The organism is Lentzea sp. NBC_00516 (assembly GCF_036346835.1).
In the GTDB taxonomy this organism is placed as follows: Bacteria; Actinomycetota; Actinomycetes; order Mycobacteriales; family Pseudonocardiaceae; genus Lentzea; species Lentzea sokolovensis.
The window spans coordinates 6,797,731-6,853,322 of the sequence record NZ_CP107840.1 but is presented as its reverse complement, the minus strand read 5'-3'; the positions used below and the strand labels follow the sequence as shown (position 1 = coordinate 6,853,322).

Genomic DNA, 55,592 nt, shown 5'->3' with positions numbered 1-55,592 from the left:
CCGGCAGCATGGAGGAGCTGGTCAAGCTCCCTGGTGTAGGACGCAAGACGGCCAACGTGGTTCTCGGCAACGCGTTCGATGTGCCCGGGCTCACAGTCGACACCCACTTCGGCCGCCTCGTGCGCCGCTGGGGCTGGACCGATCTCGAAGACGCGGTCAAGGTCGAGCACGCCATCGGTGAGCTCGTCGAGAAGCGCGACTGGACCATGGCCTCGCACTGGATCGTCTTCCACGGCCGCCGCGTCTGCCACGCCAAAACCCCTGCCTGTGGGGCCTGCCTGCTGATGAAGGACTGCCCGTCGTACGGCCTCGGACCGGAAGACCCGGACAAAGCGGCCAAGCTCGTGAAGGGCGACGAGAAGCCCCACCTGATCGAGCTCGCCGAGCGTGTACGGGCCGGTGAGAAGCTAGGAGGGTGAACAACCGCACGCGCTGGCTCGCCGTCGTGCTCGTCCTCGGCGTGGCGGGCGTCGTGGCGCTGTGGCCCCGTGACGAATCGCCGGGGCCACCACCGCCCACGTCCGCCCGCCCGACGCAGGACATGGCCGCGTTGCGCGCGCAGGCCCAGCTCCGGCCGTGCGTGCCGGGTGCGGAAGGCGGTGTGGGGGTGACGTGCCTCGGCGACGGCACCCGGACGGACCTCGCGCTGAAGGGCCCGCTCCTGATCAACTTCTGGGCGACCTGGTGCCAGCCGTGCCAGGAGGAGTTGCCCGTGCTGGAAACCTATGCGAAGCAACCAGGTGCCGTGCCGGTCGTCCCAGTTCTTGTGGAGAGCAGGGAGGCGGACGGCCTGGAGCTGCTCGCCCGCCTCGGCGTGCGGTTGCCGTCCGTTCACGACGAGGCCGACGAACTGCGCAAGCGAGTCAAGGCGCCGATAACGCTTCCCGCTACGTATTACGTATCAGCGGACGGTCAGGTCCGGCAGATCACCGATCCGCCGTACTTCACCGCGCCGGAACAGGTGGAGAAGGCGGTTCGATGACGGAGGCGACAGAGCCACCCGACTGGATGCAGCGCCTGGCCAAGGCGACCGGGGAGATCGACGCACGAACGTTCATGCGCGACCCCCGCCCGCCGGCGCGCGCCTATCGCAAGGCGTCGGTGCTCATGCTGTTCGGGGAGTCCGAGGAGCACGGGCCCGACATCCTGCTGCTGCGCCGTTCGGACACGCTGGGCTCGCATCCGGGTCAGGTCGCGTTCCCCGGCGGCGCGTGCGACGACACCGACGACGGGCCGGTGGGCACGGCATTACGCGAGGCTTACGAGGAGACCGGTGTACTTGAGTCAGGAGTGAGACCGCTTGCTTTGCTGCCGGAGCTGTACGTGCCGGTGTCCGGGTTCGTGGTCACGCCTGTGCTCGCCTACTGGGAACAGCCGAGCCCCGTCGCACCAGTCGATCCGGCGGAGACCGCCGCGGTCGCTCGGGTGCCGGTCGCGCACCTCGCCGATCCTGCCAACAGGTTCCGGGTGCGTCACCCCGCGGGTTACGTCGGAGCGGCCTTCTCCGCGCCGGGCATGCTGGTGTGGGGATTCACCGCGGGGTTGATCAACGGCCTGATCGCACTCGGCGGCTGGGAACAGCCATGGGATGCGACCGATGTGCGTGACCTTGAACTAGCGTTGCGCGCTACACAGTGAGGCGGAGGTTTCGGGTTGAACTGGGTTGACCTGCTCGTGCTGGGCCTAGCCGCGATCGCCGCGCTGTCCGGGGCCAGGCAAGGCATGGTCGTCGCGCTGCCTGCGTTCGTCGGCGTGCTCGTCGGCCTGATCCTCGGCACGCAGATCGCTCCGCTGCTGGTGTCCCAGTTCGAGAACGTCGTCACCAAGGTCGTGTTCGCGGTCGGAGTCGTCGTGCTGCTCGTGGCGCTCGGCGAGACGATCGGCGTCTACATCGGCCGGACGATCAAGGCGCGGGTCAACGCGTCGCCGTTGCGCGGCGCGGACAACGCGCTGGGCGCGATCGTGCAGGGCTTCGTCGTCTTCATCGTCGCGTGGATGATCGCTCTCCCGCTGACCTCGGTCGTCGGCCTGCCGGACCTCACCTCGTCGCTCAAGCAGTCGGTGATCCTCGGCAAGGTCGACCAGACCATGCCGCAGGCCGCCCGCGTGCTGTCCGGCGACCTGCAGAAGCTCTTCGACGTCTCGGGCTTCCCGCAGGCGATGGACCCGTTCAACCGCACGCCGCTCAAGGACGTCGAGCCGCCGAACAGCCAGCTCGCGGACTCCCCGGTCGCGAAACGGCTCCAGGCGAGCGTGCTCAAGGTCCGCGGTCGTGCGCCCTCGTGCTCACGTGCGCTGGAAGGCACCGGATTCGTCATCGCGCCCGAGCGGGTCATGACGAACGCGCACGTCGTCGCGGGCACGAACGAGGTCACGGTCGAGGTCGGCCGCGGCCAGTTCGACGCGACGGTCGTCTCCTACGACCCGCGCACGGACATCGCCGTGCTCGCGGTGCCGGACCTGGAGGCCACGCCGCTGCAGTTCCGTTCGGACGAGGTGCAGCCGGGCGAGGACGGCATCGTGCTCGGCTACCCGCTCGACGGCCCGTACAAGTCCTCGCCGGCGCGGGTGCGCGAGCGGATTCCGCTGCTGCGCGGCCCGGACATCTACGACGCCCAGACGGTCACGCGGGACGTCTACACGGTTCGCGCCGAGGTTCGGTCCGGCAACTCGGGTGGCCCGCTGGTCGACCCGAACGGCCGGGTGATGGGCGTGGTGTTCGGCGCCGCGGTCGACGACCCGGAGACGGGCTTCGTGCTCACGGCCCAGCAGGTGCAGACGATGGTTCAGAAGGCGCCGACCCTGACGAAGAGGGCGTCTACGCAGGGTTGTGCCTCGTAGCGATGCCGTCGAGCACGTAGCTCAGGCCGGTGTCGAACCACGACGCGGCGTTCGTGTGTTCGGCGTCGTACATGACCCTGGCGAGCCTCGGGAACTTCCCGGTGGCCAGCATCCGCTGCATGTAGGGGCCTGAGGCGGCCTGCCACTGCTCCTCGGTCATGCCGCTGGCCTGCTCGTCGCGGGCCTCGGTGATCTCGTTGCGGACCGCGCCGTGGACGAACGCCATCACCGTGCTGACCGCGCCGAGCACGTCGTCGATGGCGGGGAACTCGGGCCTGTCGTCGAGGGTCGCCAGTGACGCCTCGATGTGCGCCAGCGAGTTCGGGCCCCGGTGCGGGCGGCCGCCGAGCAGGTCGATGAACCACGGGTGCCGCTTCGCCGCCGCTCGCATGCCGTGGGCGATCCGCGTCAGGGCCGCGCGCCACTCGGCGCCCGGTTCCGGCAGCGCGATCTCGCCGTAGACCTCGTCGACCATGAGGTCGAGCAGTTCGTCCTTGGTCTCGATGTAGCCGTACAGGCGCATGGGTCCGGCGTTCAGCGCGGCGGCGACCTTGCGCAACGACACCTCGTCGAGCCCGCCCTCGTCGGCGAGCCTGATCGCGGCCTCCACGATCAGATCCCTGCTCAACGGGGTCGGTGACGGCTTGCTGGGCGGCTCTGGGCGGTCCCACACGAGTTCGTTCGACATCGGACTGGACGATACACCGTCTATCTGCGATACAGTGTATCGAGTGATACGGCGTATCGGGAGGATGCGATGAAGACTTCGGTGCTGGTAGTGGGTGGGGGACTGGCGGGGACGTCGGCCGCGCTGTTCCTGGCGTGGCGCGGGGTGGACGTGACTCTGGTGGAGAAGCATCCGGGCAGCTCACTGCACCCGCGGGCGGTCGGCTTCAACGCTCGGGTGGGCGAGCTGCTGCGTGCGGTCGGCCTGGAGGGTGAGCTGCCGGTGAGCAGGATGACCAAGGGTTTCGGCGTCCGGCGGGTCCGGGCCGAGAGCCTGGTCGGGAAGAAGTACGACGAGACTTTCTGGACGCCGCCGGCCAAGCTCTCCGACATCGAGTACTCGCCGTCCAAGGGCGTCGGGGTGGCCCAGGACAAGATGGAGCCGCTCCTGCGGGACAAGGCCCGTGAGCTGGGCGCGGACATCCGGATGAGCACGCGGATGCTGGAGTTCTCGCAGGACGGCGAAGGTGTCACCGCGATCGTGCAGGGCGACGGCGAGCCGTACGAGATCCGCGCCGACTATCTGATCGCGGCCGACGGCCACCGCAGCCCGATCCGCGAACAGCTCGGCATCACGCGCACCGGCCGAGGCTTCATGCACACGTCCCGCAGCGTGCTGTTCCGCGCGCCGTTGCAGGAGTACCTGAAGGACGGCATCGGCCAGTTCGTCATCGACGGCGTCGGCTTCCTGACCACCTACGGCGACGGCCGCTGGGTGCTGATGCTCGACGACCGCGAGTACACCGAGCCCGAACTGCGGCAGAAGATCGTCCAGGCCATCGGCCGCGGCGACCTGGAGATCGAGATCATCACGACGGGCCGCTGGACGATCAGCGCGGGAGTCGCCGACCGGTTCAGCGACGGCCGGATCTTCCTCGCCGGGGACGCCGCGCACACGTTGCCGCCGAGCCGCGGCGGGTTCGGGGTGAACGTCGGCATCGAGGACGCGCACAACCTCGCCTGGAAGCTCGCGGCGGTGATCAACGGCGAGTCACGACCGTCCCTGCTGGACACCTACGACGCGGAACGACGCCCGGTCGCGACCCTCTGCCACCAGCAGATCTTCGCGCGCGACGACGGCCACAACCGCGACGGCCAGCCCGAGGACGCGCCGTTGATCGACAACAACGCGATGCACCACGGCATCCTCTACCGCTCGGACGCGGTGCTCGGCGCGGGCCCTGAACTCCCGCCGGCCCAGCTCCCCGAGCAGTGGAACGGCCAGCCGGGCACCAGGGCCCCGCACGTGTGGGTCGAGCCCGGCAAGTCCACTTTGGACCTATTCCAGCGCGGCTGGGTGCTCGTCGCCGACCACCCGCAGTGGGAGGAAGCGGCTCAACGAAGCGGCGTCCGGTACGAACGGGTCGAGCAGCTGGACGTGTTCGGACTGTCCGCGAAGGGCGCGTCGCTGGTCCGGCCGGACGGTTACGTCGCCTGGCGCTCGACGGACCTGCCGGACGACCCGACCGGCGTCCTGAAGAACGCGTTCAGCTCGTCTTCTGCAGGAACTCGGTGATCAACCTGCTCGTGGTGTGGGACGCCTCCTGGTTCGGGAAGTGCCCCACCTCGGGCAGGCTCCGGAACTCCGACCCCTCGCCGAGCCACGGCCGCGAGTCGAGCGCCGAGGCCTCCGGTGCGATCGGGTCGAGCGCGCCGTGGATCTGCAGCACCGGCACCTGGATCGGCTTGTCGACGGCCTCGGCGAACCGGCGACCGTCGCTGCGGAGCTGCGAGCGCACCGCCCAGCGGTAGTACTCCAGCGCGCTGTGGGCGACGCCCGGAATCGTCATCGCCTGCCGGCAACGGCGGATGACCTCGTCGAACTCCGGCGCCGTCCGCCACTTCGGTCCGGTCCACGCGGACAGCAGCTTGGCGACCTGCAGGCCGTTCTCGCCGGTCAGCCAGCGTTCCGGGTGGATCGGCAGCTGGAAGCGCAGCACGTGGGAGTTCGTCCGGGGATGCCGGCGGAACGCCCGGCGCGTCACCAGAGGGTGCGGCGCGGACAGCACGGAGATCGACGAGACCACGCGCGGATGCATCGCGCCGACGGTCCACGCCGTGGCGCCGCCCCACGCGTGACCCACCAGGTGTGCGCGTGGGGCGCCGAGCGCCTTGACCAGGCCCGCGATGTCACCCGCGAGTGTGAATCCGTCGTAGCCGCGCGGGGGTTTGTCCGAGTCGCCGTAGCCGCGCAGGTCGACCGCCACCGCGCGATAACCGGCCTCGGCCAGTGCGGTCAGCTGGTGCCGCCACGACCACCAGAACTCGGGGAACCCGTGCAGGAGCAGCACGAGGGGTCCCTCGCCGAGTTCGGCGACGTGCAGGCGGATGCCGTTGGCCGAGACGTCGCGGTGCGTCCACGGACCCGCGACCCGCACAACGGACGGGTCGGGTTTGCGGCTCAGTTGTCGTCGCCCCTGCGCGTCAGGGCCGCGACCGTGTCCTTCGCGGCCGCGATCGACTTCTCCGGCGCCCTGATCTTCTTGACCTTGCGGTAGCCGAGGAAGGCGAAGGCGACGGCGCTGAGCAGCATCACGCCGAACACGAGCCCGAAGCCCGCCCAGTAGCCCCAGCCGAACCACTCGGCGAAGCCGAACCCGAGGGCCATGAACAGGAAGAACAGGCTGAAGCACAGGATCGTCAGCGCGACGATGAAGAAGACGCTGCCCTTCACGCCCTTCTTGATCTCGGCCGTGATCTCGCCCTTCGCGAGCTCGACCTCTGCTCTGACCAAGGTCGACACGTGGGCGGTCGCATCACGGACGAGACCGCCGAGCGACGCCTCGGCCGTCGGGTCGTCTGCGGTCAGCGGAATCGACGCGATGTGTTCCCTGGTGGTCACTCGGACATGGTGCCATGCGCCCGGCTCCGGCGAATGAGCAACACCGCGGCGAGCAGCGACGCGATCATCGAGGCGAGCAACACAGCCGCCTTCGCGGTCTCCGGCTCGTCGAGCGAGAGGTCCGCGATCAGCAGGCTGACGGTGAACCCGACGCCGCCCAGCGTCGCCACCGCCACGATGTCGCGCGGCCCCGCCCCGGACGGCCACACCGCCGCCTTGAACCACACGGCGAGCGCGGACGCCCCCACGATCCCGATCACCTTGCCGACGACCAGCCCCACCATCACGCCGATGGCGATCTTGTCGTCGAAGAGCTTGCCCAACGCCTCGGCACCCACCGGCACACCCGCCGCGAACAGCGCGAACACCGGCACGGCCACCCCGGCCGACCACGGCTGCAGCCGGTGTTCCAGCCGCACGGCCGGCGCCTCCTGCTCGTACGGGTCGCGCCGCACCCGCGTCAGCAACGCCAGCGCGACACCCGCGATCGTGGCGTGGACGCCCGACTCGTGCATGAACCACCAGGTGGCCAGTGCGATCGGCACGTAGATCCAGGCGCTGGTGATCCTCTTGTGCTGCAGGAACCAGTACAGCGCCAGCAGCAGCACGACCGCACCCGCCGCGAGCAGGTTGAACTTCGCCGTGAACAGGATCGCGATCACGACGATCGCCCCCAGGTCGTCCACCACGGCCAGGCTGAGGAGGAACACCCGCAGACTCGACGGCAGCCCGGACGCCGTCAGCGCCAGCACCCCTAGCGCGAACGCGATGTCCGTCGCGACTGGTATGGCCCACGCCTTCTCGATCCCCGGCTGCCCCCAGCCGATCCCGAGCGCGACCAGCGCGGGCACGATCATCCCGCCGATTGCCGCGATGATCGGCAGGACCGCGGCCTTGAAGTTCGACAGCTCGCCGACGACGAGTTCGCGCTTCAGCTCGAGCCCAGCGACGAAGAAGAAGATCGCGAGCAGGCCGTCCTTCGCCCAGTCGCCGACCGACAACGGTCCCAGGTGGAGGTCACGCAGCGTGAAGTACGCGGGGGAGAGCGGCGAGTTCGCCCACAACAACGCGATGGCGGTGGCGCCGAGCAGCACAGTGCCGCCCACGGTCTCCGTGCGGAGGTAACGGGCGAAGTCAGCGATCTTGGGGGGCAACAGGTCTCCTGGGGCGGTCGACAGGTACACGAATACTCGTGCCGACCAGACTTCCCGGCTCACCTAGACGTGATCTTAACGCGAACGGGCGCCCTCAGGTGAGGGCGCCCGTCACGTTTGAAGCAGAAATCAGTCCTCGGCCTTGCCCGACTGCAGACCCGCCGAGATCAGGTCCATGACCGACGAGTCGGCCAGCGTCGTCACGTCGCCGACCGCGCGGTTCTCGGCGACGTCGCGCAGCAGGCGGCGCATGATCTTGCCCGAGCGCGTCTTCGGCAGCTCCGGCACGACCATGATCTGGCGCGGCTTCGCGATCGGCCCGATCTCCTTGGCCACGTGGTCGCGCAGCGCCTTGATCGCCTCCGCGCCACCGGCGTCCGCACCCGCGCCACCGCGCAGGATCACGAACGCCACGATGCCCTGGCCGGTCGTGTCGTCGGCCGCGCCGACGACGGCGGCCTCGGCCACGGTCGGGTGCGACACGAGCGCCGACTCGACCTCGGTGGTCGAGATGCGGTGACCGGACACGTTCATCACGTCGTCGACACGGCCGAGCAGCCAGATGTCGCCGTCGGCGTCGTACTTCGCGCCGTCACCGGCGAAGTAGAAGCCCTGGTCCTTGAAACGCGACCAGTACGTGTCGCGGTAGCGCTCCTCGTCGCCCCAGATGCCGCGCAGCATCGACGGCCACGGCTCGTCCAGCACCAGGTAGCCACCGCCACCGGCAGGGACCTCGACGCCCTCGTCGTTGACGACCTTCGCGCCGATGCCGGGCAGCGGGCGCTGCGCCGAACCGGGCTTCGTCGAGATGACACCGGGCAGCGGCGAGATCATGATCGCGCCGGTCTCGGTCTGCCACCACGTGTCCACGATGGGGGCCTTGCCGCCGCCGACGTTCTCGCGGTACCAGATCCACGCCTCGGGGTTGATCGGCTCGCCGACCGAACCCAGCACGCGCAACGAGCTCAGGTCGAACTTGGCCGGGATGTCCGCGCCCCACTTCATGAAGGTGCGGATCAGCGTCGGCGCCGTGTAGTAGATCGAGACGCCGTACTTCTGCACGATCTCCCAGTGGCGGCCCTCGTGCGGGGTGTTCGGCGTGCCTTCGTAGACGACCTGCGTCACGCGGTTCGACAGCGGGCCGTAGACGATGTAGCTGTGGCCGGTGACCCAGCCGATGTCCGCGGTGCACCAGTACACGTCGGTGTCCGGCTTGAGGTCGAACACGTTGTGGTGCGTGTACGACGCCTGCGTCAGGTACCCGCCGGACGTGTGCAGGATGCCCTTCGGCTTACCCGTGGTGCCCGAGGTGTAGAGGATGAAGAGCGGGTGCTCCGCGTCGAACGCCTCGGGGGTGTGCTGGTCGGACTGCGAGTCCACCAGCTCGTGCCACCACACGTCCTTGTCGGTCCACGCGACCTCGGTGTCGGTGCGCTTGACGACGATGACCTTCTCCACGGACGGCGCGTCGGCGACGGCCTCGTCCACGGCGGGCTTGAGCGGAGCCGGGGTGCCGCGGCGGTACTGGCCGTCGGTCGTGATCACGAGCCGGCACGCGGAGTCCTGGATGCGGGTGCGCAGCGCCTCGGCGGAGAAGCCGCCGAACACGACGTTGTGCAACGCGCCGACGCGAGCGCACGCGAGCATCGCGAAGATCGCCTCGGGGACCATCGGCATGTAGATCGCGACGCGGTCCTCCGCGCCGATTCCCAGCGACGTCAACGCGTTCGCGGCCTTGGAGACCTCGCGCTGCAGCTCGGCGTAGGTGATGGCGCGGGAGTCGCCCGGCTCGCCCTCCCAGTGGATGGCGACCTGGTCACCGTGGCCGGACTCGACGTGGCGGTCGACGCAGTTGTAGGCCACGTTGAGCTTGCCGCCCACGAACCACTTGGCGAACGGCGCGTCCGACCAGTCGAGCACCTGGTCCCACTTGGTTTCCCAGTGCAGCCGTTCCGCCTGCTTCGCCCAGAACGCCTCGCGGTCGGCCTTCGCCTCCTCGTACAGCGCGGGCTGGGCGTTCGCCTGTGCCGCGAACTCGTCGGAAGGCGGGAACGTCCTGCTCTCCGTGAGCAGGTTGTCCAGAGCGTTGCCCTGGCCTGGCGACTGCGTCATGGTGCGAGACCTCCTGGAATGTCCAGACCGGTTGGGGATGCGGGTACTGACCGTAGTGCGAGCCAGCTCACTTCCAACAGGCTCCTCCCCAGAAAGGTTCAGACCAATCTTGGGAGGTCGGTTACACGGCTGTCATTGTGTAACCCGTTTTGTCTGGTCCGGGCACGTGTGGCGCGTTGAACGGGCGCAGTTGCGCGCTCAGCGGTTGGGTCAGTGAGCTGGGTCACGCGTTTCACCTGGTCAGGTACTCTGCGCGACCGTGACCGATCCTCTCGCTCCGCTGCTTTCCTTGCCCGGCGTGGCTGACGCCGCGAACGCCGCCAAGGACGCCGTCTTCCAGGTGCACCGCCATCGGGTGAACCTGCGTGGCTGGGCCACGACGGCGGCGGAGGCGTCCGTCCGTGCGGCCCGTGCGTCGGCCGCTCTGGAGGGCGGTCCGACCGAGATCCCGGAGTCCGGCGAGGTCTCGGATCCGGTGCTGGCCGGGTCCTTGCGGATCGCCGAGGCGCTGGGCGGGCTCGTCGGCACCTGGCAGCGCGCGCCGTTGCAGGCTCTCGCGCGGTTGCACGTTCTCGCCGCCGCAGACCTCTCCGCCGAGGTCGGACGGCCGCGCGTCTCCGCGGACGTGTCGCAGCGGCTCGACATGCTCGGCACGCTGGTCACCGGCGGAACGTCCGTGCCGGCGCCGATCGTCGTCGCCGTCGTGCACGGCGAACTGCTCGGGCTGGCGCCGTTCGACGTCGCCAACGGCGTGATCGCCCGTGCCGCGGCGCGGATGACGTCGATCTCCACCGGCCTGGATCCCAAGGGCCTCGGCGTGCCCGAGGTGGCGTGCCTGCGCCGCTCGTCCGAGTACGAGGCCGCTTCCGTGGCGTTCGCGTCGGGATCTTTGGAAGGGCTGACCCAGTGGATTCTGTTCGTGTGCTCGTCGCTGGAGGCGGGCGCCCGCGAGGCCAAGAGCATCGCGGACGCCGCACTCGCTAGTTGACGATCTCGGCCAGGACCTCGGCGGCTTTGATCGCGTCCTCGTCGGTGACGTAGAGCGGGGCGAACCCGAACCGGAGGATGTCCGGCGGCCGGTGGTCGCCGATGACTCCGCGCGCGATCAGTTCGTCCATGACGTTCCTGGCGTCGGGGCAGCGGACCGAGATCTGGTTGCCCCGCTGGTCGGGCGTGATCACCTTGAGGTTCGTGAGCTTCTCGACGTGCTCGCGGAACAACGCGGTCAGCGCCAGGCCGCGCTGCCGCAGTTCGGCCAGGTCGACGTCGTCCCAGACGTCCAGTGCGGCGTCGAGCGCGAGCATCGACAGGATGTCCGGCGTGCCGACCCGTGCCCTGGCGATGCCGGCGTCCGGTTCGTAGGACGGCTTCATGCCGAACGGTTCGCGGTGGCCGTTCCAGCCCGACAACGGGTTCTCGAACGTCGCCTGCCGGTGCTTCGGCACGTAGATGAACGCGGGCGAGCCCGGTCCGCCGTTGAGGAACTTGTAGGTGCAGCCGATCGCGAAGTCGACCTGGAGCAAGTCCAACTCGATCGGCAGCACCCCCGCGCTGTGGCAGAGGTCCCAGACCACCTGTGCGCCAACGGCATGTGCCTGTTCGGTGAGCGCCTTCATGTCGTGCAGCGCGCCGGTGCGGTAGTCGACCTGGTTGAGCAACACGACGGCCGTGTCCTCGGTCAGGTCCAAAGTAGACGGATGCGCGGCGCGGATCTTCATGCCGGTCAACGAAGCCACCGACTGCGCGATGTAGCTGTCGGTGGGGAACGTCGACTCGTCGCACACGATCTCGGTGCGTTCGGAGCCCTTCACCGCGCCCATCAACGCCTTGTAGACGTTGACCGACGTCGAGTCGCCGACCACGACCTGTCCGGGAGCGGCCCCGATCAGCCGGCCGACGCGGTCGCCGACCCGTTGCGGCGCCTCCCACCAGCCCTCGCTCCACGACCGGATCAGCCGCGTGCCCCACTGGTGGCCGATCACTTCCTGCATGCGTGCGGCGACGTGCTTCGGTGGTGCGCCAAGGGAGTTGCCGTCGAGGTAGATGACACCTTCGGGGATGTCGAACAGCTCGCGCCTCACGCGTAGCTCCTCGCGGTCCACAGCTCGGGGAACACCGCTCGTTGGGTGCGCTTCTCCAGCCATGCAACACCAGCGGAGCCGCCCGTGCCGACCTTGGAGCCCATCGACCGCCGGGTCGCGAGCAGGTGGTCGTAGCGCCAGCGCGCGAACTCCTCGGCGATGTCGGTCAGCGCCTCGCCCAGCTCCAGCAGGTCGCGGTCGTTGCCGCGGTAGATGGCCGCCCACACCTGCTCGACCTCGGCCGACGGCTCGTAGGCCTTGGTCAGGTCGCGGTCCAGCACGCTCTGCGGGACGTCGAAACCCTTGCGCTTCAACGCCGCCAGCACGTCGTCGTAGAGCGACGGCAGGGCCAGCGACTTCTCCAGCTGCTCGTGCATCGCGGGAACGGCCCGGTGCGGCACGAGCATCGACGCGGACTTCTCGCCGAGCAGGAACTCCATCTCGCGGTACATGCCCGACTGGAAGCCGGACCCCTCGCCGAGCGCGTCGCGGAACGAGTTGAACTCGGTCGGCGTCATCCGCGCGATTGGCCGCCAGGCCGCGGAGAGCGCCTGGAGGTGCAGGTCGGAACGCCGCAGCGTGCGCACGGCCGCCCGCACGTCGTCGGCGCGAAGCTCGGTCTGGGCCTGCCTCCACTCGAAGCAGAGCAGGCCGAAGTACAGCTCCATCACCTGCGTGATGACCAGGAACGACATCTCGCGCGGATCTTTGGACCACTGCTGTTGAAGGGTGTGCAACACCGACGCGTGCACGTAGTCCTCGTACGGCGTGGTGCCGCCGAAATCCAGCTTGGGGGACACGGGGCAGCTCATGGGTCAATCGTCGCCGGAACGGCCCGTCACCTGAATGGGCGATGAAAGGCGTTCGCGCCGAACTTCTTCTGATTGCAAAACAGATCGCCGAGTAGCTTTGTGTTCATGTTGGATGACGTCGACAAGGCCCTGTTGGAGGCACTCCAAGAGGATGCGCGCCTGTCGTACAACGAGCTCGCGCGCCGAGTCCACGTCTCGCCACCGACGGTCGCGCAACGGGTCCGCCGGCTGGAGAACATGGGCGCGATCACCGGCTATCGCGCCGTGGTCGACCCCACCGTCGTCGGGCGTCCGGTCGTCGCGTTGGTGCGCATGAAGTGCTACGGCCCGCGGTGCATCACGGTGCACCCGCAGTTGCTCGACGACTGCCCGGAGGTGGTCGAGGTCGTGCGGCTGACCGGCGACATCTGCTCGGTCGTGAAGGTCGTGACGACGTCGATCCTGGAGCTGGAACGGCTGCTGGTGCGGCTCGCTAGTCATGGGGAGACGTCGAGCGCGATGGTGCTGTCGACGCCGATCCCGTGGCGTCCGGTGTTGCCTGGCTGAGTCTGGTCCTCGGGTTGCTTTGTGTTGGCTCGTCGCCGTTCCGGCGGGATGGGTTGCGTCGGGTGCACACGGCCGCGTTGCGAGGGTGGTCCCGCAGGTCGAGACGGAACCTCGCGGGGTTGCGATTGGGGCTTGACCTTGAGCCTCTGGCGGAATGCTTGGCGGCCTTCAAAAGCCGGGGTGAGAAGGGCCCGGCCGGAGCGTGCGGTTGGCGCCGTGCGTTGGCGGGCGCCGGTTCCAGCCGCCGATTCCGTGGCGCCCGGTGTTGCCTGGATAACATGCATCTAAGACTCCAATTAAGCTAGCCTCGATCACGTGAGGCTGACCAAGAGCACCGACATCGCGCTGCGGATCGTGATGCGACTGGCCGTCGTCGACGACTCCGCGAACCCGACGACGCGGGAAGTCGCCGAGGTCATGGGCGTGCAGTACACCCACGCCGCCAAGGTCGTGGCCCAGCTCCAGCACCTCGGCGTGGTCGAGGCGCGGCGTGGCCGGGGAGGCGGGCTGACGCTCACCGCCGCGGGCCGAAATAGCTCGATCGGACGTCTCATGCGCGAGCTAGAAGGCGTTGGTGACGTCGTAGACTGCGAGGGCGAGCTGCCTTGCCCGCTCAGCTCCGCCTGCCGGTTGCGGCACGCGTTGCGTCAGGCTCAGGAAGCCTTCTACACCTCACTTGATCCGTTGTCCGTCGGGGACCTTGTCGCTCAACCCACCGGTCCGGTTCTTCTCAGCCTGGGGCTGAAGTGAGGAGCTCTTCGATGCTGTCCCCGAAGTCCGCTGAACTCGTCGAGGCGACGCTGCCCGCGGTCGGCGCCACCATCGGCGAGATCAGCAGGCTGTTCTACGCCCGCATGTTCGCCGAGCACCCGATCCTGCTGCGGTTCATGTTCAACCGCGGCAACCAGGCCAACGGCACGCAGGCTCAGGCGCTGGCGGGGTCGATCGCGGTCTTCGCGTCCGGACTGCTCGCCGGGCAGCAGCCGGAAGCGATGCTGCGCCGCATCGCGCACAAGCACGTCTCGGTCGGCGTCACCTCCGGCCAGTACGCGGTCGTGCACGAGCATCTGCTCGCGGCCGTCGCCGAGGTCCTGAACGTCACGCCGGACATCGCGGCGGCCTGGAGCGAGGTCTATTGGCTGATGGCCGACGCGCTGATGGCCCTGGAGCGGTTCCTGCCCAGGGGTCAGCAGGAGTACCGGGTGATCGCGCGGTTCCAGGAGACCGAGGACGTGGCGACGTTCGTGGTCAGGCCGGTCACCGGCCCGGTGCCCGCGAGCAGGCCTGGCCAGTACGTGTCGGTGCACGTCCCGCTGCCCGACGGTGCCCGGCAGATCCGCCAGTACAGCCTCTCCGGACGGACCGACGACGCGCTGCAGTTCTCGGTGAAGCGGGACGGCGAGGTGTCGAACCGTCTGCACGACTTCGCGCCGGTGGGCAGCACGCTGAAGCTCAGTCAGCCCTGCGGGGACGTGACGCTCGAACCCGGAGACGGCCCGGTGCTGCTCGCGTCGGCGGGGATCGGCTGCACGCCGATGATCTCGATGCTCGCCGAGCTGGCCGCCACGGACTCACCGCGGCAGGTCGTCGCGGTGCACGGTGACCGAGACCAGCTCTCGCACCCGTTCCGCGCCGAACTCGCCCAGCTCGTGGCCAAGCTGGAGGACGCGCGGGCGCACGTCTTCTACGAGCGGCCGATCGGGGAGTGGCCGGCCGAGCGGACCGGGCTGGTCGACCTCGGCGGCGTTGAGATCCCGCCGAACACGACGGCCTATCTGTGCGGGCCGGTGCCGTTCCTGCGCGCGGTGCGGGCCCAGTTGCTCGCAGCGGGTGTCACCGACATCCACTACGAGGTGTTCGGGCCGGACGTCGTGTCAGCCGGCTAGCCGGTCCAGTGCGTTGCGGACGTGGCCCAACGTGGCATCCAGGGCAGCGGCCGCACTTTCGGTCGGTGCGCCGGAGAGCAGGTGCACCAACGCCACCTTGAGATCGCCGGACGCGTCCGCCAGCGCCTGTTCGCACGCCGTCTCCGGCTGGCCGGTGGCCTCGTGCAGGATGCGGATCGTCCGGCCGCGCAGCTTCGCGTTGGTGGCGCGCATGCTGACCATCAGGTTCGAGTAGGTGCGGCCGAGCTTGATCATCACCGCACTGGAGAACGAGGTCAGCACCAGCTTCTGGGCCGATCCCGCCTTCATCCGCGTGGAGCCGGCGATGGCCTCGGGGCCGGTGTTCAGGGTGACGAGGACGTCCGGGGTGAACGGCACCGAGGCGTTGTTCGACACCAGCACCGTGTGGGCACCAAGCGCTTGCGCCTCTTGCAGGGCGCCGATCACGAACGGCGTGCGCCCGGACGCCGTCACGCCCACGACCAGGTCTTTTCCGGTGGCGTGGCGGCGGATCTGGGCGGCTCCGGAGTGGTCCTCGACCTCTTCGACGGCACGGACGAGGGCTTCCGGACCGCCGGCGTGGTGGGCGACGAACCAGTCGCCGGGAACGTTGAAAGTGGGCACCAGCTCAGCGGCGTCCAGCGTGGCCAGCCGGCCGGACGTGCCCGCGCCGACGTAGTGCACGCGGCCGCCGGACATGATCGCCGTGACGCCGAGGTCGACGGCGCGGGCCAGGTCCGGCAGTGCCTCCGCGACCGCCGCCGGGACCGTGCGGTCCTCGTCGTTGATCATGCGGAGCACGTCGATCGTGGGGACCCGGTCGATGTCCGTGGTGCGCGGGTTCCGTTGCTCGGTCGGAGATTCCACGCGCACCACCACATCGTTCCGGGGGGAGATCATTTAGACGTCTCCCGCGGCCGTCGCCTGCCGTCTGGTCTGGCGCCGAGCCGGTGGCCGGACACCGCTTCGTAGGTCGCCTCCAGCGCCGTCTTCGCCGAGTCCACGTGGTGCTGGGCGACGCCGATGAACAGGCAGTCGATCACCGTGAGCTGCGCGATGCGGCTCGCCATCGCGCCGGAGCGGAACGTGGTCTCGCGCGCGGCCGTGGTCAGCACGTGGTCGGCGACCTCGGTGATCGGCGAGCGTGGGAAGTTCGTCAGCGCGACGGTGGTGGCGCCGGTCTCGCGGGCGACGCGGAGGGCCTCGACGGTCTCCGAGGTCGAGCCGGTGTGCGAGATGCCCACGGCGACGTCGGCGGCGGTCAGCACGGCGGCCGACGTCAGCGCGATGTGCGTGTCGTTCCACGCGAAGCACGTGAGCCCTATGCGGTGCAGCTTCTGCTGCATGTCGAACGCGACGAACGCCGAAGCGCCGAAGCCGTACACGTCGACACGACGGGCGCCCGCGACCGCTTGGACGACCTTGTCGAGCGACTCGATGTCGAGCTGCTCCGCGGTCTCCTCGACGGCGCGGGCGTCGGCGAACGCGACCTTGCCGACGACCTGCTTCAGGTCGTCGCCCGGTCCGATGTCGCCACCCATGTCGTGGTTGGCCCTGGCCTGGCTGCGGGCGGTGTCGGCGGCGAGCGCGATGCGCAGCTCCGGATATCCACCCACGCCGATGGCCTTGCAGAACCGCGTCACCGTCGTCTCACTCGTGCCCGCCTGCTCGGCGACCTCGGTGATGCTGCGGTGCGCGACAGTTCCGGGGTTCTCCAGGACCACCTTCGCGACACGCTGTTCAGCGCGCGCGAGACCCGGCAGCAACGACCGGATCTTCACCAGTGGACTGGACTCGGCACTGCTTTCAGTGGACACGTGGGAAACTTACTAACCGCCACTGCGACGGTCAACGGAGTGTGTCCGAAAGTCACTCTCTCGGCAGGTCCTAGTGGACGTCGGGCACCTTCCGGGTGGAGACCGCGATCCGGTTCCACGAGTTGATGGTGAAGATCAGCGCGATGAGCTGCGCCAGTTCCTCCTCGCCGAAGTGCTTCGCGGCGCGTTCGTAGACCTCGTCGCTGACGTACTCGTGGCTGCTCAGGACCGTGATGGCCTCGGTCAGCAGCAGCGCGGCCTGCTCCTTCTCGGTGTAGAGGTCGCCGGCCTCCTGCCACGCGTTGAGCAGGTAGATGCGGGCCTCGGTCTCACCGCCCTTGCGGGCGTCGACCGTGTGCATGTTGAGGCAGTAGGCGCAGTGGTTGAGCTGGGAGGCGCGGATGCGGACGAGCTCCGCGAGCTGCTCGTCGAGCCCCTCGCGAGCGGCGGCGTCGAGGGCGATCATGGCGCGGTAGACCTTCGGCGCCTTCTTGGCGATGTCGATGCGGTTCGTCATGAGTAGAAACCTATGACGCTGATTGGCCCTGGGCATGGTGCAATCTGATCGTGGAATCGTGGGCCAATCTTGACTTCCACCTGGACCTGTCCGGTCCGGGTGGACTGCGGCACCGGTTGACGGCGTCGCTGCGGGAAGCGGTCCGGTCGGCGCGCCTGCCTCCAGGAACTCGCCTGCCGGCTTCGCGGTCGCTCGCCGTCGATCTCGGGATCGCGCGGAACACCGTCGCCGAGGCGTACGCGGAGCTGGTGGCGGAGGGCTGGCTGACCGCTCGTCAGGGATCGGGAACCGTTGTCGCGCAACGGGTCGAGCCACCGCCCCCGGTGAAGCGGCCGGTGCCCGGCGCGGAGGTGCGGTTCGACCTGACGGTGTCCACGCCCGACGTCACCGAGTTCCCGCGCGCCGAGTGGATCCGGTCGACCCGCCGGGCGTTGACGGCGGCGCCCTCGGAGGCGTTCGGGCCGGGGGACCCGCAGGGGCGCATCGAGCTGCGGACGGCGCTGGCCGAGTACCTGGCGCGGGCCCGTGGGGTGCGGGCCGACCCTGAACGAATCGTGCTGTGCTCGGGGTTCGGCGGCGCCGTGCAGATGTTCGACCGGCTGCTGAAACCGCCGATCGTCGTCGAGGAGTACGGGCTGGATTTCCACCGTTCGCTGTGGAAGTCGACGGTGCCGTTGGCGGTGGACGACCACGGCGCGAACACCGAGCAGTTGCCTGACGACCGGCGTGCGTGTGTGTTGACGCCGGCGCACCAGTTCCCGTTGGGCGGTCCCTTGCACCCACGACGGCGCGCATCGGCCGTGGAGTGGGCACGGCGCGTGGACGGCCTTGTGCTGGAAGACGATTACGACGGTGAGTTCCGTTATGATCGGCAGCCGGTCGGGGCCGTGCAGGGACTGGATCCGGAGCACGTCGTCTACCTGGGCACGTCCAGCAAGGCGTTGTCACCGGCGTTGCGGATCGCCTGGATGGTGCTGCCGGACCGGTTCGTGGACCCGGTCCTGGCGCTGAAGACCGACCGTGAGCAGCACATCAGCATGCTCGACCAGCTGATCCTGGCCGATTTCCTGGAATGCGGCGCCTACGACAGCCATGTGCGGCGGATGCGGCTCAAGTACCAACGGCGGCGTGACCGGCTGGTGGAGGCCGTCTCGCCGTACGCGTCGGTGTCGGGCATCGCGGCGGGAATGCACGCCGTGCTCGACACACCGCACGAGACGGCGATTGTGCAGACCGCGCGCGAACGTGGGATCGAGGTCAACCCTCTCTCGTGGTTCCGGCACGAGCTGAGCGACGACGACCGGAAGGGGATCGTGGTGAGCTTTGGAGCGCCCGCGTTTCCACGGGCGCTCCCGCTGTTCACCGAGGTGCTAGCGGCGTGCCACTGACCAGCCTTCGGCCGTGACGTCGCCACGGGCGTGCACGTAGACGCCTCGGCCGTTGTACAGGCCTGCCTTGGTGTAGACGAACCTCGTTTTCACGGATTCCGTTGGCACCCAACGGCGTTCGGTCGTCGTGATGGTGCGCGCGTCCTGCCAGTCCGTGCCGTTCCAGTGCTGGATCGTCAGCTTGTCGCCCTTGTCGACGTCCACGAAGACCTCGACCGGACGTTCCGCGGTGAGCGTTCCGCCGGAAGTCGTTGCGCGCCATTGCTTTCCGTGCGACTGGACCGCGAGCGCGTTGGCCAGGCCGTCGGCGACGGCCCTCCGCGCGGGGTTCACGCTGCCCCAGTCACGGCTCGGGTGCACGCGGTTGGTCAGCAGGATCGCGATCGACCGCGAAGCCTTGTCGATCACGAACGACGTGCCGGTGTAGCCGGTGTGTCCGGCCGTTCCCGGACCGCTCAGCCCGCCCATGTACCAGCGCTGGTCGAGTTCGAAGCCGAGTCCGTGGGCGTTGTCGGGGAACTGCTGGTTGAAGTTCGTCAGCATCAGCTCGACGGAGTGCTCGGTCAGGATGCGGCGGCCGTTGTACGTGCCGCCGTTGAGGATCGTCTGGCCGAGGACGGCGAGGTCTCTGGCCGTGCCGAAGACACCGGCGTGGCCCGCTACTCCTCCGAGGGACCACGCGTTCTCGTCGTGCACCTCGCCGCGGACGATGCCGCGCGGCGGTGCGGATTGGAACTCCGTCGCGGCCGTGCGGTCCTTGGCCTTCGGGTTGTAGCCGGTGTCCTTCATGTTGAGCGGCTTGGTGATGCCGTCCCGGACGGCCTGGTCGAGCTTCTTGCCGCTGACCTTGAAGACCAGCTCGCCGAGCGTGATCAGGTTCAGGTCCGAGTAGACGTACGTGGTGCCGGGCGTGGACTTCGGCTTCACGTCCATCACGGCTTTGATGCGCGTCGGGATGTCCGGGTACTTCTGCCACAACGGGATGAACGGCTCAAGCCCGCTCGTGTGTGTGAGGAGCTGCTTGACGGTGATGTTCTCTTTGCCGTTCACGCCGAACTCGGGCAGGTAGGTGGCGACGCGTTCGTCGATGCTCACCCGGCCCTGCTCGACCTGCTGGATCACCGCGATCGAGGTGAACAGCTTGGAGATGGAGGCGAAGTCGAAGATCGTGTCCTTGCGCATCGGGACGCGTTCTTCTTCCGGCAGCTGGGTTTGCTGGTCCTTGTACAGAACCGCGTAGCCCGTGCGGTCGTGCGTGACGATCTTGCCGTCGTGCACGTACATCGTGACGGCGCCGGCGAACAGCGGTTTGCCGTTGGCCTGGGGTTTCTGGAACTCGCGGAGCTGGTGCAGGGCCGCGTTGATCGGCTCGGGGTCGAGGTTCGCCCAGTACGGGTTCGACTCGCGCAGCGTCGTCCAGCGGTTCGCGAAGCCGTCCTGGGGCTGGTCGAAGTGGCCGGGTAGTGCCGTCGTCACAAGTGCGACGGCCAAGGCAGGGATGAGCATGGCGTCCTCACCGGTAGCGCAGGTAGGGCAGGCGGGTGCGGCGGAACTGCTGCAGCTCCTGCTGCCACGCACCGGTGATCTCGTCCAGGGGAGCCTGGGCGTCGATCATCCTGCGGAGCCGGTCGGAGCCGCTGAGCTTGTCGATCCAGTTGTCGGGACGCCACGCGAACACGCCGGCGTACAACGACTTCGCGGTGATCAGCATGGCGACGGCCGCCTTGATGGCGTCGAACCGGGCGGCGTCGGTGACGTGCAGGGTGACACCGCCGCAGGCCTTGCCCTGAAACTTGTTGAACGTCGGCGAGAAGTAGGTCTCGCGGAACCTGATCCCCTTGAGGTTCAGGGCGTTCAGCGCTTCGGCCCAGCGCCAGTCGATGCCGGGCGCGCCCACCGTTTCGAACGGGCGGGTGGTGCCGCGGCCCTCGGACAGCACCGTGCCCTCGAACAGGCACGTGCCGGGGTAGACCAGCGCGGTGTCCTGGGTGGGCATGTTCGGGCTCGGCGGGACCCACGGCAGGCCGGTGTCGAGCTGGTAGCGCCGCCAGTTCCTGACGTTGACCACTTCGAGTTTCGTGGTGAGGTCGAACTCGCCCTTGAACAGGCGGGCGAGTTCGCCGACCGTCATGCCGTGCTGCTGGACGATCGGCTTCAGGCCCACGAAGGTCGCGTAGGCCGGGTCGAGCTGCGGGCCGTTCGCGGTGCCACCGATCGGGTTCGGGCGGTCGAGGACGATGAAGTCCAGGTCCTTGGCCGCTTCCATCGCCTGGTACAGCGACCAGATGTAGGTGTAGAAGCGCGCGCCCACGTCCGCGATGTCGAACACGACCGTGTCGATGCCCGCCTTCGTGAACATCGCCTGGATCTTCGTGGGGTCGGCTTGATACGTGTCGTACACCGGGATACCGGTGCGCGGGTCCGCGTAGTCGCCTTCGGAACCGCCTGCCTGTGCCGTGCCGCGGAAGCCGTGTTCGGGGCCGAAGACGGCGGTCGGCTTGGCGCCGTGGGCGACCATCGAGTCGACGACGTGCGTCTGGTCCTTGAGGATGCCCGTCGGGTTCGTCAGCACGCCGACCTTGCGGCCCTTGAGCTTGCGCCAGCCGTCGCTCGCGAGTTGTTCGGAGGCGGTGGCGAGCTTCGGGGACGCGGTGGCGGTCGCTGTGCTGACGAGGGGGACGGACAGGGCGCTTGCCGCGAGGAAGCTCCGCCTTCTCACCAGGTCACTCCGTGTCCGAACGGGTAGGGGGTCGGGCCGGGCACGTCGACCGGGAGCTTGCCCTGCGGCTTGGCCTCGCCGAGCAGGATCCTGGCCAGCGCCTCCATCGAGACCGTCGTGGTCGAGTAGGTGGCGAGCCACGTCTTCGCGTTGCTGTGGGCGACGTCGTACGGGTTGCCGGTGGCGGCCGCGATGACCGGTTTGCCGGTGGCGACGAGCTGGTTGATCAGGTCGACCTGGGCGGGCCTGGTGCTCGCGTTGTTGGTCAGGACGACGATCTTGTCCGCGTTGGCCGCCGCTGCGAGCGCCTGCTGGATCTGCGCGGGCGTCGGGCTCGTCGCGGTGACGACCTTGGTGCCCTTGAGTCGCGCTGCCAGGGCTGCCGTGGGGGCGTCGCTGGTGCCGACGACCAGGGGAGCGGTGGCGTTCAGGGGGATCGCCTGGGCGTCGTTGCGGACGGCCGTGATGGTGCGGTCGGCGATGGCCTGGGCGCTCTGCGCGTTGGAGCCGACGATCTGGTCGACCTTGTTCTCGTCGACCTCGGCGGTGAGCATGACGCCGCGCAGGAGCTTCATCTTCAGGATGCGCAGGACGCTCTGGTCGATGCGCTGCTCGGTGATCTCACCGCTGCGGACGGCCTTGATGACGCTGTCGATCGCGAGGCCGAGGTTCGGCGGCATCAGCAGCTGGTCGACGCCCGCCTTGATGGCCAGCACCGGGATCTCGGCGTCGGAGTGGAGCTTGCGGACGCCCGCCATCTCCAGCGAGTCGGTGATGACGACACCGTCGTACTTCAGCTCGTCGCGCAGCAGACCCGTGATGATCTTCGGGCTGAGCGTGGCCGGGTCGCCGGACGGGTCGATCTGCGGCACCTGGATGTGCGCGGTCATGATCGAGTCGATCTTGGCGGCGATGGCGGCCTTGAACGGCGGCGCGTCGATCTGGCGCCACTGGTCGAGGCTGCGGTTCGAGACCGGCAGGGCGGTGTGGCTGTCCTCGGACGTGTCGCCGTGGCCGGGAAAGTGCTTGGCGGTCGAGGTGACCGAGCTCAGGTCGAACCAGCGACGGCCCTCGTAACCCTGGACCTGCGCGCTGACCATGTCGGCCGCGAGCTTCGGGTCGCTGCTGAAGCTCCGCACGCCGATGATCGGGTTCGCCGGGTTGGAGTTCACGTCGGCGTCCGGGGCGAAGTTCTGGTTGATGCCCATCGCGCGGAGCTCTTGGCCGGTGATGCGGGCGGCCTCCTCCGCGTCCTTCGTGCTGCGGCCGGCGCCGAGGGCCATGTTGCCCGGCAACTGGGTGGCCGGCGGGCCGATGCGCGTGACGAGGCCCATCTCCTGGTCGGTGGAGATGAGCAGGGGGATGCGGCCGGCCTTCTGCAGGCCGTTGGAGAGCTGCGCGATCTGCTTGGGGGTGTCGATGTTGTCGCGGCTCGAGTTGTTGAAGTAGATGACGCCGCCGGGCTGGTACTTGCGCACCATGTCCGCGGCTGTCGCCACTCCGAAGTCCGTCTGGTTCTTGGGGTGCGGGACGTCGGCGGCCTGGCCGTTGACGTACGTGACGAAGAGCTGGCCGACCTTCTGTTCCAGCGACATCCCGCGCAGTGTGGTCACAGAGGCGTCCGCTCTCGCCACCGGCGTGAGGGCGACCATGGCTGTGACCAGCGTCAACGCGGCAAACTTCCGCACTTGTCCGTGCCTCCCGGTGATGTTCCCACAGGTAACTGGCGCATTTCGCAAGTTACTCACGGCTGCGTGGTGGGTCAACGGGCGCACATTCTGCCGTTCGGTGGCACTTTGACCGAACAAGCAGACGGGGCACCCCCGAAAGGGTGCCCCGTCTTCAGCGCGGGCTTGCGAGTTACCAAGCGTGCAACTCCAGTCGTACAACCCTGGCCTCGGCGTCCGGCGTCCCGGTACGCAGGCCCTAGACGACAAGCCTCCCGCGGCGTGCTGCGCGTGGGTACTCGAAGTCCGCGCACGGAGCTTGGCCGAGGTGGAGTCTGGCTTCTCTTCGCCAGGTCCCTGGCCGACCCGAGGTCCGCACCACCCATTTAAGTGCGTGGGCCCGGTCACAGCAAGGGCTCGGACGGGTGCACCGTTCAAGCCACGTTCAGTAGTGAAAGTACTGGCGTTTCTGGATTTGTGAGCGCGTGTTCGCATTCGGGTACCGCCGCCAGGGCGGTGCCGTGCACTCACGCGGGCACCACGTGCGCGGCGCGTTGCCGCTACTCGCCGGTACCGGTCACCTTCGGTGATTTTCTCGCGCGCGGGCTTGACTTCAGCCGCGGGTGCGCTTGCGGCGCAGGCCGTACCAGGCCGCGCCGGCCGCCGCGGCGGCACCGATGCCGATGGCGGTGACCGCGACCGCCCTGCCCGACGGGGTGGACATGCGGGAGCGCAGGCTCACCGGGTCGACGAACTGCTGCACCGGCCAGTCCTTCTCGACGGCGATGCGGCGCAGGCCCCGGTCCGGGTTCACGACCGTCGGGTGGCCGACGACCTCCAGCATCGGCAGGTCCGTGACGCTGTCCGAGTAGGCGTAGCTCTTCGAGAGGTCGTAGCCGTGCTCGGCGGCGAGCTGCTTGATCGCGACGGCCTTGTTGTCGGCGGCGCAGTAGAACTCGACCTCGCCGGAGTACCGGCCGTCCTGGATCACCATCTTCGTGCCGACGCTGTAGTCCGCCCCGATCATCTGCGCGATGGGGGCGACCAGTTCCTCGCCCGACGCGCTGACGATGACGACGTCGTGGCCCTCCGCCTTGTGGTCGGCGATCAACTGCGTCGCTTCTTTGTAAACGAGCGGATCGACGATGTCGTGCAGCGTCTCGCTGACGATGCTGCGGATCTGCTCGACGTCCCAGCCGGCTGCGAGCGCCGTGATGTGCGCCCGCATGCGGTCCATCTGATCGGCGTCCGCGCCGGCGAGCATGAACACGAACTGCGCATAAGCGCTCTTCAGCACGGCGCGGCGATTGATCAGCCCCTCCTGGAAGAAGGGGCGGCTGAACGCCAGCGTGCTCGACTTCGCGATCACGGTCTTGTCGAGGTCGAAGAAGGCGGCGATCCGGCTCATGTGGCTCAGCTTAGGTGTACTCGCCAGTAGGCCGTTCGGGCGGCATTTCGTTCGTGTACGAAACCGTTGTGCGGCACGGTTACCGAAACTTGGCCCGCGGCTGTTGCGGAAGTTGCGCGCGGCACTGGCGCATGGGGATACAGTAGGTGAGTCCGGTTCGACGGACGGGTTCAGTCCGACCCCCCGGGACTGAACCATTGACGACCCCCGTCCCTCCCCCCTGGCGGGGGTCGTCCCATATCCGGACCCCGTTTCCGGCGGGTGCGACCGGACCTCTGCGGCCCTTGCCCGAGGCACGTGCGCCCAACCCTCCAGCGTCGCACACGGGTCCGACACTTCTGGCCCTGCAAGGCTTCCAAGATCGCGACTTGTCCACAGTCGCCGACTTGTCCACATGTGGATCTACGCCCGTTGTGTCGTTCCTCACGACTGACCACCGTGGATCCCATGACCCACCCCATCGCCCTGCTCACGGACCAGGACCTCCTCGACGAGGTCCTCCGGGTGGCCGCCGCGGCCGACTGCCCGCTCTCCTGCGCCCCCGACGTCACGTCGCTGCGCTCGCAATGGCACTCCGCGCCCCTGGTCCTGCTCGACCCCGCCGCGGTCTCGGCCTGCCTGGACGCGGGCTTCCCCCGCCGCACCGGCGTCCTGGTCGTCCACGGCGGCGACCCGCCCTGGGCTCCAGCTGTCGCCCTGGGCGCGGACGGCGTCCTCGAGCTCCCGGTGGAAGGCCGCTCCCTGGTGACGGCCCTGACCGACCTGGGCGAGGGCCCGCCGTCGGACCGGGGCAGGGTGGTGTCGTTCATCGGCGGCAGAGGAGGCGCCGGCGCCTCGACCCTGGCCATCGCCTGCGGCCGTGAGGCGGTGGAGTCCGGTGGCGAGGCGATGCTCGTCGACTGCGACCCCCTGGGCGGCGGCATAGACCTGGCCCTGGGCACCGAGTCCGACAAGGGCGCCCGCTGGCCGGGCGTGCACGCCACCGGCGGCAGAGTCCCGATGTCGGCCCTGCGAGCGGCCCTGCCGACCTCGGGCAACCTGAGCGTCCTGGCCTGCGACCGCGCGGCCCCGGACCCGGAACCGGCGGCCGTGGCGGCGGTCCTCGACGCCGGCCGCCGAGCGGGCTGCACCGTGATCTGCGACCTGCCGCGCTTCCCCACGGCCTCCGCCTCCGCGGCCCTGGACCGCACGGACCTGACGATCCTGGTGGTGCCGGCCGAAGTCCGCGCCACCGCGGCCGCCGGCCGAGTCGCCTCCCGCCTCCTGACGCACGGCCGCAACCTCCGCCTGGTGGTCCGCGGCCCGTCACCCGGCCGCCTCCAGCCAGGCGAGATGGCCGAGGTGATCGGCATCCCGCTGCTGACCTCCATGCGCGCCGAGCCCGGCCTGGCCGAGGTGCTGGAACGGGGCCGCTTCCCGCGCAACCCGAAGGGCCCGCTCGCCACGGCGGCCCGCGTGGTGCTGAAGGAGCTCCGCCCATGACCGGCCCGACCGTTGCGGAAGAAGCCGTGTCGGCCGCCGAGTACGTCGCGCTGTTGTTGGGAGACAACGACACCGTGCCGATGCCGTACGTCGGGTGTGGGTGCGTTCCGGTTTTCCGTGAGGAGCAGGGGGAGACCGCTCCGCCACTGGTTCCCTTGGCGCGGAAGGAACTTCAGCCGTGATCCGGCTCCGCATCCTGTGCCGGATGCTGCGCAACCTCGTCGTCTACGGCCGCCTCTACCCGCCCCGCTTCATCTTCAAGCAGGACAAGGAGGAACCGAAGTGAACCGCTTCCTCATCTGGTGCCAGGAGACGTGGCTCCGCCTGACCGGCCGCGAGATCACCTACGGCCGCCACGCCCGCCGCCCGGAGACCGCGACATGACCTCCGCCCTGATCGACCGGGTCCGGCACCGCCTGGCCGGCGCCGACATGGAGTTGTCCGCGGCCGTCGTGGCCCACGCGGTCCGTTCCGAAGCGGGCGGCGTCCTGGCCGACTCGGATGTCCTGGAAGCACTCCAGGTGCTGCGCCAGGAGTTCAGCGGCACCGGTCCGCTCGACCCGCTCCTCGCCGACCCCGGCACCACCGACGTGCTGGTCACCGCGCCGGACCAGGTCTGGGTGGACGGCACGACGGGGCTGCGCCGCACCGGCGTCACCTTTCCCGGCGAGGACGCGGTCCGGCGCCTCGCACAACGCCTGGCGGTCGCCGCAGGCAGACGGCTCGACGATGCCTCGCCGTGCGTCGACGGGTGGTTGCCGGGCAGCGGAGTCCGGCTGCACGCGGTGTTGCCGCCCATCGCGGACAGCACCTGCCTGTCGTTGCGAATCCTCAGGCCGGCGACGCACGACCTCCAAGCGCTGCAGGAACTCGGCACGTTCGACGCCGAGATCGCGGAGACGTTGCGGACGATCGTCCGCAGGCGCATGGCGTTTCTGGTGATCGGCGGCACCGGGTCGGGCAAGACGTCGTTGTTGTCGGCGTTGCTGGGCTGTGTCTCGCCGAAGGAACGCATCGTGTGCGTGGAGGACGCGGGCGAGCTGAATCCCGACCATCCGCAGTTCGTGCGGCTCACCGCGCGGCCGGCCAACGTCGAGGGCGCGGGCGAGGTCACCACGCGGGAGCTGGTGCGGGAGGCCCTGCGGATGCGGCCCGACCGGATCGTGGTCGGGGAGGTGCGCGGGGCCGAGGTGCGGGAGTTGCTCACCTCGTTGAACACCGGGCACGAAGGGGGCGCGGGGACGTTGCACGCCAACTCGCCGACCGAGGTGCCCGCGCGGCTGGAGGCTCTCGGCGCCTTGGGTGGGCTCTCGCCGCAGGCACTGCACAGTCAGGTGTCAGCAGCGGTCCGGATCGTGCTGCACATGCGGCGGGACAACAACTCCCGGTACCTCAACGAGATCGGCGTGTTCGAACGGGACAACGGACTCACGGTTCGTCCTGTCTGGACGCGTGAGCACGGTTGGCACGAGAAGGAGCTGCTGTGCTGAGCCTTCTGCTCCTGGCGACGGCGCTGATCGTCTGGCCGCAACTCAAGCCGATCCGAAGGCTCAGGCCGCAGCGCGACAGGGAAATCGTCGTGCCGCAGTACATCTGGCTGGCGGCCGCAGCGACGGTCACCTATCTCGTGGCCAGCGTCGGCGGACTGGTCGCCGGTGTCGTGCTGGGGGTGACGGGCCGGAGAATCCTCAAGCAGCACAAGCGGAACACCGCACATCGGCGGGCTGCCGAAGCGCTGAGCAACGGACTTGGCGGCGTGATCGACGAGCTGCGAGCGGGTGCCCACCCGGCGCAGGCGGCCGAGGGCGCGGCGGAGGACACCCCGGCACCGGCGAAGGAAGTGCTCAAAGCGGCGGCGGCCACGTCGAGACTCGGTGGCGACGTGGAGCGGACGTTGCGTGAGCTGCGGCAGCCGTTGCTCGGCAAGGCGGTGGATCAGCTGGCGAAGGCGTGGCACGTGTCGGCGAAGCACGGTGTGGCGTTGGCCGAGGTTCTGGATGCCACGAGGCGTGATCTCGATCAGCGGGCGGCGTTCGCGCGGCAGGTGCACGCGCGGATGGCCGGGCCGCGGGCGAGTGCGGCGGTGCTGGCCGTGTTGCCGGTGCTCGGCGTGCTGTTGGGCGAGTTCAGTGGTGCGAGGCCGTTTCACGTGCTCACGAGCACGGTGGCGGGGCAGTTCCTGCTGGTGCTGGGAGCGGTGTTCGTGGCGGCAGGGGTGTGGTGGACGCAGCGGATCACGGAGGTGGAGCCGTGACGTTCCTGTTCCTCGCGCTGGCGGTCCTCCTCGCACCAGCGCCGCGACGATCGATTGATCGGTTGAAGCCCCGAGTCCACGACCCGCCGCACGACAGGAAGAAACCAGATGGTCCGTTCGAGCAGGCCGCGGCCTGGGATCTGCTGGCCGCGTGCCTGAAAGCCGGGTTGCCGGTGCCCACCGCGATCCAGGCGGTCGACGTGAAAGAACTGAGCCAGGTCGCCGAACTGCTGAAACTGGGCGCTGATCCGGTCACGGCGTGGGCGTCCGCGCTCGACCAGCCCGCCACCGCGCTGCTCGCCAGGGCCGCGAGACGGACCGCGCGGTCCGGGGCGGCGCTCGCCCGGCAGACCGCCGAACTCGCCGAGCGGACCAGGTCGGAAGCGTGCGACGACGCGGAAGCGAAGGCGCAGAAGGCCGCGGTCGCGGTGGCGGCGCCGCTCGCACTGTGTTTCCTGCCGGCGTTCCTGTGCCTCGGCGTCGCGCCGGTGGTGCTGGGTCTGGCCGGTCAATTCCTCAACTAGGAGAAGCAGATGGAACTGCTCGACGACGACAGCGGCATGAGCACGGTGGAGTACGCGATCGGGACGTTGGCTGCGGCCGCGTTCGCCGGACTGCTGTACGTGCTCCTCACCAGCGACTTCATGCAGAACCAGCTACAAGGGCTGATACAGCGTGCGCTGTCTTCGGTCTGATGACCGGGGCATGGCCACGGTCGAGGCGGCGATCGCGGTCAGCGCGTTGCTGGTGGCCATGTGGTTGGGGGCGAACGGGCTGACGGCGGTCACCGAGCAGATGCGGTGCGCCGACGCGGCAAGAGAAGCGGCACGGCTCACGGCGCGCGGTGAACAGCGGCGCGGTGAGCAGGCGGCTGGGCAGATCGTGTCCGGTGCCAACGTCGTGATCGACACCCAAGCCGATGCGATCGAGGTCGTCGTCAGCAAACGCGGACCGCTGGGCTTGCCGCTCAGCGCGCGGGCGTTCGCCGTGCCGGAGCCGCGGTGAACGGTGAACGGTCCGGCGGCGATCGCGGTTCGGCTGCGGTGAGCGGTGTGGTGGCGATGTTGTTGCTGATCATCGTCGTGGTGGCCGGTGCGCAGATCGGGGCGACCGTCGTCGCGCGGCACCGGGTCACCGGTGCGGCCGACCTGGCGGCGCTCGCGGCTGCCGCTCGTCTCACCGAAAGCGATGAAAGTGCTTGTGAGCAGGCAAAACGAGTGGCCTTGAAGCACCGGGCCGCGCTGACGAGCTGCGCGGTGAGCGGATGGGAGGTGGTTGTGGAGGTCTCGGCGACTACGCCGTTCGGCCCGGTGAACGCCCGCGCCAGGGCAGGTCCGGCAGAAGATCGAAGCGTTTGGAGCACGACGAGCGGTCGGCTCACAGCGGTGAGCGGACTCACATCGGTGCCCGGACATGCTGAACGGTGATCGAACCAAACGCGAACAGTTCAGTTGCCCGGTCAAGCAAAGGACGTTCGCCGTCCCGTAGCTACCAGTTGTCGAGCGGGGGTTACGGAGGCCGGTGCCGGTGTCGTTAGTTGTAGTGGCGGCACCGACGCGGTGTCCTACGAAAACCGACACCTTGTCGATGTCGAGTCAGAGCCTGGGAAGAAGGCGACGAAAGATGGATTGGTCGGATAGCTGGCGCGGGGCCTTCCGCATCGAACTGCGTGCCGAGGCCGTGAGCCTCGCGTACCGCGGTTGGCCCGTACTGCCCGGCACCTATCCGGCCGGTACTGAGAACGGCGTCACGCAGTGGGCGGGTCGCAGCGGACTCGAGCTGCACGGCCCGATCCCCGTGCACCGCGACTGGGTGGACCGCATCGGGACCCGTCCCGACCAGGTCGCCACGTGGTGGGCGGGTCGCTCCTACAGCCTTCTCGTCGCCACCGGTCACGTGGTGGACGCGATCGAGGTCGGTGCCGGCCTCGGTCACCGCGCGGCCGTCGCACTGCGGCAGATCGGCGTTCCCGTGCCGATCGCCGCGACCCCGTCCGGCCGGTGGATGTTCCTCGTGAAGTCCGGCTCGAAGCTCAACGCCGAGCTGGCCAACAACGCGGACGTGCACCTCTACGGCAAGGGCGAGTACATCCCGCTGCCCCCCACCACCATGGCGCACGGTGTCGTGCACTGGCGGGTCAAGCCGCAGGTCTGCGGCTGGAACCTGCCGGAGGCACACGTCGTGCAGGACGCGCTCGTCGAGGCAGTGCACGCTCCAGCGCGCTTCCAGCTCGAAACCGTCTGACCTACAACTAAATCCAAGCCCGGCCGTGTTGGGTGTCGTCGTGGACTCTCCCCGACAACCCCGAAGGCGATGCCCTGCACGGCCGTTCCACCAAGCCCGATCCGATGATCGGCCCCCGCACCCCGCACGTCGGGGGTGATCGGAGGACCGGGCGAAAAAGCCGAACACGCACCCCGAAGGACAGCCTCCCGCAACAGTGACCGGACCGAGGACGTTAGTGGCAGGGCGCCAGCTCTGCCGCGGTCGGTGAAGCCGGCTCCTCCCCGGAGTTCGTCAGCAGACAGTCGACACCGTCGCCTCCCGCGTGTCCTGTCGAGACGAACGAACCAGATTCCACCGATGTTCCAACGGATCCGGTCACGAAGCGGTAGCAGGCGGGAACACAGTGTTCGGCACGTGGAGAGCGCGGCGGGGGTACCCGTGAGCCCCCGCCGCGCCCCACGGAAAACTGGTAGACCTAGAGCTGGAGAGTTTCCGCGTAGGAAGCGAAGGCGAAGGTCTCCTCCATGGATCCGGGCCGCGGAACCGCGTCGGCGTGCCAGCCGAGGTTCCGGTCCTGCAGGACCTGCTCGATCAGCGGGTGCCACCGCTGATCGAGCATTTTCTTTGCCCACAGCAGGGCGCCGCGCTTGGACTCCACCTCTCCCGTGTGGATGGTGTAGAGCGTGCGGCAGTAGGCCGAGACGATGTAGCGCTGCGTCCAGGCGTTGCCCATCGGCGCCCACTCCGTGATGCCGGTCAGCACGTGCGGCAGTTCGGCACGCATCGACGAGCGCAGAGCGGAAGCCGGCACCTCGTCGACCAGTGACGTGATCGGCGGGCCGTCCAGCACGATGCCGTGGTGGCGCAGGATCCAGCGCGCGTGCGGGCTGTTGCAGTGCAGGTCCCACACCAAGGTCCTCGTGCCGTGGTCGTTGAACAGCCACGGAACTCCCAGGCCCGCCACCGAGCGCAGCGACTCCACGTCGGCGTACGAGCCCTCGATCTCCGTCGACCAGCGGCCGGGACGGGTCGGGATGTCGTCGTGCAGCCGCCGCAGCCCGTCGAGTGCGGCACCGGACGGCAGCTCGGTGCAGGCGACGATGAAGTCGCAGTCGCTGTGGAGGTCACCGGCGCCCAGGGCGAACGAGCCCTGGAGGTACGCGCCGACGTAGGTGGGGCCGAGGATCTCGCGCACGGACGAGACGAGGTCGGCGAGAAGCGCGTTCAGATCAGCGAAAGGGGTGAACAAGGCAGACTCCAATGAACCCGTGGCCAGTAGGGGACGGGCGCGGCGGAGCGTTCGGACTCAGCCGCGCTGGGCGCGACGGGTCCGGTCGGTGGCGTTGCAGCTGCATGCGTTCACCACGCCACCGTAGTCAGGCGCAGACCACCCGGTCAGGCGATTTTGCCCAGCACGACGTCCAGCACGAGCACGGCACCGGCCTTGTCCAGCGGATCGTTGCCGTTGCCGCACTTGGGCGACTGCACGCACGACGGGCAGCCCATCGGGCACGCACAGGCGCTGATCGCCGCCCGCGTCGCCGAGAGCCACGCCCGCAACGCCGAGTGGCCTCGATCAGCGAAGCCCGCGCCGCCGGGATGGCCGTCGTGCACGAACACCGTCGGCATCCCCGTGTCCGGGTGCACGGCGGTCGACACGCCGCCGATGTCCCACCGGTCGCACGTCGCGAACAGCGGTAACAGGCCGATCGCCGCGTGTTCGGCGGCGTGCAGGGCGCCGGGGATCCGCTTCGCCTCCACGCCCGCGTCGAACAGCAGCGACTCGTCGACCGTGTACCAGACCGCACGGGTCTGCAGCGTCTGCTCCGGCAGGTCCAGCGGGATCTGGTCGAGCACCACACCGGACGGCAGTCGCCGCAGGTAGCCGACGACCTGCGTCGTCACCTCCACCTCGCCCAGGCACACCGACACCCCGCCGAAGTCGGTGCTCTCGATCTCGCGCACCACGGTGATGTCCACGCAGTCACGTGGCTGCGTCGTCCACTCCGGGTCCTCGCGGTGGACCATCGCGAGCCCGCTGTCCAGCTCGAGCTCGTCGACCACGTACGCCCGCCCCTGGTGCAGGTACACGGCGCCGGGATGCACCTGCCAGCAGGCGGATCCCGGGTCGACCGTGCCGAGCATCCGGCCGGAGTCCGACTCCACGACAGCGACCTGATCGCCGCCGGAACCGCGGATGTCCACCCCGGCGTGCGGCCGGTCGTGCGACGCCCAGTACCACCCGGCAGGCCGCTTGCGCAGCAGCTTCTCCGCCACCAGTTCGGCGAGCACCGCCTCCGCGAGCGGTCCGCCGAAGTCGTCCAGACAAGCCGGCGTCAACGGCATCTCGGACGCCGCGCAGGCCAGCTGCGGCCCCAGCACGTACGGGTTCAACGGGTCCAGCACCGTCGCCTCGACCGGTCTGTCCAGCACCGCGGCCGGGTTGTGCACCAGGTACGTGTCCAACGGGTCGTCGCGCGCCACGAACACGACCAGCGCACTGTCCCCTGATCGGCCCGCACGGCCCGCCTGCTGCCAGAACGACGCCAGCGTGCCGGGAAAACCGGCCACCACCACCGCGTCCAGCCCGGCGATGTCGACGCCGAGCTCCAGCGCGTTCGTGGTCGCGACGCCGAGCAGGTCGCCAGTGGACAGCGCCTTCTCCAGCGCCCGCCGCTCCTCTGGCAGGAACCCGCCCCGGTAGGCGGCCACCCTGGCGGGCAGCTCACCGTCCACTTCGGACAGGATCCGCTGGGTTCCCATCGCCGTCAGCTCCGCGCCACGACGCGAGCGCACGAAGGCGAGCGAGCGTGCGCCCTCGATCACCAGGTCGGCCAGGATCCGCGACGTCTCCGCGCCCGCCGAGCGCCGGACGGGAGCGCCGTTCTCACCCTCCAGAGAGGTCAGTGGGGGCTCCCACAACGCGACCGTGCGCGACGCACGCGGCGAAAAGTCGTCCACGACAGCGGAAACGGGAACGCCGAGCAATCGCTGAGCCGACCCAGAAGGATCAGCCACTGTGGCCGATGCCAATACGAAGATCGGATCCGCGCCGTATTTGCGGGCGACCCTTCGCAGCCGGCGCATCAACAACGCCACGTGCGAACCGAAAACGCCACGATAGGAATGGCATTCGTCGATCACCACGTACTTCAGCCTGCGGAAGAACCGCAGCCATTTCGGGTGCTGCGGAAGGATTCCGCGGTGCAGCATGTCCGGGTTGGTGAAGACCCAGTTCGCGTGCGCCTTGACCCAGTCGCGTTCGGCCATCGGGGTGTCACCGTCGTAGGCCGACGCGCGCACCCCCTTGATCCCCAGCTCCTCGAGCGATCGGAGCTGGTCCGCGCCAAGGGCTTTGGTCGGCGACAGGTAGAGCGCGGTGGCCTTCGTGTCCGCCAAAAGAGTGGAAAGCACGGGCAACTGGTAGGCAAGTGACTTGCCCGACGCCGTGCCCGTCGCGAGGACCACGTGCTGCCCGGACCACGCCAGCGATGCGGCCTCCGCCTGGTGCCGCCACGGCTCGCGCACACCCGTCTCGACGAACGCCTCGACGACCGGGAGGGCCGTCCACGCAGGCCACTCCACGTGATCTGCCTGGCGCAACGGCAGATCACGCGCGTGCGTGAGGGGTGACTCCCCGGCGGGCACTCCCGCCAGCACGCGGTCCAGCAACCGGCGTCCCTGATCCACCACGAGGCCGAGCTTCGCATACACCACCGACAGTCCCGGCCGGGCCGTGCTCGACTTCCTGCGCAGATAACGGTGTGTGCACGGATCGGGACGTTTCGTTGCCTCGTTGCAACCAACCCCTAGACTCCCCGCTCATCGCATCCAATGAGGGATGCGTCACGTCGCGCTGGGCGGCTGGACTGCCTTGGCGCTGCACATGGCAACTCACCAGGAGGACGGATGTCCCGGCAATTCCTCGCGGAGGGCCTTGAGCTCTCCGGGGGTGATCGCGGCGTCGTAGCCGTGGTCGCCGTGGTCGCCCTGGCTGCTCTCGCCGTCGGGTACGTACTGCTCAAGGAGGTGCTGGCCGCGGGCCAGGGCACCCCCAAGATGCAGGACATCGCCAAGGCGGTTCAGGAGGGCGCAGCGGCCTACCTCAACCGGCAGTTCCGCACGCTCGGCATCTTTGTCGTGATCGTGTTCGTTCTGCTGTTCGCGCTACCGGCAGATGATTTGGCCGAGCGAATCGGCCGATCTTTGTTCTTCATCGTCGGTGCCGCGTTCTCGGCGACTATCGGCTACCTGGGCATGTGGTTGTCCACGCGCGCCAACGTGCGTGTCGCCGCCGCCGCGAACGAAGAAGGCGGTCGCGAAAAGGCGACGCGCATCGCGTTCCGCACCGGTGGTGTGGTCGGCATGACCACGGTCGGCCTCGGTCTCTTCGGAGCCGCGCTGGTCGTGCTCGTGTACGCGGGTCAGGCCCCGAAGGTCCTGGAGGGCTTCGGTTTCGGTGCCGCGCTGCTCGCGATGTTCATGCGCGTCGGTGGCGGCATCTTCACCAAGGCCGCCGACGTCGGCGCCGACCTGGTCGGCAAGGTCGAGCAGGGCATCCCCGAGGACGACCCCCGCAACGCCGCCACCATCGCGGACAACGTGGGCGACAACGTCGGTGACTGCGCCGGCATGGCCGCGGACCTCTTCGAGTCCTACGCCGTGACGCTCGTCGCCTCGCTGATCCTCGGCACCGCCGCGTTCGGCGTGCAGGGTCTGCTGTTCCCGCTGATCGTCCCCGCGATCGGCGTGCTGACCGCGGTCATCGGTGTGTACACGACCAAGGCGAAGGCGGGCGAGAACGGCCTCGCGGCCATCAACCGCTCCTTCTACATCTCTGCGGTCATCTCCGCGGTGCTGTGCACCATCGCGGCGTTCACGTACCTGCCGAGCTCCTTCGCGGACCTCAACGGCATCAGTGACACGGTCAAGGCCACCAGCGGCAACCCGGCGCTGATCGCGTCCGTCGCGGTGATCATCGGCATCGTGCTGGCCGGCGTCATCCTCTGGCTGACCGGCTACTACACCGGCACCGAGCACAAGCCGGTGCAGGAGGTCGGCAAGACCTCGCTGACCGGTGCGGCCACGGTGATCCTGTCCGGTATCTCGGTCGGTTTCGAGTCGGCCGTCTACACCGCGCTGGTCATCGGTGCCGCCGTGTACGGCGCGTTCCTGCTGTCCGGTTCGGTCATCGTCTCGCTGTTCGCGATCGCGCTCGCCGGTTGTGGTCTGCTCACGACCGTCGGCGTCATCGTCGCGATGGACACGTTCGGCCCGGTCTCGGACAACGCGCAGGGCATCGCCGAGATGTCCGGCGACGTGCACGGCGAGGGCGCGCAGATCCTGACCGAGCTCGACGCGGTCGGCAACACCACCAAGGCCATCACCAAGGGCATCGCGATCGCGACGGCGGTGCTCGCCGCGACGGCGTTGTTCGGCTCCTATCGCGACGCGATCGAGCAGGCCATCGCCAAGGTCGGCAACGTCGCGGGCGATCTGCCCGTGTCGTTCACCAACCTGGTGTTCAGCCCGAACATCCTCGTCGGCATCACCATCGGCGCGGCTGTCGTGTTCATGTTCTCGGGCCTCGCGGTCAACGCCGTGACGCGCGCTGCCGGTGCCATCGTGTTCGAGGTGCGCCGCCAGTTCCGCGAGAACCCCGGCATCATGGACTACTCGGTGAAGCCGGAGTACGGCCGCGTCGTCGACATCTGCACCAGGGACTCGCTGCGTGAGCTCGCGACCCCCGGTCTGATGGCCGTGCTCGCCCCGGTCGCCGTCGGCTTCGGCCTCGGCGTCGGCCCGCTGGCCGGTTACCTCGCGGGTGCGATCGCGACCGGCACGCTGATGGCGGTGTTCCTGGCCAACTCCGGTGGTGCCTGGGACAACGCCAAGAAGCTGGTCGAGGACGGCAACCACGGTGGCAAGGGCTCCGACGCCCACGCCGCGACGGTCATCGGCGACACGGTCGGCGACCCGTTCAAGGACACCGCCGGCCCGGCCATCAACCCGCTGATCAAGGTGATGAACCTGGTCTCGGTGCTGATCGCGCCCGCCATCGTCACCTTCTCCATCGGTGACAGCGCGTCCGACCCGATCCGGATCGCGATCGCGCTGGTCGCGACGCTGATCATCGTCGGTGCGGTCGTCGTGTCCAAGCGTCGAGGCACCTCGATCGCGGACAGTCCCGCGGAGACCGTGAGCAACGGCGCCGCGTAGATCCACCTCTGGTCGGGGTACGTTCGGGTCTTCCCCCGACGTACCCCGACCGAGGAGTTACGACATGAGGCGCAGCCTCGTCGCCACTGCCGCTGTTGCCACCCTTGCGCTGGCCGGGTGCACCACCGGCGGCAACTCCGGCACTTCATCGACGCCCACCAGCGGCGCGGCCAGCCCCGAGGCCGTCGCCTACATGGACAAGGTGTGCGGCGCCGCGTCCGAGTTCGCCAAGATCGAGAAGACGGCCCCCAAGTTCGACGCCGGCGACTCCGCCAAGCTCAAGGCCGACATGGCCGCGTACATGGGCCAGCTCGCCGACGCCTTCACCAAGTCGGCGGAGGGCCTCAAGAACGTCGGCCCGTCGCCCGTCGCGGGCGGTGAAGCGGCCGTCAACAAGATGTCCGAGACGTTCACCTCGCTCGGTGCCGTGTTCACCGACGCCAAGACCAAGGTCGAGCAGGCGGACGCCAACAACGCCAACGGAGGCCTCCAGGCCGCCGGAGAGGCCATCGCCAAGCTCTCCGAGCTCGCCGACCCGCTGCGCGACCTCAAGGACGTTCCCGAGCTGCAGAAGGCCACGCAGTCCGCGCAGCAGTGCCAGGCGATGCAGCGCCTCAACATCACGCCGACGAGCTGAGCGGGACCGTCCGGAGTAACTTCCGGCCCATGCGCCGCACAGTCCTCGCAGTTCTGACGTGCTGTCTGCTCGCGATCACCGCGTGCAGCAGCGGAGGTTCGTCCACGTCGGCCTCGCCCACCGCCAGTGAGGCCGACGTCGTGGCGTGGATGGACAAGGTCTGCGGTGCCGTCGAAGGCACCACGAAGGCCATGTCCGACGAGCCACCGATCGACATGAGCGACCCGGCGAAGCTCAAGACGGGTCTCTCCGACTGGCTCGGCACCAAGGTCGCCGCGGTCGACAAGTCGATCTCGGACCTCAAGGGCCTGGAGAACGGCCCGCACCCGAAGTCGAAGGAGCTGGCCACCGCCGCGCAGGACGGCATGGGCCAGATCAGGACCCTGCTCGCCGACACCAGGTCGAAGCTCGACGCCTCGACCGACGCCACCCAGGCCATCACCGCCTTCACCGAGATGGTCGCCAGGGCGAGCGAACTGGAGAAGGCGGGTGCCGACGTGCAGAAGAAGTTCGACGAGACGGGACTGGCCACGGCCGCGCAGAAAGCCAACAACTGCAAGGGTCTTCAGACGTCTCCTCCTACTTCCTGACGAGCGGAAAGCCCGGCTGACCGGATCGCCCGAACGTGTACTGTTCGGCGGTCCGGTTAGTCATTTCCTGGGGGATTTCACCGTGAACGCACGTTTGTCGATAGCTGCTGCCTGCGCAGGCCTCACCCTCGCCGTGACGGGCTGCGGCACCAGCGCCGCGCCGTCCACGCAGAGCACCGCGCCCACGACCACGACGACCACCGCCACCGGCGCCGACCCGGTGAAGTGGGCGGGCGCGTTCTGCGCCGGCACCACGCCGGTGCTCACGGGCGCGATCGAGCTCATCACCGTCGTCGCGGCCAACGCCCAGAACCCGGCCGCGATCAAGGAGGGCATGCTCAAGCTGCTCGACACCGGTGGCAAGGCCATGGCCGACACGGAGAAGAAGCTCAAGGAGGTCGGCGCGCCCGGCCCCGAGCACCAGGCCATGCACGACGAGCTGGTCAAGATGTTCGGCGACGGCGCCAAGGAGTACGTGTCGGTCCGCGAGCAGATCGGCAAGATCGACGCGACCGCGCCCGACTTCATGGAGCAGGTCGAGAAGGTCGGTGGCGACGCCGCGGACCCGTCGAAGCTCTCGGACCAGATCAAGAAGCTCGACGCGGACCCGAAGCTCAAGGACGCCGTCGCGAAAGCGCCGGAGTGCACCGAGATGCGCACCAAGCTCGGGAAGATGCTCGGCAAGTGACGACGTTTCGCCTGGTCGCGGCCGTGCTGAGCGCCGCCGCGATCACCGCTTGCGGCACACCGCCACCTGCTCCGGTCCAGCAGGCCACACCCACGACCACCACGACGGCGGACGTGCCAGGCGCCGATCCGGTGGCCTGGTTCGAGGCCTACTGCGGTCCGATGGGCGTCGCGGAGATCGCGCGGCGGGACATCCAGGGCAAAGCCGCACAGGGCATGGGCGCCGTGAAGACGGCCGTGGTGGGCTGGGCCTCGACGGCTGCGGCGTCGGATCGCATGATCGCGGACGGGCTGGAGAAGCTCGGCCCGCTGGGGTCGGACGTGCAGAACCCCCACGAGCGTCTGATCAAGGCGGTGCGCGAGCGGGCCAAGGGCTTCGACGACGCGTTCACGAGGCTGAACGCGCTGGCGGCCGACGACGTGTTCCCCGAGCGGTACGAGCAGGTCATGGCCAGCAGTGGAACGAGTGCGGGCCGCGAGAACGCGGACCTGATGTTCAAGCAGATCGTGGAGACCCCGAAGTACACCGCGGCGTTCCGCTCGAACAAGGTGTGCACGGACTGGCAGGCACTGGCCGGAGCAAAATAGGCCCGATGAGGACACGTCTGCTCGCTGCCCTGCTGACCGGTGCCGTCGTGCTGACCGCCTGCGGTTCCGCCGAGGACGAGCCGATCACCGACGCGCAGCGGCAGTGGGTGGACGCGTTCTGCGGCGGTGTCCTTCCGGGTATGGAAGCTGGCCTTGAGCTGCGCAAACAGGATCCGGCGAACGTCGCCGCGGTCAAGGACGGGTACGTGAAACTCGTCTCGTCCAACACCGCCGCGTTCACCGCCGCCGAGAAGAAGCTGAAGGAGCTCGGCGCACCCGACGACGACCTCAAGGACGTGCACGAACGGCTGGTCGAGTTCGTCACGGAGTCCGCGAAGTCGTACGGCGACGCGCAGGCTCCCGTCCAGGCGCTGGAACCGAATGCCGAGTTCCTGGAAGGCGCCGAGAAGGTGCTGGCCGACACGAACGTCGTGACCAGCCCGGAAGATCTCCGCGCCACCTTCCAGGAACTGCAGAAGCGGCCGAAGTACGCAGCGGCGATAGGCAAGTCGGCACCGTGCTCGGAGATCAGGTCGAAGGGACAGGAGCTCGGTCAGCAGTGATCGCTCGACCGGCGTAGTCACAACTACAACACTGGTCACACTCGAACGTCTGTTCTACCCTGTGGGCCGTGGTGGGGCAGCTGTCCTTCTTCTCGGCCGAGGCTAGAACCCCGGCCAAGGCGGACCTCGCCGGCTTCCTCTGCGGGCCGGGTCAGGCCGTCAGCTTCGCGCGCGGTACAGCCGCCCGCGTGTACACCGAGTTGCGCGACGAGTGGCGACTGCGCCCTCTCAAGCAGGCCTGCGCCGACCGTGGCGTCACCACAGAGCTGTGCGTGAACGAGGCAGGCACGCACTTCGTCCGCACGCCGTTCCGCACCGATCTCACCCCTCTGGCCGCCCGCTGGCTGGACGGATCCGTCAAGACCGTGCCGCCGGACTTCGAGCTGAACGGAGCAGTGCTGCGCGTCTGGGCGCTGGCGGCGGGCAGCTGGATGGAGTCCGCGTACGTGCTCGGTTTGGACCCCAACGCGCCGCAGACACACGCACCGTTGCAAAATGCGCTGCTCGCATCGGGACTTCCGTGCACCCTGATAGGTGCACCGGCGTTGCGGGTAACCGGCCGACGAAGGCTGGCACGGCTCGCTGAGCTGGTCGGAAGCCCTCCTCAGGGAGTGGCGATGAGCACCTGGCCGGCGGCCTGAGCGGGCCGTCCGGCATGGTTGTGTCACTCTGTCTCGTCGTACGGGCGTCGCGGAGACATGACGGATGGTGTGCTTTTCGGCCGACGCTGGGCAACACTGGCGGGCCTGGGAACCGGGTTTGGAAGAGAGCGGGACGGCGAGTGGCTGGATCGACACGGACGAAAAAGAGCAGCGGAGGAGAGGGCGGCAACATTCGACGGCTTGTGATCGTCGAGTCGCCCACGAAGGCGCGCAAGATCGCCTCGTACCTCGGCGCCAACTTCGTCGTGGAGTCCTCCAGGGGACACATCCGGGACCTGCCGCGCGGTGCCGCTGACGTTCCGGCGAAGTTCAAGGGTCAGGCCTGGGCCAGGCTCGGCGTGGACGTCGACCACGACTTCGAGCCCCTCTACGTGATCTCCGCCGACAAGAAGTCGCTGGTCACCGAGCTCAAGGAAGCGTTGAAGGACGTCGACGAGCTCTACCTCGCGACAGACGGTGACCGCGAGGGTGAAGCCATCGCGTGGCACCTGCTGGAGACGCTCAAGCCGAAGATCCCGGTCCGCCGGATGGTCTTCCACGAGATCACCGAGTCCGCGATCCAGGCCGCCGCGGCCAACCCGCGTGACCTCGACCAGGACCTGGTCGACGCGCAGGAGACCCGCCGCATCCTCGACCGTCTCTACGGCTACGAGGTCAGCCCGGTCCTGTGGAAGAAGGTCATGCCGAAGCTCTCGGCCGGCCGCGTGCAGTCCGTGGCGACGCGTCTGGTCGTGGAACGTGAACGCGAGCGGATGAAGTTCGTCTCAGCGAGCTACTGGGACATCTCCGCGCAGATGGACGCCGGTGCCGACGCCGCGCCGCGTCAGTTCGGTGCGCGTCTCGTCGCCGTCGACGGCACGCGTCTCGCCACGGGCCGTGACTTCGGTTCGGACGGCAAGCTCACCGGCAAGTCCGACGTCGTCGTGCTGGACGAGGCGCAGGCCCGTGCCATCGCGGCCGGGCTGCAGAACGCGCCGGTCAAGGTCGCCTCCGTCGAGGAGAAGCCGTACACGCGCAAGCCGTACGCGCCGTTCATGACCTCGACGTTGCAGCAGGAGGCGGGCCGCAAGCTGCGGTTCTCCGCCGACCGCACGATGCGCACGGCGCAGAAGCTGTACGAGAACGGCTACATCACCTACATGCGTACCGACAGCACGACGCTGTCGGAGACCGCGATCAACGCGGCCCGCACGCAGGCCACGGACCTCTACGGCGCTCAGTACGTCTCGCCGCAGCCTCGCCAGTACACGCGCAAGGTCAAGAACGCGCAGGAGGCCCACGAGGCGATCAGGCCGGCGGGAGAGGTCTTCCGCACGCCCGGTCAGGTGGCCGCCGAGCTCGACTCGGACGAGTTCAAGCTCTACGAGATGATCTGGCAGCGCACGATCGCGTCCCAGATGTCCGACGCGCGGGGCAACACGACCAGCATCCGCATCCAGGGCCGCGCCGCGACGGGCCAGGACGTCACGTTCGCCGCGTCCGGCCGCACGATCACGTTCGCCGGCTTCCTCAAGGCCTACGTCGAGACCGTCGACGCCGAGGCCGGTGGCGAGTCGGACGACGCGGAGTCGCGCCTGCCGCTGCTGGTCAAGGACCAGGACCTGACGATCGCGGAGCTGTCCGCGGACGGTCACACCACCTCGCCGCCCTCGCGCTACACCGAGCCGTCGCTGATCAAGACGATGGAGGAGCTCGGCATCGGCCGTCCCTCCACCTACTCGTCGATCATCAGCACCATCCAGGACCGCGGCTACGTGTGGAAGAAGGGCGCCGCGCTGGTCCCGTCCTGGGTGGCGTTCGCCGTGGTCGGGCTGCTGGAGGGTCACTTCGGCCGGCTCGTCGACTACGACTTCACCGCCGCGCTCGAGGACGAGCTGGACGGCATCGCCGCGGGCAGGCAGCAGCGCACGACGTGGCTGTCCGGGTTCTACTTCGGCGGCAGCGTCGGCCCCGACGGCTCGATCGGCCGTTCCGGCGGCCTGAAGAAGCTGGTCGGCACGGGTGTCGAGGACATCGACCCGCGTGAGGTCAACTCGATCCCGCTGTTCAGCGACTCCGAGGGCCGCACGGTCGTCGTGCGCGTCGGCCGCTTCGGGCCGTACCTGGAGCGCGACGTCGACGGCACCGCGCAGCGCGCGAACCTGCCGGACGACCTGGCGCCGGACGAGCTGAGCAACGAGATCGCCGAGAAGCTGTTCTCGACGCCGCAGGAGGGCCGTTCGCTCGGCACCGACCCGGTCTCGGGCAACGAGATCGTGGCCAAGGAAGGCCGCTTCGGCCCGTACGTGACCGAGGTCCTGCCAGAGCCGTCCGAGAACGGCACGGCCCCGAAGAAGGCGCCGAAGCCGCGCACCGGCTCGCTGTTCAAGTCGATGTCGCTCGACACGGTCACGATCGACGACGCGCTGAAGCTGCTCTCGCTGCCGCGCGTGGTCGGCAAGGACCCGGAGACGGGCGCCGAGATCACCGCGCAGAACGGCCGCTACGGCCCGTACCTGAAGAAGGGCACGGACTCGCGGTCGCTGGTCGACGAGAGCCAGATCTTCACGGTCACGCTCGACGAGGCGCTGAAGATCTACTCCGAGCCGAAGAAGCGCGGCCGCGCCGCCGCCGCTCCGCCGTTGCGCGAGATGGGCAACGACCCGGTGTCCGGCAAGCCGATGGTGATCAAGGAGGGCCGGTTCGGCCCGTACGTCACCGACGGTGAGGCGAACGCGTCGCTGCGCAAGACGGACAGCGTCGAGTCGATCACCGACGAGCGCGCGGCCGAGTTGCTGGCCGAGAAGCGCGCGAAGGGGCCGGTCAAGAAGAAGGCTCCTGCCAAGAAGCCGGCGGCGGCGAAGAAGCCCGCTGCCAAGAAGGCTCCGGCCAAGACCAAGAGCTGAGCAGGGGGTGGCGGTGCCGATCAACGAGTTCGGTCCGGACGGGACTCAGGCCCCGCCGCCTCCCCGGCTGTACCCCGACCCGCTCGCGGGCCTGGTGACGGCTGACAACTTCGTCGCTCCTCAATGGACGTCTTTCAGCTCACGTGTGGCGGTGCCGACACCTCCTGAGCCGACCGAGGAAGCGCGGCAGGCCGTCTGGTCGCAGATGCAGCAGGAACAACGGCGGCCGCGTGGCAGGGCGCAGCGAGCGCCTGTGCAGCAGCAGTCGCACCCGTACGCGGTCCAGCAGTTCGCGCCGACGTACCAAATGTCTGCGCCGCAACAACAACAGCAACAGCAGCAACCCGCCAAGCCGACGAGCGGCGTGGCCGCGTTCATCGGCTGCCTGGTCGTCATCGGGTTCTTCGTCCTGGTCCTGGTCAGCATTCTCGGAGCGATCTTCAGCTAGCCGTGTTGTGAGTCCGGCGTGCTGACTCACCACATCCGGTTACGCTGACCGCACGGGAGTGGCGATTTAGGGGTGACTGAAATTTCGGACGCGGACACATCGGTGACCGAGGCAGGCCAGGCAGGGCAGGCCCAGTCCAGCGTGTCCACGGTTCACCGGCTTCGATCGGTACTCGCCATCCGCCCGTTCCGGAGGCTCTGGCTCGTCACCTACCTGTGCAGCGTTGGTGACTGGCTGTCACTGCTCGCGCTGACCGGTCTGGTCTCCGCGATGATGAAGAGCTACGAGTGGCAGTCGTTCGCGCTGCCGCTGGTCGTGCTGACCCAGCTGCTGCCCGGCATCCTCTTCGCGCCCATCGGCGGCGTGCTCGCGGACAAGTTCGACCGCCGCAAGGTGATGGTGGTCTGCGACGTCCTGCGCGGGGCGCTGTTCATCTCGATCGCGCTGATCGGCTCCCCGATCTGGCTCTTCGTCGCGAACTTCCTGGTCGGCTGCTGCGCGATGCTGTGGATCCCGGCCAAGGAGTCGGCGGTCCCGAACCTGCTGCGCCGCCCGGATCAGGTGGAGTCGGCGAACCAGCTCGGCCTCGTGATGACCTACGGCATCTCGACGATCAGCGGGTTCGGTCTCTACTCGCTGATCTCGGGCATCCCCGCGTACCTGAACCTGCAGGGCGGGAACCTGGAGTTCAACATCGCGACGATCGCGGTGGTGATCAACGGCCTGCTGTACTTCACCTCGGCGATCCTGGTCGCGACCCGCCTGCCTGAGCTCTCCGGTCGCGTCGTCTCGACCCGCAAGAGGGACGACGAGGACAAGCCCGGTTTCACCGCGATGTTCCGCGACGGCCTGAGGTTCGCGGGCAAGACGCCGCTGGTTCGTGGCCTGCTCATCGGCATGATCGGCGCGTTCGCCGCGGCCGGTGCCGTGATCGGGACGGCCAAGCTCTACGCGTTGTCGCTGCTGGGCGGCGCCTCGACGTTCGGCCTGCTGTTCGTGGCCGTGTTCCTCGGGCTCGCGGTCGGCATGGCGACGGCACCCCGGCTGGCGCAGCGCCTCGCCTACAACCGCCTGTTCGGTGTCACGATCGTGCTCGCCGGCATCTCGCTGGCGCTGGTCGCGCTGGCCCCGCACCTGTGGATCGCGCTGCTGACGGTGGCGCTGGTCGGCGCGTGCGCGGGCGTGGCGTTCCTGACGGGTCTCACGATCGTGGGTTCGCAGGTCGAGGACGACATGCGCGGCCGCACGGTCGCGCTGATCCAGACGTTGCTGAAGGTGGTGCTGTTCGGTGCGTCGGCCGGCGCGCCGCTGCTGCTCACGTTGCTGCAGAAGCGGCAGGTCAGCGTGTTCGGCCACCCGATGGAGGTCGACGCGAGCCGTCCGGTGATGCTCGGCGGCGCCGTGATCGCGATCGTGCTGGGCCTCGTCGCGTACCGGCAGATGGACGACCGCCGTGAGGAACCGGTGCTGTCGTCGCTGTTCGCGGCGATCCGCGGCCGCCGTCCCACCAAGGGCATGCTGATCGCGGTCGAGGGCGACACCCGCGAGGACACGTCGGTGCAGGCCCGCCGCCTGGCCGCCGCGTTGCGGGCCGAGGGCCTCGAAGTGCTGCTGGCCGCCGACCCCGAACACGACGAACGCCGGCTGCGTTCGATGCTGTCGTCCGCCGAACTGGCAGGCGTGCGCGCGCAAGCCCTCGTAGCCGCCGCCGTCCGCGCGGACGTCGTCGAACGGCAGGTGCGCCCCGCACTGGACAACGGCTCCGTGGTGGTGATGGAGCGCTACGTCGACTCGCCGCTCGCGCACTTCAGCGCCACGAGCTCGCTGGAACACCAGGAGCTCGAAGGCCTGGTCGACTGGGCCACCGGCCGGTTGCGCCCGGACCTGACCATCCTGCTCGACCGCCCGGTCATCGACGGCAAGGGCATCGGCCCGGAACACCACTGGCGCGTGCAGAGGCTGCTCAGCGAGATGGCCGCCGCCGCACCGGACCGCTACGTGGTGGTCGAGGCCGTGGGCGACGTCGACGACGTGGCGGACCGGGTCCGTTCCGCGGTGGTCCCGTTGCTGGCGGGGCGCAAGCGCCCGGTCCCGCAAGCCGCGGTCTGACCCTCGCTGGAAGACTGCACCCATGAGCGTGTGGGACGAGGTGGTCGGCCAGCCCGACGTGGTGGTGACCCTGGCGGCGTCCGCGGAAGCCGCGGCCACGATCGTCGCGGGCGGCACCCCCGCGCCCGGCGTGATGACCCACGCCTGGCTCTTCACCGGCCCTCCGGGGTCCGGTCCCACCTCCACCGCGCGTGCCTTCGCCGGCGCGCTGCAGTGCCTGGTGACGGACGACCGGCCTGGATGCGGCGAGTGTTCCGGTTGCCGCACCACGTTGCACGGCACGCACGCCGACGTTCGTGTCGTGGCGCCGGAAGGACTGTCGATCTCCGTCGCCGAGATGCGGTCGCTGGTGCAGATCTCCGCTCGCCGGCCCACTTCCGGGCGGTGGCAGGTGGTGATCATCGAGGACGCGGACCGGCTCACCGAGGGCGCGGCCAACGCTCTGCTGAAGGCTGTCGAAGAGCCGCCGGAGCGGACGGTGTTCTTGCTGTGCGCGCCTTCCGATCACCCGGACGACGTGTCGGTGACCATTCGTTCCCGGTGCCGGCTGGTGTCCCTGGGGTCGCCTCGGCCCGCCGCCATCGCTTCGGCCCTGGAGACCGTGGACGGGATCTCACCGGAGATGGCGCAGTGGGCTGCCTCGATCTGTGGCGGGAACGTGGCCAGGGCCCGGCGGCTGGCCGCTGACGAGCAGTCGCGTTCCCGGCGTGAGGCCGTGCTGCGGATCCCGTTGGCGCTGCGGAAACCCGCCGACGTCTTCACCTGTGCCGACGAGCTGATCAAGGCCGCCGAGGACGACGCGTCCACCGCCAACGAGTCCCGCAACGAGAACGAGCGGGAGGCGTTGGAGACCGCCATGGGCGCCGGCGGCACCGGCAAGGGGACCGCCGCTGCCTCTCGCGGGGCCAAGGGTGCGTTGAAGGACCTGGAGAAGCGGCAGAAGTCCCGGGCCACCCGGACGCAGCGCGACTCCCTGGACACGGCCCTGGTCGACCTGGCCGGGTTCTACCGGGACGCGCTGGTGGTCAAGACCGGATCCGAGGCCGCGTTGATGCACCCGGACCGGTCCGGCGACTCCCGGACGGCTGCTGCCAGCTGGACTTCCGAGTCGATCCTGCGGCGGCTCGAGGCCGTGCTGGCGTGCCGGGAGGCCATCGAGGTCAACGTGAAGCCACGCATCGCCATCGAGGCGATGGTGACGACGCTGCACCGGGGCTGAGGCCTTGGACTTCCGCGTGACGGTCACCGAGGAGACGGCTGCCCGGCTCCGGCCGGAGCTCACCCGGCTGATCGCCGAGTTCCGCGCGATGGCACGGATGCTCGTCGGCGCGCTGCCGGACCCGGACCTGATCGACGACGTCTGGGTGGAGATCGAGGTCGGTGGCCAGACGTGGTGGATCCACTGGCACGACCCGCACTACCGCTGCGAGAGCGACACCGGCGTGGTCGTGGAGGCACAGATCTACCACCCGGACCAGATCGATCCGGCCTTCCTGCTGGAGTACGCACAGACCGCCGGTGGGCACGAGGCCGTGGTGACGGCGTGCCCGCGCGGGTTCCACGACATCGCCCGGCTGCTCGACCTCTACGAGAGCTGAAACCGGTGGGGCGACGTGGTGCCAGGTCATTGCTGATCGGCACCGACCGGTTCATCTGGTCGGTTCGCCACTCGCACGAGAACGGTTGGCGCGAGGTGGTGCGATTGCGCCGTGAAGGTGCGCCGGGACAGCTCGTGGTGGTGTTCCGGGCAGGCGACGGGCATCTGGTCGCGGACGGGTTCATGCACGCGGGTCAGGTGCGGCACGCCGACGGGCGAAGCCTGAACCTCAACCGGCCAGGCGTGATCCGCGCGCTGCTCGACGAAGCCTCTGCTCGCGGGTGGCAGGCCGAGGCCTCGGAACTCGACGGCTGGGAGCTGTTCGACGCCGTGGCCCGCCGCTCAGAGCCACCCCAGCGCGGCTGACACCTCGTCCGCCGCCCGCAGCACCCGCGGCCCGAGCGCGATCAGCTCCGGCAGCGAGTGCTCCATCGCCAGCGAGGACGCCGAAAGCCCGCCGACGACCGTGCCCGCGTGGTCCCGGATCGCCGCGCCCACGCAGCGGACGCCCACCTCGTTCTCCTCGTCGTCCAGCGCGAACCGCGAGCGGCGCACCCGCGTCAGCTGTGACTTCAGGCGAGGGGACGAGGTGATCGTGCGCGGTGTCCGGCCTGGCAGGCCGGTGCGGGAGATGTAGGCGTCCAGTTCGGACGTGGAGAGCGAGGCCAGCACGGCCTTGCCGATGGCGGTGCCGTGGGCCGGGAGCGACATGCCCAGGCGGGACGCCATGCGGTACGGCTTGTCGGCCTCGATCTTGTCCACGTAGACCAGTTCGTCGCCGAACAGCACGGCCAGGTGCACGGTGCAGCTCGTCGACTCCTGCAGTGCGCGCAACGACGGCCGTGCTCGCTCCACCGTGTCGATCGGGCGGAGGACCTTGCCCGCCAGGGCGAGGACCCGCGGCCCGGTCAGGTAACCGTCCGAGCCCGGGGTCGCGAAGCCGCGGTCCACCATCGCCTGCAGCAGGCGGTGGACCGTCGACTTCGGCAGGCCGGTCACTCGCGCGATGTCCGTGATGCGCGAGTGGTCGGCCAGGGCCTCCAGCACGGCGAGCGTTTTTTCGACGGCGGTATCGGTCATCTCGCCAGCCAGCCCCCATCCACGACCAGTACGTGTCCGGTCACATAATCGGACGCGGCGGACGAAAGGAACACCGCCGGGCCCACCAGATCTTCCGGTGTGCCCCAGCGGCCCGCCGGGATCCGCTCGCGGATCGCGGGTTCGCGGCCGGGATCGGCGCGCAGGGGAGCGGTGTTGTTCGTCTCGATGTAGCCCGGTGCGATCGCGTTGACCTGCACGTTCGACGCCGCCCACTCGTTCGCGAGCAGCTTGGTCATGCCGACTAGGGCGTGCTTGGAGGCGGTGTAGGCCGAGACGAGGATTCCGCCCTGAAAGGACAGCAGGGACGCGATGTTCACGACCTTGCCGCCGCCGTTGGCGATCATCTGACGTCCGCAGAGCTTCGAGATCTCGAACGCCGAATCGAGGTTGACCGCCATGATCCGCTGCCAGTCCGACAACGAGACGTCGACGGCGGCGCCCCGGTGGATGGTGCCGGCGTTGTTCACGAGGACGTCGACGCGGTGCTCGGCCAGTACCGGTGCCAGCGCGGGTTCGACGGACTCCGGCTTCGAGAGGTCCACCGAGACCGTGGCGAGTGCGGGAGCCACGTCGGAGAGGTCACCGCGACCGACGAGGATCAGCTGGGCGCCCGCGTCGTGCAGGCCGCGGGCGATGGCCTGGCCGATGCCCGTGCGAGCACCGGTCACCAGTGCCGTCCTGCCTTCGAGGGAGAAGCTCATCGCAGCTCCGTAACGGCGACCGGGTCCATGTCGTCGTAGGCCTGGTTCTCGCCACCCATGGCCCAGACGAACGTGTACGAGTGCGTTCCCGCTCCACTGTGGACGGACCACGACGGCGAGATGACGGCTTCTTCGTTGCGCACCACGATGTTCCGCGTGTTCTGCGGTTCACCGCACAGGTGCACGACGCGGTGCTCCTCCGGCAGGTCGAAGTAGAGGTAGCACTCGGTGCGGCGGTCGTGGGTGTGCGGCGGCATCGTGTTCCAGACGCTGCCCGGCGCCAGCGAGGTCACGCCGAGCACCAGTTGCGACGAGCGAATGCCGTCGGCGTGCACGAACTTGCGGATCTCACGGACGTTCGCGGTGCTCTGGTCGCCCAGCTTCAGCACGTCGACCTCGTCGAAGCGGGCCACGGCGGTGGGGAACGAGGCGTGCGACGGCGTCGAGAAGAGGTAGAAGCGGGTGTCCTCGCCGGCGGCGTGGAACTCGACGTCGACGGCGCCCTGGCCGACGTAGAGGCAGTCGCGCGTACCGAGTTCGTGTTCGGTTCCGTCCACGGTAACCGTCCCGGTCCCGCGGATCGCGAGCACGGCCAGCTCGCGTCGTTCCAGGAAGTACTGGGAACGCAGAGGGGAAGCGCTTTCCAATTTGAGTGATTCCCCAGGTGACGGGGTCGCGCTGCCGAGGACGATGCGGTCCTCGTGGGTGTAGACGGTCCGGATCTCGCCCGGTACGAAGAGGTCGTCGACGAGGTAGTGCTGCCGCAGCCCGTCCGTGTCGAAGCCCGGCAACTGTGCCGGATGGGTCGAGTGCCTGATCTGCATCTGTGGATGCCTTCCGGTCGAGGCGGCGGAGTGACACCATGTCCGCCGACCATGGAACTACGTTCCGCACAACGGAACAAGTCCACCGTCTCCCCGCCGCCGGAGACGTGTTCAGGCATGTGAAAGGCGGCCTTGGTGTACCAGCAGAACCCGAATCCGACGGGCTCTCTGTTCCTGTCGGCTCTGCTCGCGCTCATCCCTCTCGTCGCGGTCCTGGTGCTGCTCGGAGGGTTCAAGTGGAAGGCGCACTGGGCGGGTCTGACCGCCCTCGTGCTCGCGGTCGGCGTCGCGCTCTTCGGCTACTCGATGCCGCTCGGCCAGGTGCTCAACTCGGCGGCGTTCGGCGCGGCGACCAGCGTGCTCGTGGTCCTGTGGATCACGTTCAACGCCATCTGGATCTACAACCTGACCGTCCACAGCGGACACTTCAACGTGCTGCGGCGGTCGTTCAGCTCGATCTCCGACGACCAGCGGGTGCAGGCGATCGTCATCGCGTTCTCGTTCGGCGCGCTGCTCGAAGCCCTTGCGGGCGGCGGTGGTCCGGTCGCGATCTGCTCCGTCATGCTGATCGCGCTGGGCGTCGACCCGATGAAGGCGGTGGCGCTGGCGTTGATCGCGGACACCGCGCCGGTGGCGTTCGGCGGCATGGGCAACCCGATCACGGTGCTGAACACGGTCACCGGGCTGCCGGCGGACACGTTCGGCGCGATGACCGGCCGGCAGGTGCCGATCCTGGCGATGCTCGTGCCGTTCGTGCTGGTCTTCGTGGTGGACGGCAAACGCGGCATCAAGCAGGCCTGGCCGGCCGCTCTGGTGGCGGGCGGCTCGTTCGCGATCACGCAGTACCTGGTCTCGAACTTCTGGTCCTACAAGCTGTGCGACATCATCGCGGCCGTCGTCTCGGTGCTCGCGTTGATCGCGCTCGTGCGGGTCTGGCAGCCGGAACGCTCTATCCCGCCGGTCATCGCCGGTGGGTCTGTCGCCGACTCGCGGCGTGACGTGATCATGGCGTTCAGCCCGTACGCGATCATCGTGGCGATCTTCTCGGTCGCGCAGATCGTGCCGGTGAAGAAGTTCCTCGACTCGCTGACCTACAAGTTCGCGTGGCCAGGCATGCACCTCGTCGCACCGAACGGCAAGCCGATCAAGGTCGAGTACGCGCTGAACTGGGCGTCCGCGACGGGCTCGCTGCTGTTCCTCTCGGGCCTGATCACGTTGGCACTGCTGGGGATCAGCGCGCGCAAGGGCGTCGAGATCTACGGCAGGACGATCAAGCAGTTCAGCTGGGCGATCGTGGCGATCCTCGCGGTGTTCTCGCTGTCGTACGTCATGAACTACTCGGGCCAGATCACGACTCTGGGCCTCTGGCTCGCGGGGACCGGCGCGTTCTTCGCGTTCCTGTCGCCGGTCGTCGGCTGGTTCGGCGTCGCGATCACCGGCACGGACGCGGGGTCCAACGCGCTGTTCGGCGGCCTCCAGGTCACCGCCGCACAACAACTCGGCGCGTCACCGTTCCTGTTCGGCGCCTCGAACAGCTCCGGTGGCGTGATGGCGAAGATGATCTCGCCGCAGAACCTCGCCATCGGCACGGCCGCCGCGGGTCTGGTCGGCCGTGAGGGAGACCTGTTCCGCAAGGTCTTCGGCTGGAGTCTGGTGCTGCTGCTGGCGATGTGCGTCATCGCCTATCTGCAGTCGACCCCTGTGCTCGGCTGGATGGTGCCCTAGCCGGCAGCGCGGCGAAGATCACGACGCCCGCGAGCAGCAGAGCCGTGCCGGTCCAGAACAGCGGGATCGAGTTGTACGCGGCGTTCGTGTAGGCCAGCGGCGGTGCCCCCCTGGGTGGCGCCGCTGGCGCGCCGGGCTGCTGCGGCACGTTCGTCTGCGGCGGCTGCGAGGTCCCGCAGATCACGCCACCCTGCGGTGCCGCGGCCCGCACGATCTGCTCGCCCAGCGAGATCTGCGCGAGCGCCGTCGGCAGGTTCGGCAGCTTCAACTTGTCCGTCGGCAGCACCTGCACGTCGAGCATCCGCGCGGTGGCCCCGAGCTGGAACCCGCTGAACCCGGTGCCGGTGAAGGCCGCCTTCTTCTCGTTGAGCCCGGCGATCTGGAGCTTGATCACGACCAGGTCCAGCAGCAATGGGATGTCGATGGTGGGGTGCGCGGCGTCGAGAGTGCCGAGCTCCTTGCCGTTCTGACTGACCTTCAGCACCGGCGCCGTGTAGGTGATCGTCGAGGTCTTCTCGTCCCCGGTCGCCGTGGCCGTGAGCGTCGGAGGCGTCGCCACGTCGATCTTGATGCCGCCCGCCAGCTCCACGCTGACCGCCCGCATCGTCGACGTCGACTCGACCGCCTTGTTCTTGCTGCCCGGCAGGTCGACGAGTTTGACCACCGAGCTCGCCTCGAACGCGTCCGGAATGCTGATCAGGCTGGTCTTCACCGGCAACGGCACCTCGGCCGGCAACGCGCTCAGGACTTCGAGCCCCGCCAGCGACGTCTTCGCGGTGGCCAGCGGACTGACGCACGGCCCGACCTTCTCGTCCCACCGAGCGTGCACGCTGCCGTTGAGCAGCTTGAGCTTGGCGAGCGGCGTCTCCGGAATCGGCAGCCCGCCGTTCGTCGGCTGCGGGTTGTCCGGAATCGCCGTCTGCACCAGCGTCCCCGGCGACTGCGGCGAGCGCCCTGCCACCGCGAACCCGAACGGATTGGCCTGCGTCACCACCCGCTCGGTGCTCAGGAACGCCTCGGTGTTGACCTGCGCACTCGCGAGCCCCAGCCCGAACTCGGTCACCGACTGCTTCGGCAACTGCTCACCCAGCCCGGGCAGGATCGTGTTCGTCGGCACCCCCTGCGGCCCGAGCCGCACCACGCTCAGCCCGGTCCCGGCATCCCCGACGGCATGCGCAAGCGGTTGCGGCCCGTTCGGCGCCGACGCGGGCGGCTGGTTCGGATCGCGCGGTCCCGGCACCGGAGTGGTCGGAGGCTGCGCGAGCGCGGGAGCCGCGATCAACGCGAGCAGCAACCCGGCCAGCGGCACGGACAACGAACGGCGCATGAACCACTCCTCGACGGTGGGGAGGTGGTGACGTCAGTCACGGTCCGTACAACGAAGCCGCCCCCCGTGAGTAACGCGCTTGCGGGTCGGTTATAGTTATCGCGTCTCGCCGCCTTAGCTCAGTCGGCCAGAGCAGCTCACTCGTAATGAGCAGGTCATCGGTTCGATTCCGATAGGCGGCTCGGTGGGATAAGACCCAGGTCAGGCTTCCTGACCTGGGTCTTTCTTTATGTCGATACCTTCGCCCCGGCGCAGGTCAGCGAACCAGTTCGCGACCGGGCGCCGGTAACCGTGAGGCAGGTTGAGCGCGCTGATCTCGTGCTCGGTGAACAGCCCGATCTCTTTGTGTTCATGCGACAGAACGGGCTCGTCGTCGCTGTCGAGCAGGCACCCGTAGGCCACGATGAACACGTTCTTCCTGGCCACCTCGATGTAGTACATCCACGAGTCGAGGATCGGCCCGACGCTCACCTTCCACCGCGTCTCCTCGGTGATCTCGCGGATGAGGCACTGCTCGGGCGTCTCGCCGGCCTCGATGCGGCCACCGGGCAGTTCCCACTCGTCACGCTCGTTCTTCAGCAGCAGCACCCTGCCGTCGCGGACCACCACGCCCTTGATCGAGACGGGGTACTCGGGGTTCATCTGGCGTCCTCACCGCTCGGGTCAACCGCACGTCGTGAGCGCGCTCTCCAGTGCCGAACGTTCCGCCGCCACCACGCTCAGCCCGTAGGCGGCCTTCACCGTCACATAGATCCGCCCGTACGAACACGCGTACCCGGCGTTGGGCGGCATCCACTCGTCAGGCGTCTTGTCGCTCTTCGACTGGTTGACCTTCCCCGAGACCGCCACGAGGTTGCGCAGGTCGTTGGCCGCGGCCAGGCGCTGTTCGGGAGCCCACGCCGCGGCGCCGCTGCGCCACATCTCCGCCAGTGGCACCACGTGATCGATCTGGATCTTCGAGGTACCGCTGATCCGCGTGCCCGTGTACGGGTCGTCGAGGTTGCCCGACTGGACGCCGCACCGGCCCGGTTTGCGCTCGACCTCGGTCAGGTCGCGGGCCAGGACCTGGCTGCGCTGGTCGCAGCCGTCGCCGTCGGTGTCGAACCAGGGCTGGCCGAACACGCACGCCTTGCCGTCCGAGCAGTCGCGCACGTAGCCGTCCATCCGGCCCGGTACGGCCACGGGCAGCGCCGCGAGCGACGTGCGCGCGGCGGCGGCGTCGAGGGTGCCGGTCGGTACCCGGTCGACCTGTGGACCAGGGGACGACAGGGGGAGCGCGGAACAGCCGGTCAGCAGGATGATCAGCAATAGCCACCGCATGGGTACGGCATACCCGCTACAAAGGCAGGTGATGGCCGCTCAACGGCGTAACTCCTGGGGGACGGATGTCGGAAGCCGACGCGATTGCCGACCGGCTCTTCGACGTGATTCTCGACCGCTATCCGCTCGACGCCAGCCTGATGGGCTTCGACGTCGACCACGAGTCGCTCACCGACCACGGGGAGGAGGCGGGGAGCGGTATCGGGCGCGGCTCCTGGCCATCCGCGAGGACGCGTTGAAGATCGAGCCCGCGACGACGTCCGACCGCATCACGCTGGGGATCGTGCTGCACGAGTTGCGCACGCAGTCCGAGGTCATCGGCTCCCGGCAGATCGAGTTCGGGATCAGCGCCAACATCCGCACGGTCGTTCCCGGCACGTTGGCCAATCTGTCGCGTTCGCCGGTCGACACGCCGGAACGACGGCAGGGCTACCTGCAGCGGTTGCGGGGGCTCGACGGGTTCTTCGCGACGGTGATCGCGCGGCACCGGGCCGGGTTCGCGGACGGTCTGACGCCGGTGGCACACCTGGTGGAACAGGCGATCTCGCTGCTGGACGGGCATCTGGCGAACCTCGGCGCGTTCGACCTGTCGGATGGCGCCGAAGTCGACGAGGTGGTGCGACCGGCGATTCAGGGGTACCGCGACTTCCTGCGGCAGGAAGCCCTTCCACTGGGGCGCGATGCCGGGCACGCCGGGTTGTGCTGGCTGCGGAACGACGCCTACGGCCAGGCGATTCGCGCGCACACGACCGAGGACCTCGACCCGGAATACCTGCACGCCACCGGCATCAGGCTGATCGAGGAGCTCAAGCCGGAGTTCGCGCGGTACGGCGGTGACGGCGTGTTCGAGCGCATTCGCCACGATCCCGCGTTCCGCCACACCGACGCCGACGAGATGCTCCGCGCCGCCCGCGCTGCCGTCGAGAAGGCCGAAGCCGCTGCTCCGCGCTGGTTCCGCACGGTGCCGGACGCGACGTGCGTGATCAAAGCGGCGCCGCCGGGCGTGCCCGCGCACGTGCCGCCGAGCTACTTCCCAGCCGCGGAGGACGGCAGCCGGCCCGGCACGTACTTCGTCAACACCAAGGACCCGCGGAACCGGCTCAGGATCACGGACGAGGCCACGGCGTACCA

General features: G+C 68.9%; 57 protein-coding genes and 1 tRNA gene (2 of these 58 only partly in view). 36 read left to right on the top strand and 22 right to left on the bottom strand.

The features are described 5' to 3' along the window. The 4 genes in view from nth to OG205_RS31100 are tightly spaced (at most 15 nt apart) and all read left to right on the top strand, a layout consistent with a single transcriptional unit that may run on beyond the window. Window positions 1-419, top strand: the 3' portion of a protein-coding gene (nth, locus tag OG205_RS31115) for an endonuclease III (RefSeq protein WP_330278268.1). Its footprint begins 289 nt before the window's first position; only the last 419 of its 708 coding nucleotides appear in the window; the start codon falls outside the window, past its left edge; its stop codon occupies window positions 417-419. After that, window positions 416-982: a TlpA family protein disulfide reductase gene (locus OG205_RS31110; RefSeq protein ID WP_330271532.1), complete on the top strand. Its 567-nt coding sequence runs from the start codon at window positions 416-418 to the stop codon at window positions 980-982. Before nth ends, OG205_RS31110 begins: the two co-directional genes overlap by 4 nt. Further along, window positions 979-1,638 carry an NUDIX hydrolase gene (locus OG205_RS31105; RefSeq protein WP_330271531.1) on the top strand — a complete coding sequence of 220 codons (660 nt, stop codon included), beginning with the start codon at window positions 979-981 and terminating at the stop codon, window positions 1,636-1,638. The genes OG205_RS31110 and OG205_RS31105 overlap by 4 nt, the downstream gene beginning before the upstream one ends. Before the next feature lie 15 nt (window positions 1,639-1,653). Further along, window positions 1,654-2,841, top strand: a complete 1,188-nt coding sequence (locus OG205_RS31100; protein WP_330271530.1) for a MarP family serine protease — start codon at window positions 1,654-1,656, stop codon at window positions 2,839-2,841. Here OG205_RS31100 and OG205_RS31095 read toward each other — a convergent pair. Next, window positions 2,819-3,529, bottom strand: a complete 711-nt coding sequence (locus OG205_RS31095) for a TetR/AcrR family transcriptional regulator (protein WP_330271529.1) — start codon at window positions 3,527-3,529, stop codon at window positions 2,819-2,821. The two genes, OG205_RS31100 and OG205_RS31095, sit on opposite strands and share 23 nt — an antisense overlap. A gap of 69 nt (window positions 3,530-3,598) precedes the next feature. Between OG205_RS31095 and OG205_RS31090 the strand changes: the two genes are divergently transcribed. Beyond that, window positions 3,599-5,083 (top strand): FAD-dependent oxidoreductase, encoded by a 1,485-nt coding sequence (locus OG205_RS31090; protein WP_330271528.1) that lies wholly within the window; start codon window positions 3,599-3,601, stop codon window positions 5,081-5,083. On the opposite strand, the gene OG205_RS31085 is transcribed toward OG205_RS31090, so the two are convergent. From OG205_RS31085 to acs, 4 genes are all read right to left on the bottom strand, one after another. Then, window positions 5,055-5,972, bottom strand: coding sequence for an alpha/beta fold hydrolase (locus OG205_RS31085; protein WP_330278267.1), 918 nt, complete (start codon window positions 5,970-5,972; stop codon window positions 5,055-5,057). The two genes, OG205_RS31090 and OG205_RS31085, sit on opposite strands and share 29 nt — an antisense overlap. Next, entirely contained in the window at window positions 5,969-6,409 is a 441-nt protein-coding gene (locus OG205_RS31080) for a phage holin family protein (RefSeq protein ID WP_218164493.1), read from the bottom strand. Before OG205_RS31080 ends, OG205_RS31085 begins: the two co-directional genes overlap by 4 nt. Then, window positions 6,406-7,563 (bottom strand): Na+/H+ antiporter NhaA, encoded by a 1,158-nt coding sequence (nhaA, locus tag OG205_RS31075; RefSeq protein WP_330271527.1) that lies wholly within the window; start codon window positions 7,561-7,563, stop codon window positions 6,406-6,408. The genes OG205_RS31080 and nhaA overlap by 4 nt, the downstream gene beginning before the upstream one ends. A 129-nt stretch (window positions 7,564-7,692) precedes the next feature. Further along, window positions 7,693-9,675: an acetate--CoA ligase gene (acs, locus tag OG205_RS31070; protein WP_330271526.1), complete on the bottom strand. Its 1,983-nt coding sequence runs from the start codon at window positions 9,673-9,675 to the stop codon at window positions 7,693-7,695. A gap of 259 nt (window positions 9,676-9,934) precedes the next feature. On the opposite strand from acs, the gene OG205_RS31065 reads away from it, so the two are divergent. After that, window positions 9,935-10,663 carry an oxidoreductase gene (locus tag OG205_RS31065; RefSeq protein WP_330271525.1) on the top strand — a complete coding sequence of 243 codons (729 nt, stop codon included), beginning with the start codon at window positions 9,935-9,937 and terminating at the stop codon, window positions 10,661-10,663. Here OG205_RS31065 and kynU read toward each other — a convergent pair. After that, the gene (gene kynU / locus OG205_RS31060) at window positions 10,656-11,756 is read right to left on the bottom strand and encodes a kynureninase (protein ID WP_330271524.1); all 1,101 of its coding nucleotides are present in this window, start codon (window positions 11,754-11,756) and stop codon (window positions 10,656-10,658) included. The two genes, OG205_RS31065 and kynU, sit on opposite strands and share 8 nt — an antisense overlap. Next, complete coding sequence (locus OG205_RS31055; RefSeq protein WP_330271523.1) at window positions 11,753-12,568, bottom strand: tryptophan 2,3-dioxygenase; 816 nt, start codon at window positions 12,566-12,568, stop codon at window positions 11,753-11,755. Before OG205_RS31055 ends, kynU begins: the two co-directional genes overlap by 4 nt. A gap of 105 nt (window positions 12,569-12,673) precedes the next feature. On the opposite strand from OG205_RS31055, the gene OG205_RS31050 reads away from it, so the two are divergent. From OG205_RS31050 to OG205_RS31040, 3 genes are all read left to right on the top strand, one after another. Then, window positions 12,674-13,114, top strand: a complete 441-nt coding sequence (locus OG205_RS31050) for an Lrp/AsnC family transcriptional regulator (RefSeq protein WP_319976046.1) — start codon at window positions 12,674-12,676, stop codon at window positions 13,112-13,114. A gap of 315 nt (window positions 13,115-13,429) precedes the next feature. Continuing rightward, a complete protein-coding gene (locus OG205_RS31045) occupies window positions 13,430-13,864 on the top strand; it encodes an RrF2 family transcriptional regulator (protein ID WP_330271522.1) in 435 nt (144 codons plus the stop codon). Between the two features lie 11 nt (window positions 13,865-13,875). Further along, window positions 13,876-15,000 carry a globin domain-containing protein gene (locus tag OG205_RS31040; protein ID WP_330271521.1) on the top strand — a complete coding sequence of 375 codons (1,125 nt, stop codon included), beginning with the start codon at window positions 13,876-13,878 and terminating at the stop codon, window positions 14,998-15,000. Here OG205_RS31040 and OG205_RS31035 read toward each other — a convergent pair. From OG205_RS31035 to OG205_RS31025, 3 genes are all read right to left on the bottom strand, one after another. After that, complete coding sequence (locus OG205_RS31035; RefSeq protein ID WP_330271520.1) at window positions 14,989-15,900, bottom strand: N-acetylmuramic acid 6-phosphate etherase; 912 nt, start codon at window positions 15,898-15,900, stop codon at window positions 14,989-14,991. The genes OG205_RS31040 and OG205_RS31035 overlap by 12 nt on opposite strands. Then, window positions 15,897-16,817, bottom strand: coding sequence for a MurR/RpiR family transcriptional regulator (locus OG205_RS31030; RefSeq protein WP_319976042.1), 921 nt, complete (start codon window positions 16,815-16,817; stop codon window positions 15,897-15,899). Before OG205_RS31030 ends, OG205_RS31035 begins: the two co-directional genes overlap by 4 nt. Window positions 16,818-16,887: 70 nt before the next feature. Continuing rightward, window positions 16,888-17,334 carry a carboxymuconolactone decarboxylase family protein gene (locus OG205_RS31025; protein WP_330271519.1) on the bottom strand — a complete coding sequence of 149 codons (447 nt, stop codon included), beginning with the start codon at window positions 17,332-17,334 and terminating at the stop codon, window positions 16,888-16,890. A gap of 50 nt (window positions 17,335-17,384) precedes the next feature. Here OG205_RS31025 and pdxR point away from each other — a divergent pair, with 50 nt between their 5' ends. Next, on the top strand, window positions 17,385-18,722 hold the full coding sequence (pdxR, locus tag OG205_RS31020) for a MocR-like pyridoxine biosynthesis transcription factor PdxR (protein WP_330271518.1): 1,338 nt from the start codon (window positions 17,385-17,387) through the stop codon (window positions 18,720-18,722). Here pdxR and OG205_RS31015 read toward each other — a convergent pair. The 4 genes from OG205_RS31015 to OG205_RS31000 all read right to left on the bottom strand — a co-directional run bounded on the left by OG205_RS31015 (window position 18,705) and on the right by OG205_RS31000 (window position 24,516). Next, window positions 18,705-20,228 (bottom strand): serine hydrolase domain-containing protein, encoded by a 1,524-nt coding sequence (locus OG205_RS31015; RefSeq protein ID WP_330271517.1) that lies wholly within the window; start codon window positions 20,226-20,228, stop codon window positions 18,705-18,707. The genes pdxR and OG205_RS31015 overlap by 18 nt on opposite strands. A gap of 7 nt (window positions 20,229-20,235) precedes the next feature. Then, a complete protein-coding gene (locus OG205_RS31010; RefSeq protein WP_330271516.1) occupies window positions 20,236-21,441 on the bottom strand; it encodes an exo-beta-N-acetylmuramidase NamZ family protein in 1,206 nt (401 codons plus the stop codon). Beyond that, window positions 21,438-23,093, bottom strand: a complete 1,656-nt coding sequence (locus tag OG205_RS31005) for a glycoside hydrolase family 3 protein (protein WP_330278266.1) — start codon at window positions 23,091-23,093, stop codon at window positions 21,438-21,440. The genes OG205_RS31010 and OG205_RS31005 overlap by 4 nt, the downstream gene beginning before the upstream one ends. A gap of 628 nt (window positions 23,094-23,721) precedes the next feature. Further along, on the bottom strand, window positions 23,722-24,516 hold the full coding sequence (locus OG205_RS31000) for an HAD-IB family hydrolase (RefSeq protein WP_330271515.1): 795 nt from the start codon (window positions 24,514-24,516) through the stop codon (window positions 23,722-23,724). 447 nt (window positions 24,517-24,963) lie between these two features. On the opposite strand from OG205_RS31000, the gene ssd reads away from it, so the two are divergent. The 9 genes from ssd to OG205_RS30955 all read left to right on the top strand — a co-directional run bounded on the left by ssd (window position 24,964) and on the right by OG205_RS30955 (window position 30,496). Then, window positions 24,964-25,998 (top strand): septum site-determining protein Ssd, encoded by a 1,035-nt coding sequence (gene ssd, locus OG205_RS30995; RefSeq protein ID WP_330271514.1) that lies wholly within the window; start codon window positions 24,964-24,966, stop codon window positions 25,996-25,998. Further along, window positions 25,995-26,180, top strand: a complete 186-nt coding sequence (locus OG205_RS30990; protein WP_330271513.1) for a hypothetical protein — start codon at window positions 25,995-25,997, stop codon at window positions 26,178-26,180. The genes ssd and OG205_RS30990 overlap by 4 nt, the downstream gene beginning before the upstream one ends. A 198-nt stretch (window positions 26,181-26,378) precedes the next feature. Beyond that, window positions 26,379-27,488 (top strand): TadA family conjugal transfer-associated ATPase, encoded by a 1,110-nt coding sequence (locus OG205_RS30985; RefSeq protein WP_330271512.1) that lies wholly within the window; start codon window positions 26,379-26,381, stop codon window positions 27,486-27,488. Next, window positions 27,482-28,252 (top strand): type II secretion system F family protein, encoded by a 771-nt coding sequence (locus OG205_RS30980; protein WP_330271511.1) that lies wholly within the window; start codon window positions 27,482-27,484, stop codon window positions 28,250-28,252. The genes OG205_RS30985 and OG205_RS30980 overlap by 7 nt, the downstream gene beginning before the upstream one ends. After that, window positions 28,249-28,776 (top strand): type II secretion system F family protein, encoded by a 528-nt coding sequence (locus tag OG205_RS30975; protein WP_330271510.1) that lies wholly within the window; start codon window positions 28,249-28,251, stop codon window positions 28,774-28,776. The genes OG205_RS30980 and OG205_RS30975 overlap by 4 nt, the downstream gene beginning before the upstream one ends. Window positions 28,777-28,785: 9 nt before the next feature. After that, window positions 28,786-28,947, top strand: coding sequence for a DUF4244 domain-containing protein (locus OG205_RS30970; protein WP_319976031.1), 162 nt, complete (start codon window positions 28,786-28,788; stop codon window positions 28,945-28,947). 10 nt (window positions 28,948-28,957) lie between these two features. Further along, on the top strand, window positions 28,958-29,257 hold the full coding sequence (locus tag OG205_RS30965) for a TadE family type IV pilus minor pilin (RefSeq protein WP_330271509.1): 300 nt from the start codon (window positions 28,958-28,960) through the stop codon (window positions 29,255-29,257). Further along, on the top strand, window positions 29,254-29,679 hold the full coding sequence (locus OG205_RS30960) for an Rv3654c family TadE-like protein (protein WP_330271508.1): 426 nt from the start codon (window positions 29,254-29,256) through the stop codon (window positions 29,677-29,679). Before OG205_RS30965 ends, OG205_RS30960 begins: the two co-directional genes overlap by 4 nt. 196 nt (window positions 29,680-29,875) lie before the next feature. Further along, the gene (locus OG205_RS30955) at window positions 29,876-30,496 is read left to right on the top strand and encodes a bifunctional DNA primase/polymerase (RefSeq protein ID WP_330271507.1); all 621 of its coding nucleotides are present in this window, start codon (window positions 29,876-29,878) and stop codon (window positions 30,494-30,496) included. Window positions 30,497-30,953: 457 nt separating this feature from the next. On the opposite strand, the gene OG205_RS30950 is transcribed toward OG205_RS30955, so the two are convergent. After that, a complete protein-coding gene (locus tag OG205_RS30950) occupies window positions 30,954-31,727 on the bottom strand; it encodes an aminoglycoside adenylyltransferase domain-containing protein (protein ID WP_330271506.1) in 774 nt (257 codons plus the stop codon). Window positions 31,728-31,873: 146 nt separating this feature from the next. Then, a complete protein-coding gene (locus tag OG205_RS30945; protein ID WP_330271505.1) occupies window positions 31,874-34,195 on the bottom strand; it encodes a DEAD/DEAH box helicase in 2,322 nt (773 codons plus the stop codon). A 192-nt stretch (window positions 34,196-34,387) separates the two neighbouring features. Between OG205_RS30945 and OG205_RS30940 the strand changes: the two genes are divergently transcribed. From OG205_RS30940 to OG205_RS30880, 13 genes are all read left to right on the top strand, one after another. Continuing rightward, window positions 34,388-36,697, top strand: coding sequence for a sodium-translocating pyrophosphatase (locus OG205_RS30940; RefSeq protein ID WP_330271504.1), 2,310 nt, complete (start codon window positions 34,388-34,390; stop codon window positions 36,695-36,697). Window positions 36,698-36,761: 64 nt separating this feature from the next. Then, complete coding sequence (locus OG205_RS30935) at window positions 36,762-37,334, top strand: hypothetical protein (protein ID WP_330271503.1); 573 nt, start codon at window positions 36,762-36,764, stop codon at window positions 37,332-37,334. A gap of 29 nt (window positions 37,335-37,363) precedes the next feature. Beyond that, window positions 37,364-37,924, top strand: coding sequence for a hypothetical protein (locus OG205_RS30930; protein WP_330271502.1), 561 nt, complete (start codon window positions 37,364-37,366; stop codon window positions 37,922-37,924). An 82-nt stretch (window positions 37,925-38,006) separates the two neighbouring features. Continuing rightward, on the top strand, window positions 38,007-38,612 hold the full coding sequence (locus tag OG205_RS30925; RefSeq protein WP_330271501.1) for a hypothetical protein: 606 nt from the start codon (window positions 38,007-38,009) through the stop codon (window positions 38,610-38,612). Further along, entirely contained in the window at window positions 38,609-39,199 is a 591-nt protein-coding gene (locus OG205_RS30920; protein WP_330271500.1) for a hypothetical protein, read from the top strand. The genes OG205_RS30925 and OG205_RS30920 overlap by 4 nt, the downstream gene beginning before the upstream one ends. 5 nt (window positions 39,200-39,204) lie before the next feature. Then, window positions 39,205-39,762, top strand: coding sequence for a hypothetical protein (locus OG205_RS30915; protein WP_330271499.1), 558 nt, complete (start codon window positions 39,205-39,207; stop codon window positions 39,760-39,762). A gap of 68 nt (window positions 39,763-39,830) precedes the next feature. Beyond that, on the top strand, window positions 39,831-40,403 hold the full coding sequence (locus tag OG205_RS30910; protein WP_330271498.1) for a hypothetical protein: 573 nt from the start codon (window positions 39,831-39,833) through the stop codon (window positions 40,401-40,403). Between the two features lie 140 nt (window positions 40,404-40,543). Then, complete coding sequence (gene topA, locus OG205_RS30905) at window positions 40,544-43,309, top strand: type I DNA topoisomerase (protein WP_330271497.1); 2,766 nt, start codon at window positions 40,544-40,546, stop codon at window positions 43,307-43,309. Between the two features lie 13 nt (window positions 43,310-43,322). Beyond that, window positions 43,323-43,757 (top strand): hypothetical protein, encoded by a 435-nt coding sequence (locus tag OG205_RS30900; RefSeq protein WP_330271496.1) that lies wholly within the window; start codon window positions 43,323-43,325, stop codon window positions 43,755-43,757. A 72-nt stretch (window positions 43,758-43,829) separates the two neighbouring features. Next, window positions 43,830-45,866: a bifunctional MFS transporter/dTMP kinase gene (locus OG205_RS30895; RefSeq protein WP_442916604.1), complete on the top strand. Its 2,037-nt coding sequence runs from the start codon at window positions 43,830-43,832 to the stop codon at window positions 45,864-45,866. A gap of 22 nt (window positions 45,867-45,888) precedes the next feature. Next, window positions 45,889-47,085 (top strand): DNA polymerase III subunit delta', encoded by a 1,197-nt coding sequence (locus OG205_RS30890; protein WP_330271495.1) that lies wholly within the window; start codon window positions 45,889-45,891, stop codon window positions 47,083-47,085. A gap of 16 nt (window positions 47,086-47,101) precedes the next feature. Continuing rightward, on the top strand, window positions 47,102-47,464 hold the full coding sequence (locus OG205_RS30885) for a hypothetical protein (RefSeq protein WP_330271494.1): 363 nt from the start codon (window positions 47,102-47,104) through the stop codon (window positions 47,462-47,464). A gap of 5 nt (window positions 47,465-47,469) precedes the next feature. After that, entirely contained in the window at window positions 47,470-47,829 is a 360-nt protein-coding gene (locus tag OG205_RS30880) for a hypothetical protein (protein WP_330271493.1), read from the top strand. Here OG205_RS30880 and OG205_RS30875 read toward each other — a convergent pair. The 3 genes from OG205_RS30875 to kduI are packed head-to-tail and all read right to left on the bottom strand — an operon-like array spanning window position 47,806 to window position 50,089. Continuing rightward, a complete protein-coding gene (locus OG205_RS30875) occupies window positions 47,806-48,543 on the bottom strand; it encodes an IclR family transcriptional regulator (protein ID WP_330271492.1) in 738 nt (245 codons plus the stop codon). The genes OG205_RS30880 and OG205_RS30875 overlap by 24 nt on opposite strands. After that, entirely contained in the window at window positions 48,540-49,265 is a 726-nt protein-coding gene (locus OG205_RS30870) for an SDR family oxidoreductase (protein ID WP_330271491.1), read from the bottom strand. The genes OG205_RS30875 and OG205_RS30870 overlap by 4 nt, the downstream gene beginning before the upstream one ends. Continuing rightward, complete coding sequence (gene kduI / locus OG205_RS30865; RefSeq protein ID WP_330271490.1) at window positions 49,262-50,089, bottom strand: 5-dehydro-4-deoxy-D-glucuronate isomerase; 828 nt, start codon at window positions 50,087-50,089, stop codon at window positions 49,262-49,264. The genes OG205_RS30870 and kduI overlap by 4 nt, the downstream gene beginning before the upstream one ends. A 135-nt stretch (window positions 50,090-50,224) precedes the next feature. On the opposite strand from kduI, the gene OG205_RS30860 reads away from it, so the two are divergent. Then, complete coding sequence (locus tag OG205_RS30860; RefSeq protein WP_330271489.1) at window positions 50,225-51,814, top strand: L-lactate permease; 1,590 nt, start codon at window positions 50,225-50,227, stop codon at window positions 51,812-51,814. Here the strand turns inward: OG205_RS30860 and OG205_RS30855 are convergent. Beyond that, window positions 51,765-53,141, bottom strand: coding sequence for a hypothetical protein (locus OG205_RS30855; RefSeq protein WP_330271488.1), 1,377 nt, complete (start codon window positions 53,139-53,141; stop codon window positions 51,765-51,767). The two genes, OG205_RS30860 and OG205_RS30855, sit on opposite strands and share 50 nt — an antisense overlap. Before the next feature lie 108 nt (window positions 53,142-53,249). Here OG205_RS30855 and OG205_RS30850 point away from each other — a divergent pair. Beyond that, window positions 53,250-53,323: transfer RNA gene (locus tag OG205_RS30850), tRNA-Thr, on the top strand. 19 nt (window positions 53,324-53,342) lie between these two features. Here the strand turns inward: OG205_RS30850 and OG205_RS30845 are convergent. After that, window positions 53,343-53,783, bottom strand: a complete 441-nt coding sequence (locus OG205_RS30845; RefSeq protein WP_330271487.1) for an NUDIX hydrolase — start codon at window positions 53,781-53,783, stop codon at window positions 53,343-53,345. Between the two features lie 21 nt (window positions 53,784-53,804). Further along, complete coding sequence (locus OG205_RS30840) at window positions 53,805-54,461, bottom strand: HNH endonuclease family protein (RefSeq protein WP_330271486.1); 657 nt, start codon at window positions 54,459-54,461, stop codon at window positions 53,805-53,807. Between the two features lie 65 nt (window positions 54,462-54,526). Here OG205_RS30840 and OG205_RS30835 point away from each other — a divergent pair, with 65 nt between their 5' ends. Beyond that, window positions 54,527-54,700: a hypothetical protein gene (locus tag OG205_RS30835; RefSeq protein WP_330271485.1), complete on the top strand. Its 174-nt coding sequence runs from the start codon at window positions 54,527-54,529 to the stop codon at window positions 54,698-54,700. After that, on the top strand, window positions 54,697-55,592 hold the 5' portion of the coding sequence (locus tag OG205_RS30830; RefSeq protein ID WP_330271484.1) for a DUF885 domain-containing protein. The gene runs 514 nt beyond the window's last position; the window shows 896 of its 1,410 coding nt (coding positions 1-896); it begins with the start codon at window positions 54,697-54,699; the stop codon falls past the right edge of the window. Before OG205_RS30835 ends, OG205_RS30830 begins: the two co-directional genes overlap by 4 nt.

What these genes read in the sequence shown, in the direction of transcription:
- OG205_RS31105 (WP_330271531.1), top strand. Translation starts at nt 979, where the DNA reads ATGACGGAGGCGACAGAGCCACCCGACTGGATGCAGCGCCTGGCCAAG.
- OG205_RS31095 (WP_330271529.1), bottom strand. Translation starts at nt 3,529, where the DNA reads ATGTCGAACGAACTCGTGTGGGACCGCCCAGAGCCGCCCAGCAAGCCG.
- OG205_RS31090 (WP_330271528.1), top strand. Translation starts at nt 3,599, where the DNA reads ATGAAGACTTCGGTGCTGGTAGTGGGTGGGGGACTGGCGGGGACGTCG.
- acs (WP_330271526.1), bottom strand. Translation starts at nt 9,675, where the DNA reads ATGACGCAGTCGCCAGGCCAGGGCAACGCTCTGGACAACCTGCTCACG.
- OG205_RS31055 (WP_330271523.1), bottom strand. Translation starts at nt 12,568, where the DNA reads ATGAGCTGCCCCGTGTCCCCCAAGCTGGATTTCGGCGGCACCACGCCG.
- OG205_RS31050 (WP_319976046.1), top strand. Translation starts at nt 12,674, where the DNA reads ATGTTGGATGACGTCGACAAGGCCCTGTTGGAGGCACTCCAAGAGGAT.
- OG205_RS31040 (WP_330271521.1), top strand. Translation starts at nt 13,876, where the DNA reads ATGCTGTCCCCGAAGTCCGCTGAACTCGTCGAGGCGACGCTGCCCGCG.
- OG205_RS31035 (WP_330271520.1), bottom strand. Translation starts at nt 15,900, where the DNA reads ATGATCTCCCCCCGGAACGATGTGGTGGTGCGCGTGGAATCTCCGACC.
- OG205_RS31025 (WP_330271519.1), bottom strand. Translation starts at nt 17,334, where the DNA reads ATGACGAACCGCATCGACATCGCCAAGAAGGCGCCGAAGGTCTACCGC.
- OG205_RS31015 (WP_330271517.1), bottom strand. Translation starts at nt 20,228, where the DNA reads ATGCTCATCCCTGCCTTGGCCGTCGCACTTGTGACGACGGCACTACCC.
- OG205_RS31005 (WP_330278266.1), bottom strand. Translation starts at nt 23,093, where the DNA reads ATGGTCGCCCTCACGCCGGTGGCGAGAGCGGACGCCTCTGTGACCACA.
- OG205_RS31000 (WP_330271515.1), bottom strand. Translation starts at nt 24,516, where the DNA reads ATGAGCCGGATCGCCGCCTTCTTCGACCTCGACAAGACCGTGATCGCG.
- ssd (WP_330271514.1), top strand. Translation starts at nt 24,964, where the DNA reads ATGACCCACCCCATCGCCCTGCTCACGGACCAGGACCTCCTCGACGAG.
- OG205_RS30990 (WP_330271513.1), top strand. Translation starts at nt 25,995, where the DNA reads ATGACCGGCCCGACCGTTGCGGAAGAAGCCGTGTCGGCCGCCGAGTAC.
- OG205_RS30985 (WP_330271512.1), top strand. Translation starts at nt 26,379, where the DNA reads ATGACCTCCGCCCTGATCGACCGGGTCCGGCACCGCCTGGCCGGCGCC.
- OG205_RS30970 (WP_319976031.1), top strand. Translation starts at nt 28,786, where the DNA reads ATGGAACTGCTCGACGACGACAGCGGCATGAGCACGGTGGAGTACGCG.
- OG205_RS30965 (WP_330271509.1), top strand. Translation starts at nt 28,958, where the DNA reads ATGGCCACGGTCGAGGCGGCGATCGCGGTCAGCGCGTTGCTGGTGGCC.
- OG205_RS30955 (WP_330271507.1), top strand. Translation starts at nt 29,876, where the DNA reads ATGGATTGGTCGGATAGCTGGCGCGGGGCCTTCCGCATCGAACTGCGT.
- OG205_RS30940 (WP_330271504.1), top strand. Translation starts at nt 34,388, where the DNA reads ATGTCCCGGCAATTCCTCGCGGAGGGCCTTGAGCTCTCCGGGGGTGAT.
- OG205_RS30935 (WP_330271503.1), top strand. Translation starts at nt 36,762, where the DNA reads ATGAGGCGCAGCCTCGTCGCCACTGCCGCTGTTGCCACCCTTGCGCTG.
- OG205_RS30930 (WP_330271502.1), top strand. Translation starts at nt 37,364, where the DNA reads ATGCGCCGCACAGTCCTCGCAGTTCTGACGTGCTGTCTGCTCGCGATC.
- OG205_RS30915 (WP_330271499.1), top strand. Translation starts at nt 39,205, where the DNA reads ATGAGGACACGTCTGCTCGCTGCCCTGCTGACCGGTGCCGTCGTGCTG.
- OG205_RS30890 (WP_330271495.1), top strand. Translation starts at nt 45,889, where the DNA reads ATGAGCGTGTGGGACGAGGTGGTCGGCCAGCCCGACGTGGTGGTGACC.
- OG205_RS30875 (WP_330271492.1), bottom strand. Translation starts at nt 48,543, where the DNA reads ATGACCGATACCGCCGTCGAAAAAACGCTCGCCGTGCTGGAGGCCCTG.
- OG205_RS30870 (WP_330271491.1), bottom strand. Translation starts at nt 49,265, where the DNA reads ATGAGCTTCTCCCTCGAAGGCAGGACGGCACTGGTGACCGGTGCTCGC.
- kduI (WP_330271490.1), bottom strand. Translation starts at nt 50,089, where the DNA reads ATGCAGATCAGGCACTCGACCCATCCGGCACAGTTGCCGGGCTTCGAC.
- OG205_RS30855 (WP_330271488.1), bottom strand. Translation starts at nt 53,141, where the DNA reads ATGCGCCGTTCGTTGTCCGTGCCGCTGGCCGGGTTGCTGCTCGCGTTG.
- OG205_RS30845 (WP_330271487.1), bottom strand. Translation starts at nt 53,783, where the DNA reads ATGAACCCCGAGTACCCCGTCTCGATCAAGGGCGTGGTGGTCCGCGAC.
- OG205_RS30840 (WP_330271486.1), bottom strand. Translation starts at nt 54,461, where the DNA reads ATGCGGTGGCTATTGCTGATCATCCTGCTGACCGGCTGTTCCGCGCTC.
- OG205_RS30835 (WP_330271485.1), top strand. Translation starts at nt 54,527, where the DNA reads ATGTCGGAAGCCGACGCGATTGCCGACCGGCTCTTCGACGTGATTCTC.